The organism is Candidatus Obscuribacterales bacterium (assembly GCA_019744775.1).
GTDB lineage: Bacteria > Cyanobacteriota > Vampirovibrionia > Obscuribacterales > Obscuribacteraceae > SBAT01.
Map to the genome: position 1 here is coordinate 52,904 of JAIETZ010000007.1, position 57,671 is coordinate 110,574.

61 protein-coding genes and 1 pseudogene (1 of these 62 cut by a window edge) are annotated in these 57,671 nt (G+C 49.3%); 50 read left to right on the plus strand and 12 right to left on the minus strand.

Going from position 1 to position 57,671, the window contains the following annotated elements:
• The 33 genes from K2Y22_14375 to K2Y22_14535 form a co-directional block, all read left to right on the plus strand.
• Positions 1-137 carry the 3' portion of a hypothetical protein gene (locus tag K2Y22_14375; GenBank protein MBX9879640.1) on the plus strand. It extends 283 nt beyond the left edge of the window, so only the last 137 of its 420 coding nucleotides appear in the window; the start codon falls outside the window, past its left edge; the stop codon is at positions 135-137.
• On the plus strand, positions 137-1,957 hold the full coding sequence (locus K2Y22_14380; GenBank protein ID MBX9879641.1) for a hypothetical protein: 1,821 nt from the start codon (positions 137-139) through the stop codon (positions 1,955-1,957). Before K2Y22_14375 ends, K2Y22_14380 begins: the two co-directional genes overlap by 1 nt.
• An 82-nt stretch (positions 1,958-2,039) precedes the next feature.
• Positions 2,040-2,852, plus strand: a complete 813-nt coding sequence (locus tag K2Y22_14385; protein MBX9879642.1) for a CPBP family intramembrane metalloprotease — start codon at positions 2,040-2,042, stop codon at positions 2,850-2,852.
• 10 nt (positions 2,853-2,862) lie between these two features.
• On the plus strand, positions 2,863-3,057 hold the full coding sequence (locus K2Y22_14390; protein ID MBX9879643.1) for a hypothetical protein: 195 nt from the start codon (positions 2,863-2,865) through the stop codon (positions 3,055-3,057).
• Positions 3,054-3,494: a hypothetical protein gene (locus K2Y22_14395; GenBank protein ID MBX9879644.1), complete on the plus strand. Its 441-nt coding sequence runs from the start codon at positions 3,054-3,056 to the stop codon at positions 3,492-3,494. The genes K2Y22_14390 and K2Y22_14395 overlap by 4 nt, the downstream gene beginning before the upstream one ends.
• Positions 3,487-4,344 (plus strand): hypothetical protein, encoded by an 858-nt coding sequence (locus K2Y22_14400; protein ID MBX9879645.1) that lies wholly within the window; start codon positions 3,487-3,489, stop codon positions 4,342-4,344. Before K2Y22_14395 ends, K2Y22_14400 begins: the two co-directional genes overlap by 8 nt.
• Positions 4,345-4,365: 21 nt before the next feature.
• A complete protein-coding gene (locus K2Y22_14405; protein ID MBX9879646.1) occupies positions 4,366-4,794 on the plus strand; it encodes a hypothetical protein in 429 nt (142 codons plus the stop codon).
• Between the two features lie 327 nt (positions 4,795-5,121).
• On the plus strand, positions 5,122-6,906 hold the full coding sequence (locus tag K2Y22_14410; GenBank protein ID MBX9879647.1) for an ABC transporter substrate-binding protein: 1,785 nt from the start codon (positions 5,122-5,124) through the stop codon (positions 6,904-6,906).
• Between the two features lie 13 nt (positions 6,907-6,919).
• On the plus strand, positions 6,920-7,672 hold the full coding sequence (locus K2Y22_14415) for a VWA domain-containing protein (protein MBX9879648.1): 753 nt from the start codon (positions 6,920-6,922) through the stop codon (positions 7,670-7,672).
• A gap of 76 nt (positions 7,673-7,748) precedes the next feature.
• On the plus strand, positions 7,749-9,254 hold the full coding sequence (locus tag K2Y22_14420; GenBank protein MBX9879649.1) for an OmpA family protein: 1,506 nt from the start codon (positions 7,749-7,751) through the stop codon (positions 9,252-9,254).
• A gap of 18 nt (positions 9,255-9,272) precedes the next feature.
• Positions 9,273-10,244, plus strand: a complete 972-nt coding sequence (locus K2Y22_14425; protein ID MBX9879650.1) for a hypothetical protein — start codon at positions 9,273-9,275, stop codon at positions 10,242-10,244.
• 96 nt (positions 10,245-10,340) lie between these two features.
• Entirely contained in the window at positions 10,341-11,171 is an 831-nt protein-coding gene (locus tag K2Y22_14430) for a hypothetical protein (GenBank protein MBX9879651.1), read from the plus strand.
• Positions 11,172-11,280: 109 nt separating this feature from the next.
• Positions 11,281-12,396, plus strand: a complete 1,116-nt coding sequence (locus K2Y22_14435; protein MBX9879652.1) for an ABC transporter substrate-binding protein — start codon at positions 11,281-11,283, stop codon at positions 12,394-12,396.
• Positions 12,397-12,503: 107 nt separating this feature from the next.
• On the plus strand, positions 12,504-13,328 hold the full coding sequence (locus K2Y22_14440; GenBank protein ID MBX9879653.1) for an ABC transporter permease subunit: 825 nt from the start codon (positions 12,504-12,506) through the stop codon (positions 13,326-13,328).
• Between the two features lie 14 nt (positions 13,329-13,342).
• Positions 13,343-14,314 carry an ATP-binding cassette domain-containing protein gene (locus K2Y22_14445; protein ID MBX9879654.1) on the plus strand — a complete coding sequence of 324 codons (972 nt, stop codon included), beginning with the start codon at positions 13,343-13,345 and terminating at the stop codon, positions 14,312-14,314.
• A complete protein-coding gene (locus K2Y22_14450; GenBank protein MBX9879655.1) occupies positions 14,304-16,109 on the plus strand; it encodes an ATP-binding protein in 1,806 nt (601 codons plus the stop codon). The genes K2Y22_14445 and K2Y22_14450 overlap by 11 nt, the downstream gene beginning before the upstream one ends.
• An 83-nt stretch (positions 16,110-16,192) precedes the next feature.
• On the plus strand, positions 16,193-16,771 hold the full coding sequence (locus tag K2Y22_14455) for a hypothetical protein (GenBank protein MBX9879656.1): 579 nt from the start codon (positions 16,193-16,195) through the stop codon (positions 16,769-16,771).
• 91 nt (positions 16,772-16,862) lie between these two features.
• Positions 16,863-17,063: a hypothetical protein gene (locus K2Y22_14460; GenBank protein MBX9879657.1), complete on the plus strand. Its 201-nt coding sequence runs from the start codon at positions 16,863-16,865 to the stop codon at positions 17,061-17,063.
• 16 nt (positions 17,064-17,079) lie between these two features.
• On the plus strand, positions 17,080-17,286 hold the full coding sequence (locus K2Y22_14465) for a hypothetical protein (GenBank protein ID MBX9879658.1): 207 nt from the start codon (positions 17,080-17,082) through the stop codon (positions 17,284-17,286).
• Positions 17,287-17,498: 212 nt separating this feature from the next.
• Positions 17,499-18,896 carry a hypothetical protein gene (locus K2Y22_14470; protein MBX9879659.1) on the plus strand — a complete coding sequence of 466 codons (1,398 nt, stop codon included), beginning with the start codon at positions 17,499-17,501 and terminating at the stop codon, positions 18,894-18,896.
• 22 nt (positions 18,897-18,918) lie between these two features.
• Complete coding sequence (locus tag K2Y22_14475) at positions 18,919-19,128, plus strand: hypothetical protein (GenBank protein MBX9879660.1); 210 nt, start codon at positions 18,919-18,921, stop codon at positions 19,126-19,128.
• 123 nt (positions 19,129-19,251) lie between these two features.
• On the plus strand, positions 19,252-19,431 hold the full coding sequence (locus K2Y22_14480; GenBank protein ID MBX9879661.1) for a hypothetical protein: 180 nt from the start codon (positions 19,252-19,254) through the stop codon (positions 19,429-19,431).
• Positions 19,432-19,469: 38 nt separating this feature from the next.
• Complete coding sequence (locus K2Y22_14485; GenBank protein ID MBX9879662.1) at positions 19,470-20,180, plus strand: hypothetical protein; 711 nt, start codon at positions 19,470-19,472, stop codon at positions 20,178-20,180.
• Between the two features lie 140 nt (positions 20,181-20,320).
• Positions 20,321-20,578 (plus strand): hypothetical protein, encoded by a 258-nt coding sequence (locus tag K2Y22_14490; protein MBX9879663.1) that lies wholly within the window; start codon positions 20,321-20,323, stop codon positions 20,576-20,578.
• A gap of 107 nt (positions 20,579-20,685) precedes the next feature.
• Entirely contained in the window at positions 20,686-21,240 is a 555-nt protein-coding gene (locus K2Y22_14495) for a hypothetical protein (protein ID MBX9879664.1), read from the plus strand.
• A gap of 47 nt (positions 21,241-21,287) precedes the next feature.
• Entirely contained in the window at positions 21,288-21,593 is a 306-nt protein-coding gene (locus tag K2Y22_14500) for a hypothetical protein (GenBank protein ID MBX9879665.1), read from the plus strand.
• Between the two features lie 11 nt (positions 21,594-21,604).
• Entirely contained in the window at positions 21,605-22,258 is a 654-nt protein-coding gene (locus tag K2Y22_14505) for a hypothetical protein (GenBank protein MBX9879666.1), read from the plus strand.
• A 120-nt stretch (positions 22,259-22,378) separates the two neighbouring features.
• Positions 22,379-22,642, plus strand: coding sequence for a hypothetical protein (locus tag K2Y22_14510; protein MBX9879667.1), 264 nt, complete (start codon positions 22,379-22,381; stop codon positions 22,640-22,642).
• Between the two features lie 89 nt (positions 22,643-22,731).
• Positions 22,732-23,385, plus strand: coding sequence for a hypothetical protein (locus K2Y22_14515; protein ID MBX9879668.1), 654 nt, complete (start codon positions 22,732-22,734; stop codon positions 23,383-23,385).
• A 133-nt stretch (positions 23,386-23,518) separates the two neighbouring features.
• Positions 23,519-23,749, plus strand: coding sequence for a hypothetical protein (locus K2Y22_14520; protein ID MBX9879669.1), 231 nt, complete (start codon positions 23,519-23,521; stop codon positions 23,747-23,749).
• Between the two features lie 93 nt (positions 23,750-23,842).
• Entirely contained in the window at positions 23,843-24,277 is a 435-nt protein-coding gene (locus tag K2Y22_14525; protein MBX9879670.1) for a hypothetical protein, read from the plus strand.
• Between the two features lie 32 nt (positions 24,278-24,309).
• Positions 24,310-24,597, plus strand: a complete 288-nt coding sequence (locus K2Y22_14530) for a hypothetical protein (protein ID MBX9879671.1) — start codon at positions 24,310-24,312, stop codon at positions 24,595-24,597.
• 44 nt (positions 24,598-24,641) lie between these two features.
• The gene (locus K2Y22_14535; protein ID MBX9879672.1) at positions 24,642-25,067 is read left to right on the plus strand and encodes a hypothetical protein; all 426 of its coding nucleotides are present in this window, start codon (positions 24,642-24,644) and stop codon (positions 25,065-25,067) included.
• Between the two features lie 834 nt (positions 25,068-25,901).
• On the opposite strand, the gene K2Y22_14540 is transcribed toward K2Y22_14535, so the two are convergent.
• Positions 25,902-26,168, minus strand: coding sequence for a Txe/YoeB family addiction module toxin (locus K2Y22_14540; GenBank protein MBX9879673.1), 267 nt, complete (start codon positions 26,166-26,168; stop codon positions 25,902-25,904).
• Positions 26,162-26,404, minus strand: a complete 243-nt coding sequence (locus tag K2Y22_14545) for a type II toxin-antitoxin system Phd/YefM family antitoxin (GenBank protein MBX9879674.1) — start codon at positions 26,402-26,404, stop codon at positions 26,162-26,164. The genes K2Y22_14540 and K2Y22_14545 overlap by 7 nt, the downstream gene beginning before the upstream one ends.
• A gap of 108 nt (positions 26,405-26,512) precedes the next feature.
• Here K2Y22_14545 and K2Y22_14550 point away from each other — a divergent pair, with 108 nt between their 5' ends.
• The 8 genes from K2Y22_14550 to K2Y22_14585 all read left to right on the plus strand — a co-directional run bounded on the left by K2Y22_14550 (position 26,513) and on the right by K2Y22_14585 (position 35,950).
• The gene (locus tag K2Y22_14550) at positions 26,513-26,899 is read left to right on the plus strand and encodes a hypothetical protein (GenBank protein MBX9879675.1); all 387 of its coding nucleotides are present in this window, start codon (positions 26,513-26,515) and stop codon (positions 26,897-26,899) included.
• A gap of 82 nt (positions 26,900-26,981) precedes the next feature.
• Complete coding sequence (locus K2Y22_14555; protein MBX9879676.1) at positions 26,982-27,995, plus strand: hypothetical protein; 1,014 nt, start codon at positions 26,982-26,984, stop codon at positions 27,993-27,995.
• Between the two features lie 93 nt (positions 27,996-28,088).
• Positions 28,089-28,730, plus strand: coding sequence for a hypothetical protein (locus K2Y22_14560; GenBank protein MBX9879677.1), 642 nt, complete (start codon positions 28,089-28,091; stop codon positions 28,728-28,730).
• A 143-nt stretch (positions 28,731-28,873) separates the two neighbouring features.
• Positions 28,874-29,218: a hypothetical protein gene (locus tag K2Y22_14565; protein MBX9879678.1), complete on the plus strand. Its 345-nt coding sequence runs from the start codon at positions 28,874-28,876 to the stop codon at positions 29,216-29,218.
• A 191-nt stretch (positions 29,219-29,409) separates the two neighbouring features.
• Positions 29,410-30,498 carry a 2OG-Fe dioxygenase family protein gene (locus K2Y22_14570; protein ID MBX9879679.1) on the plus strand — a complete coding sequence of 363 codons (1,089 nt, stop codon included), beginning with the start codon at positions 29,410-29,412 and terminating at the stop codon, positions 30,496-30,498.
• A 281-nt stretch (positions 30,499-30,779) separates the two neighbouring features.
• Entirely contained in the window at positions 30,780-31,655 is an 876-nt protein-coding gene (locus K2Y22_14575; protein MBX9879680.1) for a hypothetical protein, read from the plus strand.
• 79 nt (positions 31,656-31,734) lie between these two features.
• Positions 31,735-33,090: a PDZ domain-containing protein gene (locus K2Y22_14580; GenBank protein MBX9879681.1), complete on the plus strand. Its 1,356-nt coding sequence runs from the start codon at positions 31,735-31,737 to the stop codon at positions 33,088-33,090.
• A gap of 136 nt (positions 33,091-33,226) precedes the next feature.
• Complete coding sequence (locus K2Y22_14585) at positions 33,227-35,950, plus strand: insulinase family protein (GenBank protein ID MBX9879682.1); 2,724 nt, start codon at positions 33,227-33,229, stop codon at positions 35,948-35,950.
• A 298-nt stretch (positions 35,951-36,248) separates the two neighbouring features.
• Here the strand turns inward: K2Y22_14585 and K2Y22_14590 are convergent, their stop codons facing one another.
• Entirely contained in the window at positions 36,249-36,962 is a 714-nt protein-coding gene (locus tag K2Y22_14590; protein MBX9879683.1) for a hypothetical protein, read from the minus strand.
• Positions 36,963-37,266: 304 nt separating this feature from the next.
• Positions 37,267-38,013 carry a histidine phosphatase family protein gene (locus K2Y22_14595; protein ID MBX9879684.1) on the minus strand — a complete coding sequence of 249 codons (747 nt, stop codon included), beginning with the start codon at positions 38,011-38,013 and terminating at the stop codon, positions 37,267-37,269.
• A 549-nt stretch (positions 38,014-38,562) separates the two neighbouring features.
• On the opposite strand from K2Y22_14595, the gene K2Y22_14600 reads away from it, so the two are divergent.
• The 9 genes and pseudogenes from K2Y22_14600 (at position 38,563) to K2Y22_14640 (ending at position 45,217) form a co-directional block, all read left to right on the plus strand.
• The gene (locus K2Y22_14600; protein ID MBX9879685.1) at positions 38,563-39,249 is read left to right on the plus strand and encodes an ImmA/IrrE family metallo-endopeptidase; all 687 of its coding nucleotides are present in this window, start codon (positions 38,563-38,565) and stop codon (positions 39,247-39,249) included.
• 55 nt (positions 39,250-39,304) lie between these two features.
• Positions 39,305-39,871 carry a hypothetical protein gene (locus K2Y22_14605; protein MBX9879686.1) on the plus strand — a complete coding sequence of 189 codons (567 nt, stop codon included), beginning with the start codon at positions 39,305-39,307 and terminating at the stop codon, positions 39,869-39,871.
• A gap of 61 nt (positions 39,872-39,932) precedes the next feature.
• The gene (locus tag K2Y22_14610; protein ID MBX9879687.1) at positions 39,933-40,451 is read left to right on the plus strand and encodes a hypothetical protein; all 519 of its coding nucleotides are present in this window, start codon (positions 39,933-39,935) and stop codon (positions 40,449-40,451) included.
• Positions 40,444-41,661, plus strand: coding sequence for an alpha/beta hydrolase (locus tag K2Y22_14615; protein ID MBX9879688.1), 1,218 nt, complete (start codon positions 40,444-40,446; stop codon positions 41,659-41,661). The genes K2Y22_14610 and K2Y22_14615 overlap by 8 nt, the downstream gene beginning before the upstream one ends.
• A 103-nt stretch (positions 41,662-41,764) precedes the next feature.
• Complete coding sequence (nadD, locus tag K2Y22_14620) at positions 41,765-42,478, plus strand: nicotinate (nicotinamide) nucleotide adenylyltransferase (GenBank protein MBX9879689.1); 714 nt, start codon at positions 41,765-41,767, stop codon at positions 42,476-42,478.
• The gene (locus K2Y22_14625; protein ID MBX9879690.1) at positions 42,444-43,202 is read left to right on the plus strand and encodes a hypothetical protein; all 759 of its coding nucleotides are present in this window, start codon (positions 42,444-42,446) and stop codon (positions 43,200-43,202) included. Before nadD ends, K2Y22_14625 begins: the two co-directional genes overlap by 35 nt.
• A 3-nt stretch (positions 43,203-43,205) precedes the next feature.
• Positions 43,206-43,313: pseudogene (locus tag K2Y22_14630) on the plus strand (CxxxxCH/CxxCH domain-containing protein).
• A complete protein-coding gene (locus tag K2Y22_14635; protein ID MBX9879691.1) occupies positions 43,306-44,676 on the plus strand; it encodes an endonuclease/exonuclease/phosphatase family protein in 1,371 nt (456 codons plus the stop codon). The pseudogene K2Y22_14630 and the gene K2Y22_14635 overlap by 8 nt, the downstream one beginning before the upstream one ends.
• Before the next feature lie 94 nt (positions 44,677-44,770).
• On the plus strand, positions 44,771-45,217 hold the full coding sequence (locus K2Y22_14640; protein ID MBX9879692.1) for a hypothetical protein: 447 nt from the start codon (positions 44,771-44,773) through the stop codon (positions 45,215-45,217).
• 168 nt (positions 45,218-45,385) lie between these two features.
• Here the strand turns inward: K2Y22_14640 and K2Y22_14645 are convergent, their stop codons facing one another.
• The 8 genes from K2Y22_14645 to K2Y22_14680 form a co-directional block, all read right to left on the minus strand.
• Positions 45,386-46,645 (minus strand): S8 family peptidase, encoded by a 1,260-nt coding sequence (locus K2Y22_14645; protein MBX9879693.1) that lies wholly within the window; start codon positions 46,643-46,645, stop codon positions 45,386-45,388.
• Between the two features lie 45 nt (positions 46,646-46,690).
• The gene (locus tag K2Y22_14650; protein MBX9879694.1) at positions 46,691-47,194 is read right to left on the minus strand and encodes a cysteine hydrolase; all 504 of its coding nucleotides are present in this window, start codon (positions 47,192-47,194) and stop codon (positions 46,691-46,693) included.
• An 80-nt stretch (positions 47,195-47,274) separates the two neighbouring features.
• Positions 47,275-47,610 carry a hypothetical protein gene (locus K2Y22_14655; protein ID MBX9879695.1) on the minus strand — a complete coding sequence of 112 codons (336 nt, stop codon included), beginning with the start codon at positions 47,608-47,610 and terminating at the stop codon, positions 47,275-47,277.
• Between the two features lie 240 nt (positions 47,611-47,850).
• Positions 47,851-48,969 (minus strand): hypothetical protein, encoded by a 1,119-nt coding sequence (locus tag K2Y22_14660; GenBank protein MBX9879696.1) that lies wholly within the window; start codon positions 48,967-48,969, stop codon positions 47,851-47,853.
• A 135-nt stretch (positions 48,970-49,104) separates the two neighbouring features.
• On the minus strand, positions 49,105-51,033 hold the full coding sequence (locus K2Y22_14665; protein ID MBX9879697.1) for a SpoVR family protein: 1,929 nt from the start codon (positions 51,031-51,033) through the stop codon (positions 49,105-49,107).
• A 2-nt stretch (positions 51,034-51,035) separates the two neighbouring features.
• Positions 51,036-52,424, minus strand: a complete 1,389-nt coding sequence (locus K2Y22_14670) for a DUF444 family protein (protein MBX9879698.1) — start codon at positions 52,422-52,424, stop codon at positions 51,036-51,038.
• 195 nt (positions 52,425-52,619) lie between these two features.
• On the minus strand, positions 52,620-54,989 hold the full coding sequence (locus K2Y22_14675) for a hypothetical protein (protein MBX9879699.1): 2,370 nt from the start codon (positions 54,987-54,989) through the stop codon (positions 52,620-52,622).
• A gap of 20 nt (positions 54,990-55,009) precedes the next feature.
• Entirely contained in the window at positions 55,010-57,280 is a 2,271-nt protein-coding gene (locus K2Y22_14680; protein MBX9879700.1) for a hypothetical protein, read from the minus strand.
• Between the last annotated feature and the right edge of the window lie 391 nt (positions 57,281-57,671).

Consider the following 57,671-nt stretch of genomic DNA (forward strand, 5'->3'; position numbering starts at 1 on the left):
GGACAAAAGAGGGACGTAGATTCGGCACGCTAAAACTCGAAAGCCCCGATTCCCGTGCCAACTTCGTCAACTTCTCCAAAGAAGTTGACGAACTCATCGCGCACTTCTTCCCCGACCGTTCAGAAAGGAGTGAATAATGTCCCAACAATTCGGTTTCGGCAATGGACTGCCCTCACTCGATGAATTCTTCCAAGCACAGCGCAACGGTTGGATCGTCTCAAGGACTCGCAAAACTTCCGACGGCTTGACCTACAGAATCTTCAACTACAGCAAACGCGCTCAATTCCATCGAGTCTGGACACCAGTCACATTGGTGGCGCGCGGTCTCATCTACTGCGAAGAGACCCAAGAAATTGTCGCTCTAGCCTTGGATAAATTCTTCAACCTCGGCGAAAGAATCAGCGACACCGAATGCGCAACAATTCAGTCCGGCCCATTCGAGGCTCTAGTGAAATTGGACGGCGCACTCGGAATCGGCTACAGAGTAAATCAAGCAATCTCCGTTGCCACCCGTGGTTCATTCGATTCACCACAGGCCTTGGCTGCGCAAACTCTCTGGAACGAGAAGTACAAACAACACGAACACCTCTTCTACACCGAATGGAATCACATCACTCCGCTGATGGAGATTATCCATCCCGTTAGTCGAGTAGTGGTTCAATACGACTTCCAAGACCTCGTGCTGATTGCTGCTCGCAATCGTTTTACCGGCGAAGATATGCCGTATGAGTTTCTCGTCGAAATGTCTCAACGATTGGGCATGCCAGTCGTTGAGCGCTTCAGCAGCGACGATCTCGACGCTATTCTCCTACGCGTAACAGAGCTGGACAGCAATCAAGAAGGCGTGGTACTTCACTGGCCGGACTATCGCGTAAAAGTCAAAGGTGACGAATACAAGCGTGTACACAGACTGCTTAGTGGAGCGACTCCACAATGCGTCGGACTTGCTTGGCTTAACGGCACTGATGAAGAGTTGCTGTTGATGATCCCCGAAGAGTTTCGCGAGAACAGCGAAAAGATTCTGTCGCGGTTGGAGGAGCAGCTCGTTGTTTCTGTTTTGGAAACAGAGGCAATTTACGGAACTGCTCCACAGACTGATCAAAGAGAGTTCGCCGCATGGGTCAACCGGAATCACAAACAGATTTCGGCAGGTCTATTTGTCCGTCGTCTACTCGACACGGACGAATTCATCAACCGACTCGTGGCGGACTCAATTGCTTCAGCAGCGAGAACAGGGCGCATTCAATCCATGCTCACAGACTCGCACCACGAGTCGTTGATTTCCCACCTGGATGCTTACGAGGAATCCGTCGGCAATGTGTTTTGGCATTTCGCGCGCGATGTCGAATCGGGCGCACAACTCCAACTCGAGTTAAGGAAGCTGACACACAAAGCCCTGCGAAGTGCTATGGCTACTGCCGTAGAAGAGCTGAAGCCGGAATTGGTTGAAATAAAGTTACAACAATATCTCAACCAACCCGAACAGAAAGCTTTATACGGCGACCTCGATGTCCAATCGATTTTCGCCAGCGCACCTTCACCGGACAGCCCGCTTGAGCATCATCATCAGTGGATCGCGCAGTACTCGCCACAACTAAGATCGTTTCTCGATCGCTGGCGCTACTGCGGTCAACGACAATCTGCGACCAACGAAGCAAGAGGCATGCTTGCAGCAGCCATTCGCACCAATTGCGTCTCGAATGCCGGACCGTGCCAGATTGATTGCACTGAATTGGCAACTGAAATTACTCAACTCGCCAATGAAGTGAAAGACGTCTGGCAAAGCATTCCTCACGAAGAAGGACCACAAGCCATGTTGCAATTTGCTCGCAACAGCAAAAACGCTTGGGCATCCATCTTGCTCAACCAAGTGTGGCACTCACACCGCGAAGCGGTATTCAACCGCTTCATCTCCGACCATAAAAATGACGTGACTGCCTTCGGCGACGAAGGTTAGCGCATCACCTAAAGCATTCCAGATTTATCCCCAAACGGCTCGCCCACAAGCGAGCCGTTTTTCTTTCAAGGAGAACCGCTAAATGAAACTTTCTTTGCAACTGTCGCGCCCAAACTTTCACCAACCAACCAACTCATCATTAGCTAAAACGCTAAGCGCTGATGGCGAACCGGACGAAAAGACTTCGTTCCTCGTCAATGCAATTGCACTTGCAGTCTGGGCTCTGTTCAGTCTCGGCTATTACACGTTCGTTAAAGCTAATTGGCCTTGGGTTGTGCCTTACGGATTCCTCGACCTCTGGGAACAAAGAGGAGTTTGGACAGACTGGTTGGCTGCCGGTGCTCCAATGTTTATATGGGCTGTGATTCTTAACGGCGTCATCCTGTTCAACACGACCAACAAGCCCGAACAAAATCGACATGCCGAAAAAGGGTTTCTCTGGGGACTGGTGAAGAGCATTTGGGCAGGCGTATCAGAAGAAATTCTTTTCCGCTGGCTCATATTCATGGGCGCTTTTGCCGCCCTCGCCTTGTCTAACTATCTGTTTTTCGGAGCCTTATTCCACTTCGGAGTGGCGGAATGGTTTCAGTTGAATGTTGGTGGACCTCTCAATGACCTTTGCTCGGGCGGCTACATGCACAAATACATCAACAATCCAGAGAACTGGATGTTGGGTGCAGCCATTCTTTCTGCTAACACCAAATTCCGCGACGGTCATAAATATCAAGGAACTCTCGGACTAGTTAATAGCTGGTTCGCCGGACTATTCCTCTTCTACATCATGTTCAACTACGGACTGCTAGCAGCCATTCTCGTACACGCCTTGTACGACATCATCTGCTACACAGTCGGCTACTTGGATTGCATCATCGAACGGGCCGGCGGCAACGCCTAGGAGAATCAGCATGACTGAACAAAAACAACGCACACTCAAAGAACTCAACGAGCGTGAACAACAAATCCTGCCACGCATCTACGAAATTCAGGCGGAGCAAGAAAAACTCAACAAAGAATACTGCGAACTATATACCGAACTCATGACAATCCACCAAGAGCGAGCCCGTGCAGTCAATCAACCCAAAGAAGAGGTCGACCAATGACACAACAACACCCCAAACCAATTTCGTTCTGGTTACTCCGCAACACCAAGACGAACGACCTCTTCGCTCAATTCGGTCAACGAGCACATCTCACTGGAAATGATGTTCTCGTATACACCGAATACGAAGATGGCACCGGATACTTTCAGGAAGGCTACAGTCCCAACACCATCTGCAAGGAACCGTATCTGCTTCCAGAGCCCAACTTCCCGCTACCTTACAGAGTCGGCTCGGCCATCTTCAATGCCCGAGTCGAAAAGGTAAAGCTGGAAAAGCGTTGCGCCGATCCGGATGCCGAACCGGACGCGAATGTTTGCGTCGTCGACCGCAGCATACAAGAGGTCGACGAACCCGAATTCACAATCAAAGGAGACTTGTGGGCATTCATTGCCGAGCAAGGACTCTGGTCAAACATTAATGGAGGAACCGATGCGTAAATTTTCGAAAGCAGTTTCTTGCTGCTTCGCCTTAGCTCTCATCGCAATGTGCGCATTGCTCACCGGCTGCACCTCATCGACACTCAATCCGGCTGACTACGATCAGGCTGCGAAAGAGTGTGGTGATAGCTTTCTGAATTCAATGCCCGAAGGACAAAATGTATTCATTGATCCTCAATTGCTGAATCACGAATACGCACCCATGTCACTTCGTGGCGTCGAGCAGAGACTGGCGCGACTGGAGGACAAAGCTGCAGGCAAGGTTCGCTTTCTAGTAATAGCGAAGCAAATCAACGAGCCGGCTTCCGCCGCGCTAAGGCAATACAGTCGAGCCGGGCTAACGCCTGCGCAACTACTGTCACCACTGATGCTGGAAAGAGCCAAACGTAGCGAGTCGTTTCCCGACGATAGCTATGTGTTGATAGTCCTGACTCGCTACAAAGATAGTGTGCAATCAACATGCATGGAGACAACGTGCAGCCCAGCGCTGTTAGCTGTCTATCCAACTTTGGAGAATCTTCTCAACCGTGGTCTAAGCAACAACTTGCAAAGCAACGCAGAGAAGTATTTACCCAACCCAGTTGATCAAGCAATACTTCTCGTAGCACAAGGAATAACCGATGAAGTGGCGAAAGTAGAAAAGTCCAAGAGCGACGAAGCTGACGCTCTGCGTAAAGCAGAAGAAGAAAAGCAAAAAGCCGCCGAAGCTGAGAAGAAGGCTCTAGAAGAACAGCAACGAAAAGCATCCGACTCAACGTGGCTGTGGTGCATTTGGGGCGGACTTTTGGCAGGAGCTGCTCTAACTCTCTGCGGCGTCGGAATATTCAAGCTCGCCAGAAAAAGAAACTAACAATCAAAGGAGATAACCCCTATGTCAGACAACATCGTTTGTATCATAGGGCTGATGATCGCCTCTTTCTGCATCAGCACGTGGACTCTGGTCCGCATGTTTCGGCGAATGGACGCCGAAGAAGCTGAGTCAAGAAAGAAAGAGGAGGCACAGCTCTATCCAAACAGCATTTCACTCCACCTCCTAGAGCAAATCCTTGAGAGTCGAAAACTCATGCTTGCACAGATACAAGTCAACGGTGACCGAATCGCACATCTAGATTCACTATCTTACGAATCATGGAAATTGATTCGAGATTATCTAGAAGGCGCTTACCGTTGCCAATGCCTGGCAATTTCCGCATATAGAGATTCCGATTATCAGGGAGCCGCTCAGATGGTTCAGTACGCAACTGCTGCACTCAACAGAGCATACGGCACACTCTACCCCCCAACCAATGGAAGCCGCTAGCGCGAGCTATGCAAAGACTGTTTCGACGGACATGATGGTGGTAAACACTCAGTCAATCGGCACACCGCATGCGTCACGCTTGCGGTAATTACGTAGTAATTTAATTGCTATGGTAATTAGCTTATAAGTACTGTGGATATACAACTTTCAAATTCCCGAGAAATAGAAATAGCTTTACCTAACCACTTCTAAATACACACTACAGACAACCCCTTGAGCCGGATCTTCTGGTTTGGGGGGTTTCTGTACGTTCAACAGCTTTTCAAACCAAGCAGCGCTGACTCGTGTCGGCGCTGCATCTTTTACCGAGTAGAACAAGGAGGTTCTATGAAAGACAAACGTTTTGTTGCCTTCATGGCGGCATTCACTCTTTTGATCAACCTGATACTTTCCGCCTGTCCGGCATACGCCAATGGCAATGCAAAAATCGAATACCTGACACCGAAGCCGCTCGTCGACACGCTAAAGAGTACCGTCGCCCAACCCGTTCGCCCGGGCATCCTGTATATCCCGACCATCACATGGGCCGGCGATACCTCAATTATCTTCGCCGACCAGACTGGCGCCTTCCAACAAGAAGGACTCCAAGTGAAATTGTTCAAAGAGGACAACTTCGCCAAACAAGTTCAAGACTGCCTCAACGGAAAAACACCGTACGTTCGCGGCACGATGGGAATGGTCAACTCGGCAGCTGAAGCATTCGACAAAGCCGGTGTGCCACTGGTCGTCATCTATCAGCTGACCTGGTCATCCGGTGGTGACTGCATGGTCGTTCGTCCAGGAGTCAACAGCTTGACTGACCTCAACGGCAAAACAATTGCGCTGCAGTTGTATGGTCCACACATGGACTTTGTCAACACAATTATCGAGAAAGCCGGTCTGGATGCAAGCAAAGTTAAGTTCAAGTGGCTACGCAATCTTGCTCTTCCGCTTAATGAACAGCCCATTGCTGACGACACCGTTTCGGCGTTCCAAAAAGACTCCAGCATCAATGCATGTATGGTCATTGCTCCGGATGCCGGAACACTGACAAATGGCAATGGTGCAGAAGGTTCGGTAAAAGGCGCCAAGACTCTCATCACGTCTGCCGCTGCCAGCCGCATCATCGCTGATGTCTATGCCGTACGCAAAGACTACTACGACGCGCACAAAGCGGAAGTGCAAAAGTTCGTCCATGCTTTGATGGTCGGACAAGAGCGCTTCGATGCTTTGATGGCAAACAAGTCCGCCAACCAAGCGGCCTACAACGAGCTCATCAAGCGCGCTGCGGTTATGCAGTACGGCGACGACAGCAAACAGTCCAAAGACTTTGCTTCCGGATCACTAGGAGACTGCACATGGGTTGGATTCAACGGCAACGTTCAATTCTTCACCGGCAAAGGAACATCGAGAAATTTCGCTCAGCTCAACAGCGAAATTCAACCAGAGTTCCGCAGTCTTGGTTTGATGCGTGGCACGCCAAAACTCACCACAGCAAATTGGGACTACAACCAATTAGCTGCCGGACTGAGAAATGCCGATGTCAATGCATTACCGAAGCCAGCTCTTACGCCGGCTCAAAGAGCAGCAGTACAAACCAAAGCCACGCAAGCAATTGCAGCCGAGCCTACGAAGTGGCAACAGGACGGTACCTTGTACTCGTTTGAAGTTCGCTTCAAGCCGAATGTCCCCACATTCGACATCGACGAATACAAGAATTATTTCAAACAGGCGTACAACATTTCGCAACCTCTAGCCGGCGCCCTCGTGTTCGTCGAAGGACACAGCGCCCCGACATATGTTGTCGATTTGCAAGACCAAATTGCCGCAGCCAAAGCCGCCGGCAAGACACCTGCTGAAGTAGCCGTGTTGACCACCAAGTTGGCCGACAAGCAACGCGCCGCCAACAAACTTGGACTCGACCGCGCTAGAGCTGTCTGCAACGCATACATCCAGTATTGCAAGCAGAACAATCTGCCAGTCGATGAAAGTCAGTTCCAGCCGGTATCGATGGGTGCCAACGCTCCCAAGTATCGCAAGCCCACCAGCGAGTCGGAGTTCTACGAAAATTTCCGCGTAGTCTTCCGTATCAAAGAAGAGCAAGCTGAACCAACGACCTTCCAAGGCAAGTAATAGGAGAAGCACCATGAAAACTCTCAAAAAGAATTTAATGGCGTTGACCCTGTGCTTGACGGCACTTTCGTTAACTGCTTGCGGGGACATCGCGCCCTCTGGCACTTCCGAATCATCGCCCCCAGCCGTTGCACAAGTCGATCAATCCGGCTATGTGCAATTGCAAGATCCGTTAGGACAACAAGGTGCGCAGCCAGGACAAATCTCCACTGCTCGCAATTTTGAGATTGTTCTCGATGCCTCCGGCTCGATGGCAGGATCCGCAATTGAAGAAGCTAAACAAGCAATTCACAGTTTTGTGCAAAGCTTGCCGACTGATATCAATGTCGGTCTGGTCGTCTTTGACGGAAGCGGCATCCAAGAAAAGGTCTCTCTCGATGCTCCTGCAGCAAAAAATAGACAACAATTCCTGCAGGAAGTCCAATCGGTAGATGCTGGTGGTGGTACTCCACTTGCTGACGCCATGAATGTAGGATCAGGCGCATTGCTCAAGCAATGCCAACGGCAGCTCAACTATGGTGACTATCGCCTGATAGTCGTCACGGACGGGCAGCCTGACTGGGGACAAGACCTTGATAAAGCCTGTTCAACGGCTGCTTCATACGGCTTTTCCATCTACACCATCGGCTTCAACATCGATGATGGCCACCCACTTAAAAACTGGGCAACCTCATACGAAACCGCATCCAGCGCTGACGAGTTGACCCGCAAGCTGCAGAACACTGCTGCCGAACCGGACAACTACGTGCCCACGTATCACAAGTAACAACTCCCGCCTCAACAGCAGCTCGATAAAACATCGAGCTGCCTGTTGTCGCGGTTTCCCTAAGGAGAAAACAAGAATGAAACGCATACACGCAGCAATAGCGTTACTGCTCTTGCTTGTATTCTGTGGCGGCGTCTGGTTTTTCAAATTCCAAGAATCAGGCAAATCCATTCTCGTGGCAGGCGATGACTATCAGGGCTACGCCATCATTCGCTCAGACGAGATGAGAAAACAAGCCAAACAACGTGGGCTGACAGTCAGCTTCACTCCTAAAGACAAAGGCAACTACGCAGATAGACTCGAAAGATTCTCGAAAGGTGAATATCAAGCCATTGTCTTGCCCGTTAGCAGCTGGCTGCAACACGGCAAGCAATACAACTATCCAGGAGTCATCGTTGCTGCAATTGCCAAAAGCAATGGTGCGGACGCCATTCTTGCTTTTCCACCTGTCAAAGAGGTCAAAGATCTCAACAATGGAAAACTAAAATTCGTCTACACCGCAGACAGCCCATCCAGCTTTCTGCTCGGACTAACTCGCACCGACTTCGGCATGGACAACCTGACCGAAGCCGACAAGTCCTGGCAAAAAGAAGTTGCGGGCGGCTCTGAAGAAGTCTATCAGCTAGCTCAACAACACAAAGGCGACGTCTTCGTCATGTGGGAACCGGAAGTCAGCAAAGCGCTACACACCATTCCCAATATGACGGTCGTGTGGGACTCAAGCAAATTCAATGGCTACATTGAAGATGTGATTGTGTTCCACAAAGACTTTGTGCGTGACCACAAAGGCGATTGTGTCAAGTTTATGGAAGCGTACTTCACAGCAATGCGAACATACAAAGCCAGCAAAGCCAATCACGATCGTTTGATAAAAGAGATCTGCGACGCAGTCGGTTGCAAACCGGAATTAGCCGAAGCAATGACCCAGAAGATCGATTTTCACGGTTTGCACGACAACTGCAATCGTCAATTCGGTATTTCCGGCGAACATAAAGCTGACGGCATTCTCAATTGCATAAGCTCTTGCATCAATGTTCTCGTTCGCACGAAAGAAATGCAATCAGAACCGCTCAGCGATCCAACGACAATTATCGACAAGTCGATACTGCAAGAAGTACATGATCACATGCTCGCTGACGTCGGCAATGCCGATGCAGCCAAGCGTGAGTTCAGAGAACTTACAGCCGACGAATGGAAGACTCTAAAGGAGATAGGCGTTATGCGCATAGAACCAATAGACTTCCTGCAAGGAGAATCAGACCTGGACGCCGACGCACAAAAGCAAGTCGATGCATTCGTCAAGCTTTTGTCAGTCAACTACACCGATGCTCGCGTGGTCGTCAAAGGCCACACGGGACCAAGTGTAGATGGCGACGACACAGAAAACATCAAGTTGTCGCAAGCCAGAGCTGACGCTGTCATCAATTACTTGACGACAGCAGGATTGTCTCCCAATCGCCTACGCGCAGTCGGCTGCGGTTCATCCGAACCGCCGGCACGCAAACCCGGCGAAAATCGCTTGTCCTTCAATCGTCGAAAACAGCGAGTGGAATTTGTCCTTTATAACGACACCGATATCTAGTCACGGAGGTGACAATCGATGACATTTGAAAGAAGGTCTCGCGGGACTGACAACACGAACAAACGTGATGGTCCTGTAACCAAACCAAAACCTGAGGATTTCGCGCCTGGCAAAGTAGCAATGGATGTTCGCACTGACATTCTCTGTCACCCGGCAACAATCTATCCGTTAGTTGGTTCGATTGGTGCCGTAGTTTGTGCGGTGTTCATTCCAGCTACGCTGCCGCTAACCGCAGGAATAGCAACAATTGGACTTATAGCCAGCGGTGGCTCCTGGTATTACAACTACGTCGTCAAAGGCGAAGAGAAGGTAGCACAACGCTATGCTGATCTTCGCCAACAGCGCCGTCAGTACGAAGAACAGGAATTGCAACAACTGACCCTTGAATGCAAAAAGATAAAGTTCGCATCAGGAGTTGCAGAAGCTACCGAACTCAATGCAGCATATCAACCCCTCCTGGATTATTTCCAGGAGAAACTTGCGAAAAGGTCAATTGCAACAGTTGAGCAATTTCAACTTCTTGCAGCAGACACTTATAAGCAGGGAGTTTCGGTGCTGGAAAAAGCACTTGATGTAACCAAAGCATTGAGCGCTTTCAATATCAAGGCACTGGAACGCGAGGTTGAAGGGTGGAAAGAAGAGCTATCGAAGGCCAAGGAAGGAAGCACAAAAGCTAAGACCCTTGAGCAACAGATTGCCTCACACACTCGCCGACTCGATCTCTACAACAAAAGGCAAGACCTACAGCTCGAGCTGCTTGCCCAAGTCAACGAGATTGAATGCGCGCTGCAAACGACCTATCTCGAATTGGTCGACTTAGGAAATGGCGACATAAGTTCGTTCCTAGACAGAGACAGTGATGCTTCACACAGATTGCGCACAGCAGTCGAAGCTGCACGTCGAGTCGAGGACCGACTTAAAGGACGCAACACCGAAGACGAACAACAATTGGACAAGTACAGAAAAGCTGCCCGTCGCGAACAACAATAACGTTCGCACAAGCAGTGCTTTGGATTCACAGTTTTAACCCGCGGCTGAGTTATGCATCGTGCATAAACAGTCGCTCCAAACCATGAGGATATCATCATGACAGAAGGTAAAATCGGCTTTTTCGCAGCTCTGTGGCGCTTCGTCTCCCTGTACGAAGCAAGAAAGGCACTCGGACTTGTTCGCGCTGCCGACAAAATGTTCACCGGCTCGGCAGCGGGCATCAGCGACGGATTCGCCATGTACCGCGAACAACTGGTCAAGAACTTCAACGACCTCACTCAAGCGGTCACCCAATCGGAAACCGCACACGAAATGATGGTGACCAACCTTCAAAATCTTCTCAAGGAAATCGAGGACAAGAAGGAGCTCCAAGCAGGTGCAGATCAGCTTTACGATGAGGCCGAAGCTGCAAAAGACGAAGGTGAAATGAAGAGAGCTCGCGAGGATAGTGAACGCTTCACAGCAGAACTAGCCAAACTGCAGCAGGAAGCCACAGACCTTGAAGCTCAAATCAAGCAGGACGAGATCGAAGTCAAAGACCTGGAAGCTCAGCTCAGCAAGATGCTCAGCGAAATCGAAAACCTCAAGGGCGAAGAAGCCAAGGAAGTGGCTAAGTTCATCACGAACAAATCACTCATCGATGCTCGCGAGCGGGTTGCCGGACTGAAGTCCCGCCTCGACAGTTCGCCTATTGATGCGATAAAAGCATCCAACAACGAACTTGCTGCCAAAGCCAAAGTACTTGGACGAGTCACTCGTGCCACGACCAACGACCAAGACGAGAAGTATCGCAAGGCCGCACGCAACACCGAAGCATCCGATGCCTTCGAAAAGCGTAAAGCTGCTCGAGAAGCCGAGAAAGCCCAGAAGGAAGCTGCGAAGAACGATGCGACAACTGAAAAGGAATCGCGTCCGAAAAACTTCTAAGCACGCCTAGCTCGAACCGTCCGCACGAGGAGCAGGTCAGTGTTGATCTGCTCCTTGTTGTTCAACAGTCTTTTATCCAAAGTAATCACTAACGAAGAGGTTCTATCGTATGAAAACTACAGCCAAACTCAGCATGTTCGTCTCCGCCATGGTTGCTTGTTCCGTCCTCGTAGGTTGCGGCAGCGCACAAAAGTCCGAACCACAATCCTCGACTCAACAGGCTTCAACTGCAACCAAGGCAGTACCTGAGTTCACGTTGGCATACTCAATTTACGCCGGCTGGATGCCCTATTACTTGATGGTCGAAAACGGAACCTTGGCGAGATGCGCCGCCGAAGAAGGCATCAAGATCAATCCGGCACCGATGGACTATCCAACTTCGCTTGATGCCTACTCGGCCGGTAAAGCTCAAGCTCTAACTGTGGCAAGCATGGACTCACTGATGGCACATGCTGCCAACGGCAAAGATACAACTGTCGTGGTCATGGGTGACACATCCAACGGCAACGATGCGATTCTGGCGCGCGGTGGCAGAACGCTCAAAGACCTGGAAGGCAGCAACGTCATGTTGATGCGCAATACGGTCTCCGAGTACGTTGTCCGTCGCTGCTGCGAAATCAACAAGTTGAATCCATCTAAGATTGGATTTACGCAAGCGACCGATGCCGAAATTCAAGGCACCTTCCAAGCGTCCAAGAATCAGAAGTTCGTCTGCACCTGGAATCCCATGGTGCACGAAATCCTGAAAGAAAAGGGCGTACAACGCGTCTTTGACTCTAGCAAACTTCCTGGCGAAATTCAGGACTTGCTCGTCATCGACACAGCGACTGTGAAAGCACACCCCGAATTCGCGCGCGCCTTGGTCAAAGCTTGGTATCAGACCATGCAACTAATGACCAAAGGCAACAAAGACTCGGACAACGCTTTGAAGTTCATGGCCACCGCATCCGGTCCTAGTGTGACGGTCAATGACCTCACCGAACAACTGGAAACGACAGCCATGTTCTACACGCCGGAAGAAGCCGTGAAGTACACCGAATCGCAACAACTCAAGGACAACGTAGCCCGCGTACATACCTTCTGTGCCAACAACGGACTGCTTCCGCCAGGCGCCAAAGCCATTGGCGTTAGCTTCCCTGACGGCACAACAGAAGGTGATGCGAAGAACGTCAAGTTGCACTACGAATCTCGCTACATGAAGGAAGCTGTTCAAGGCTCCAACTAGTAACGAGCGAAGAGGGCAATCTGCGTTCTAAATAGATTCCACACCACGGCTTTGTACAAAGCCGTGGTGTTTCTCTTTGTTTTACTCCCTACTTTTAGGAGATGCCCATGCTTAGAGCTTTTCGAACAGATACCAAATTGTCCTCCGCCGTCAAAGTTTTCCTGAGACTGCTTCCTTTCATCCTTTGCTTCGCTGTTTACTTAGGGGCAGCTCTCTATGTCCGCTGGCAAGAAGCCCACGGCATTGAATGCGCCAACCCACGACTCATTCCATTACCGATCGACATCTGGAATTCATTCCTCACCGCCATCCGTCCGGACGGCAACGGTCAAATTCAACTCCTTAGCGACATCGGTGCGTCGCTGACGCGCTTTGGAATTGGTCTTTCCATATCGACACTCTTCGGTGTTCCACTGGGACTCTACATTGGTCTATTTCCAGTGGTGAAAGAATTCTTCAGACCGATACTTGTTTTGCTCGACAAAAATCAACCGCTGTTGCTTCTGCCAATACTCTTCTTGTGCCTTGGCGTTGAAGAAGCTCCCAAAATAGCAATTGTTGTTTTAGGGGTGCTTCCAGGCATCGCACTGGAGATTGCTCGCATGGTTGAAGACATCCCAGCAGAACAACGATACAAAGCACAAACACTCGGTGCATCAGAAGCTGAAGTTGCTTGGAGCGTAGTCTTTCCACAGATTTTCCCGGCAATTATCTCAGCCATCTGCGCATGCTTCAAAGCAGCCTGGGGTTATGTTATCGCAGCAGAGAGCAACGTCGCTTCATGTGGACTTGGCTATCGCATATTTCTCGCACGACGCTTTATGGACATGCCCACAATTTTGTCCTACGTCATGATCGCCATGCTCATCATGTTCGCCCTTGATCTCATATTCCAACAGTGGCGACGTCGCTACCGCTGGGCTAACCAGTAAGGAGGTTCATTGTCATGACATTCATTATCGATTCGAAAAATTGCACAGTGAGCTATCCTTCCAACAAAGGTGACTCACGTGCCACTGTTCTCAACGACATAACACTACAAGTTCAGCAAGGCGAATTCGTCACCGTCGTAGGTTCGTCCGGTTGCGGCAAGTCAACAGTCCTACGACTTGTCCTTGGTTCGCAATTCCCAACAGAAGGTGTTGTTCTCGTCAACGGTAAATCCGTCACCAGGGTGACTCGTGATACGGGCATAGTCTATCAAAACTATTCTCTCTTCCCGCATCTGACAATGTTGGAAAACATCGCAGCAGGACCAATTCTAGAAGGAACAAATCTTCCCGAAAGAATAATCTGCAAACCGCTGGTGAAAATCCTTGACCTACTCAAGGCAACGTCCTTACTGAAACGCATCCCCTATTCGCGTATTCGAGACGAGGCTCGCGCTCAAGCGCTAGTACTTGCCGAACGCTGCGGATTGGAGCCACAAAAGAACGGCAACAAATATCCATTCGAATTATCGGGCGGCATGCGCCAGCGAGTTGCCATCGCACAATCGCTAGCCATGAAGCCAAGCATTCTTCTCATGGACGAAGCCTTCAGCGGACTCGACGAAAAGACCAAATGCGAAATGCGCGACTTCATCCATGAACAATGGAAGGAAAACAAAACCACTATCTTCTTCGTCACCCACGACTTAGAAGAAGCAGCCATGCTTGGCACGCGCCTCATTTGTCTGTCGCAACACTGGACCGACGATGACGGCAATCCCGGCAAAGGCGCCAAAATCGTCATCGACAAACAAGTCGCCGGCGGCACGGTTCGTCCTTCCAAATTTGTTGACTCACACGAGTTTACACAACTCGTCGACAACATACGCGCAAAAGCATTCGAAAAGAACAACCCTCAACGGCTAGCTGCATTTGAGCTCAGCCATCCCGATGCCTGCAAAGCAAAGGAGCACAATAATGCCCAGTAAGAAGAGCAAGCAAAACAAGGCTCCTGCACCGCAGGCTGAGCCCACAAAGATACTCAACTACGAACAGCCGGCATTTTTGGATGCATTGAATGAAGCGTATCAACTGGAAGGGAAAAATGTTGTCACCATCAATGACAATACTCGCGACCTCTACTGGTCAAAGAACGCACAACGCTTTCACGACCTGGAGCAAACGCTGTATCACCATCTGAAGGATGCCTTCACGATGGTTAGATTGGATGCGGGTGGCATAGAGACTTACACCTCTGACAAGAAGGACCTGGATACGCTCGCCACCTCTTGCAAAGCAGCTGAACAGATGGACCAGTCAATCAAGCTCGGAGATCTCAAAGCCGCAATTAAAACAGCGTACTTCTCTCCACTTGAAGCGATTGAACTCCTGGCACAAATGCTACAAGCTGTGACCCTTGTACGGATGTCGCAGAAACAGAAAAGTGCTCAGGAAGACAAACCCGTCTGTGTCGTCGTCCAATTAGCTGATGCCATTTTTCCGCGAGGTTCCTTCGGGCAAGTGGATCAACTGGACAGACAAAGGCTGGTGCGATTTCTCAACTTGATTGAATCGCAGTGGTTCAAAGATAGCGCACATCTGATCATCCTCATTTCAGAAAGCTCGCAAGAGATTAGTTCGCAGATAGTTGGCTTGCCCTCAGTACGTCCAATCTCAATTGGATATCCGTCGGATGCGGAAAGAGCAAAGTTCATAACGACCTTCTGTTCACCCGCCAACGAAGACGCTTCCAAGATAAGTTATGAGAGAGGCTACGACGCTTTCGTTTCCGACAGCGCCGGACTAACTCTAACCGCTCTTGAAGCTCTGCTGAAGACAGCCAGTCGAAACGAGCCGCACATCGTGACACGAAAAGCACTAATTGAGCATGTCAATCGAGTAATCAAAGCTCAACTCGGCGACACCGTTTCAATTGAATTGCCAGACCACGGACCAGAGGACATCATCGGCTATGAAGCAAACAAACAACTCCTTGCACGCACGTTCGAGCGCTCCGAAAATCCAAAGACCGCCGCCTCCGTGATAATTGCATCTGGTCCAAACGGCGCTGGAAAGTCCTATCAATTCGAAGCCTTTGCCAAATCATCCGGTCGAGTAATCATTCGCTTGGCTCAGATGAGAGGTAAATACTTCGGTGAGACTGAAGCTGCTTTGGAGAAGCTAAGAATGCTTCTTCACACAGTTGGCAAATCACTCGTCCTCATCGATGAAGCCGACACTCAAGTTTCCGACGCCCGTGGCGAAAATGTCCACGAAGTCGAAAAACGTATGTCCGGCACATTGATGCAGATGACGAGCAAAGCCGATGGCAGAACACTTTATGTGTTAATCACTTCTCGCGCAGACAAACTTGCGCCCGACATCAAGAGCAGAGCAGCGGTACAAGTACCGGTCTTTGATCTTCAAGGTGACGAGCGCAAACACTTCGTGCAAGAACTCTTCAAACGGGCAGGCGTAACGCTAACGGATGAAGAATGGAACGACATTGCGAAGAAAACCGCTAACTACGGTGCTCGCGATTTCGCCAATCTTGTCAAAGAAATGGTCTCACGAGGACATAAATCGCCATCTCAAACACTCACCGAATGGGTTGCGCCCGGACTATCCATTAAGAAAGAACGACGACTGCAAACTTTGATCGCCGCATTGCATTGTAGCGAACTTGCGCTTCTTCCCGAAGAATTCCGCAGCAAGATCGAAAACGATGAAATCGACGACATCGAAGCAGAAATCGAAAAGCTGAAGTTAGCGACTAAACGCTAACACAACAACTGAATATTTGGAAATCGGCTGAGAGAGACGCGTGACTCTCAGCCGTTTTAGAACGCGCCCGGTAGGAGATAACCATGGCTAACGTACTCACAACTACAAAACCGGTTAAGAAAACTTCCAGACCATCTGAGCGTCTCACTCATGAAGGCGTTGTCTTTCTCATCAACGAAGAGCAACGTCTAGCACGCGAAGCGTTGCAGCGCAAACAACAACGGCAAAGAGGAATTGCTGCGGTTCGCAAATCCCTGCAACCCGCAGGACTCATCTTCGGCGTGACCGTCATAACCAAAGGCGGTGAAAAACGCGTGATGGCTTGCAAGTTCGGCGTAAGCGTTGGTCTATCGTCTGGCGCTCGCAAGAAATCCAATAGTAAAGACCATGGAACTTTCAAGATTTACGAGATGATCAACTCGTCGACCAACCTCAGACGAACTCTGAAGAAGTTGGCTGATGAAATAGCTGATCTCGAACGTCGTCTTGCTGCTGGACCAACTCGCGGTAGACGCCGTCAACTCGAAAAGACTCTTGCGCGCAAGAAAGCGCAGCAAGCGAAACCAGTCCTCAAGCCCACTTATCGCGAGATAAATATCGAAGGGCTTCAAGGACTGCGCATTCGCGGCAAAGTCTATCTCGTCACAGGTTGCTCTGAATAAGAGCAACCTCGCTTTTTGAGTCACAAGAAAACAACTCGAGAGCAGTCCAATGCCGAAGCACTCGACGCTATCTACAACGAGGATGCATATTATGAACGAACAAAATAACAACAGCGGTAGCAACAACACCGGAAATAACACTCAGCCCGAAAAGAAAGGCGGATGGTCACATCCATGGGGATATAACATCCCGTGCTTCCGCGAAGCCGACAAGACCGATGGTCACCAATGCCCAGCCGACAAGCAGTACGGCAACTTCTTGGTCAACGAAAAAGCAAGTCACTTCGAATAGCCAGAGAGGAACTTGAATGATCAACAAACAATCGCAAAAAGAAGTTAGCGACTTCTCAATCTCCCTGAAAGCACTCAACGCATTGAGGAAAACATCCGTCAAGGAATCCGAACTGGAAGAATCCGGCAAGCGCTACACCAACGATATCTTGTTCGCGCCGCCGGCTAGTGAAGAAGAAGAAGAACGCAACTTCATTCAATTCTCCGACTACTTCGGCGAATAACCGACCGCCCATCCTTTGTCATTCCCTTCCCTACTTTGTCATCTCGAGCGAAGTCGAGAGATCTCGCAAGTCTAGGTGACAACGCGGAAGGGAATCGACAAGTGACACCGCAAGCTTGGCAGGCAGGCGTCCTGCACGTGCTCAGTCCTGTGCAAGCCTCCTGCTTGCAAATTTTTAAATCCGTACCAATACACCATTGAAGGAGTATCCATATGATACGCAAGTTTTTGCTGCTCTTAGGTTTCATGATCGTCATGTTCTGCAGCGCACAAGCACCGTCTGATGCGCAAGGCCCGCCGCCTCCTCCTCCCGGTGGCGGTGGTGGCAGCGAAGTAATTCCGCCCACGACACCTCCCATAATTCCTCCGACCATCCCACCTGTCACACCGACAACCCCTGTTTTCGCAAACCCCATTGTTCCGCAAGCAGTCACACCAGTGACGCCAGTGACTCCGACAATGGCTGCTCCACAGTTCACCATACCGGAATTCCACAGCAGCACTATTTTGCCGACAGACACTTTGCCTTTCAAGGTAAATGGTCCTCTGCAAGTGCGGCTTTCTCAAGGCAAGTCCCTGTTGACCAACTTCAGCGTCCTGCTCGACGAAAAGTCCATGCTACTCGTTGTCGCCGAAAAAACAGAGTACGTCTCGGAAACACCGATTGAAAATCCTCGCGTAGTCACAACGACTACACAAACGGAAGACAATTCACCGGATGCAGCCAAACAGCAAGAAGCTGAGAAGCAACTGCTCGACTCGCAATTGTTGCTCAACACTCTTGACACCGAACTGCCACCACAGACTAGGCCGTCTGCTGATGAACCTGCCACTAGCCCGGCAGATGACACAGCCACAGGCAAAGTCGAGCCCGTTGTACAAAAGCCGGCGAAGCGCACAGTAATGCAAAAACTGAAGAGCTTCTTCCAGAACATCGGCAACTCCAAGCCCAAATCGCCCACAGCACAACAACCCGAACGCAAGGAGAACGTTAGCGCAATCGAACAAAGTGTCGATGAACTCAAGACCGGCAAACCAATCAAATTGCTTCCCACAAAATCGACAATCGAACTGACTAAAGGTTGCATGCTCATCAAAGGACACGAACCAGTCAAAGTCAAGGTAGCCGGCAAAGAAGTGTACGTACAACACGATGCCACTGCATTGATTATGACCGATGGCAAAGTGTTGAAGGTCATCACCCTCGACAATCGTCGTAGCAGATCAGTATATGTGCTGCTCGACGACAAAGGCCATCACCTGGAAATTCCTTTGCAACAGCTCTGGAAAATAGAAGGCAACAAGCTTTCACGCTTGCACAACGTAATCACGGTGCAGAAAGACGATAAGGACCCGCGACAGCCAAAAATCCAGCAATGGGAAGCAGACAGAATGATTCTCAATCAAATTCTGGTGCAACACCCGCTTGTTTATTCAATGGCTAAGCAGAAGAGTCCTTACGCTAATCACAAATGCATCACTTCGTTCCAGAAAACGATTGCCGCATTTGCCGTGGTCAATGCCCAAAAGCGCAGAGCTATGGGCGTACCTATGGAAGTACCGCCACAACCAGGCACGTACACCATCTGGGATCACTTCTTCGTCAAATAACCAATACCTAAGGAGGTAAAGAATGGAACAACTGACCGCACTGGTATCAAATCTTTTGTATTCCGCATTTGGCTTTCTATTGCCATACGCACTCGTACTCTTCTTCTTCGTGATTGCTATCCAGTACATCACCAAGGGAAGGATCGATGCCGGAAGAGCAATTGGTACGGTATCCAAAGTAGCAGCAACGGGGGTGAAACTCATCACCTCAGGCGCCAAACGCCGCCGCTAGGCTACAACCCAAGAGCAACAAATAGGCTGGGACTTCGCTGAGGTCCCAGCTTCTTGTTGTCATAGAGATTTCGCCCTCCACATATTCATTGTGTACTAGGTCCATTCACTTGGAGAACTATGCATGCCAGAAGACGTTCAAGAATTTTACGACGACAGCACCGGCGAAGTATTCGAAATACGCAACCCGCTTGTCGCTGAGCCCAACCCCAGGCACTCAGACTTGGCAATCTCCGAAACTCAGCTGCTCACTCTGTACTTCATGGCTCCACTCGAGGACATGCTGCACAGAAGCCGCATATAGACACAACAGACAATTCAATTAGAAGGAGATCTCAATCAATGACCGACACTCAACTTGGATCATTTCTTGTCTATGCGTCCCACATCGGAATCATTCTGGGAGTATTTACATTCGTCGCAGTTGTCCACCAAGTTTATCAAAACAAACAATTCAACTCATGGCTTGCAACTCACTTATTCACAATACTCAGAACAATCATTGTACTGATGGCAATTCCAATTGCCGGCGCCTTTTTCGAACTACCGGCTTCAGCGCAGGTCGTGCTCATCGGTATGCTCGCCTACTTGGCACCGGTCATGCTGTTGGTCACCTTCCTCTGGTCTGATGGTGTTCCGGTAATGCGCCGCAAGCTTGATACAAAAGCTGTCATCGCCGAGCTGGAAGCAACGTATCCCGGCAAAAACATCTTTTGCTCGCCGGCGAACAATCCGACAGTAATAATTTGCGAACTCGAACGCACAGCCGAGTACAGCAAAATCATCGCCGTCACAGAAGCATCCGACAAGCACTACCACGAGAAAATCACGGAATCGTTCCGTGTACTTCGTGGCAGGCTTGAAGTCTGGACACTCTGCAATGACAAGAAATATCGCGAAGTCCTCGCGCCAGGCTTGTCGACCAGCGTCGGACCCAAAGTAGTCCACTGGACAGTCGGTGTCGACGAATACGAAGACACCTGGGTGGAAGCTGTCTGCATCCCACCCTGGACACAGGAAGACACCCACAGCGCGATCAAAAGTTGTCGCTAGCTGGGACTGCTCTAAAAAGTTTAGCCGCCCGACCTGGACAGGAAGGGGGCCACGGTGACCCGGTTGTGGAATGGTTCCACGACCTTCTCTCGGGATGCATTCAACTTGAATGCGTTCCATCTTTCTTAAGGAGAAAGACTATGTTTAATTCAACCACGCTGAGAAGCGTCATGTCCGTCGCTATTATCGCTGTCGTCATGGTCTGCACCATGCAGTCTGCCAACGCATGCGAGACAACCAAAGCCGCTTGCCCTGTCAAAGCGGTCAGGCCAGTTTGCAAACTTCTCAACGGCGTCAAGCACTTGTTCACGGTCCGCAAGGATACAAACAAAACTGAGCCCGTCGACAACGCAGACTACGTCACCGACGATGCGAGCGAACTGATCATTACTCCATAGTAGTAATGACCTAACAAGTACAGCGGGGGATTTGATTCGTCTTATCCCCCGCTTGTCCTTTCTGGCACTTCTACCGCTTTGACACACCAACCAACGGGTGAATAAAAATGTACGACCCTGCACTAAAACTCGACAATCTAAAGCGTCAATTCGGCAAACGGTTTGTCGAAGCGGCACTGCAATCACGCACATTTGTGCGCGCGCTTTACGAAATACGCACTAACGGAGTGAGAATTCGTCTCGTAGACGGACCTTGTCGTGCCTATTACGATCGCCGCACACGAACAATCTGTATCGGGCGCCACTGCCCCCGCACCTACAAAATAATCAGCGTCGTGCATGAATATGTTCACGCACTGGTTCGACCAACGACAGACCCCATTCCTGGCGAAACCGGACGACAAGAATTCATTGACCGCTGTCTCGACGAAGAAACCGAAGCCATAGCAACAGAAGTCCAATGCGTCAAGGACTTACTTGAAGCCGGCGCAAAACTCGATCCAAAGGATCTGGAATGGTTCAAACGATTCCAAAAGGGAGGACGAAAAGCAATTCGCCGCAAGCTTGAAACCACTGTCACATCAACAACTGGTGAAGACTATCCAACATATTACGGTGAGTGGTACGACGAAATCGTGCCTAAACATAAGCGCCTACCGTAACACAAAGTTTAGCCGCCCAACCTCAACACATCCCAGGAGCAACAACGATGGAAGCTAGAAAACCATTAACTGTAGAGATACTTCACGCAGAGGACAAAGACAAGGTCGAGCAAGCAAGAAAAGATCGCGATCCCCATAAGCGGTTTCGCCTTCAATTGCAACTCAAGCCTCACAAGTGGATCGACGAACTCAAACCTCCTATCGCTGGTCTCAGAGTGTCGTGCCAAAACGACCGCTATGCGCACGGGTATGGAACCCTCGCCACCCTCGAAGCTCTCGAGCAGTACACCGGCGACTATATCGAGTCCGTATGCATCACCGGCGTAATAACTTCCACTTTTCCACGTCAATAAAGGAAACATCCATGAATCTCAAGAAGAAAAGACGTCGCCATTTCAAAAATCCCATGGGTCGCATTTACGAAAAGTGTGCGGACATCGTCACTTCAAGCAGCAGATGCAGGCAGCAAGCGCTTGCCCTGCTTGATACTTTGACTCGCTTCGTCAAATTCCACAACTCTGCATTTGATCATCCACCATCAGCTTCGTTTCTGATGACCCACATAGAACAGACCAGAACTTCCATAGAGGAAAGGCTCGTCTTATTGTCATCAGTTGAGGAAATGACCAAAAAGTGCGCAGATGGCATCAAACACGGATACCTCGCATCATCCGACGTAAGCGCTCTGCAATCTGCAACCGATGAGTTGGCACACCAATTCATGATACTGTACCATCCTCTCGATTCAGTGTTGCATGAAGTAAGGTGCGAACTACCAAAAGCCCCAATCAAAGCATCGGGATCACTGCCTGGAATCGAGACAATTCAGTCGAGGTTCAACTTCTTCGGAAGAAAGGCCACAAGCATCTCGAGCGCACTATATGAAGTGTCTCTTGAGCTTGCTGAATTGCGCATAGCAACGCACAGAGACCCAAACGGCGCAGATGAAGCCTACGTACAACGCCGCCGCCGGCTCGCCGAGATAAAGCGATACGTAAAATCTGTGCTTCGACAATAAAAAGTTTAGCCGCCCAACCTACATGGAAGGGGGCCACGGTGACCCGGTTGTGGAATGGTTCCACGACCTACTCGGGCGCAATCAATTCTTAGATGCGCGCCCCTACTAGGAGAAATACCTATGTTTAATTCAACCACGCTGAGAAGCGTTATGTCCGTCGCTATTGTCGCTCTCGTTATGACCTGCACCATGCAGCCCACCAACGCTTGCGAGACCAGCAAAGCCGCTTGCCCTGTCAAAGCGGTAAGTCCACTCTGCAAACTGGTCAACGGCATCAAGCACCTGCTTAGCCGTGGAGGCAAGTCGCCCAACAGCGAGCCGTCGACAGATGACGGTTACATCCCTGATGCCGATTACTCTGACCTGCCGATTACCGGCGGTTAATTAGTCCGCAGGAAGAGCCAGTTGTGAACTGGCTCTTCCTTTAACTCTCTAGATCAACGTTTCAACCCCAACAATTCGGAGAACAACTAATGAGCAACGACATTATCGAGTTCAAGACAGTCAAAGGCACAAGAGTCAATATGAGCGACATGCTCACCAATTCGGAATATCGAGCGAGCGTAGTTAGCAAACGGCAAGAGAATGACGACGCCGACGTCGGTTTGAAAAAAGCCCTTAAACTATTGCGAAGGATTTTGCAAGCTGCAGAACCCAACTCTGCGACTGCCATTGAGATTTGCGACGAAATCGCGGTCTTGCTTATCAACAACAACACAGGCAGAAGCTTGCGCACCTCGCTTAGCTACCTAGAATCAGCTAACCGCATGGAAAAGGCGATCAATTCTCGCAGCGCTCTCATCTCGGCCCGCAAGGCACTCATCGGCGTGATCCTGGTAAGTCTGCCGCACTATACCAACGGCAAGGGCAACGTGCCTCTAGGACAAGCTCTTAAATCGAAAGCCGAAAAATCTTTCAAGAGCTGCGATATCAGCCAGATTGATCTCGCTCGTTTGATGAGGCTTTTAGCTTGCACCCAATTGCTAACCGACGATGAAGGCGATACCGGTCACTTTGGTTCAGCTGCCGATTCGCTACTCCGTCGCCCACACTGGTCAACCGCATCGATAACCAACATCGTGAACGGCGTCACCAATCCACACTATAAAGAATGGATGGGAGACTAGCAACAACAGTTTAGCCACCCAACCTCGCACGATTACGTCACCGACGACAACTACTTGCCGATTGGCAGCTAAGTCCAATCAGAAGAGCCAGTGCCAGTCGCTGGCTCTTCCTCTACACACTCAAGGAGGAAATATGTTAGCCCTAATAACACTTGTCGCCATGTCATCACTTTTGTCTGTCATTATCGGCGCAGAAATTGCCGAGGCAGCAACTATCTATACATGGGATGCTGCAACGCCAATAAAACAATACGCCGGAATCTCCTTCTATTTAGTAGGAGCATTGATGGTAATTAGCGGAGCGCTCACTCTAATTGCAGACGTCATTTTCGGAATTTGGACTGCAATACAACATATTCTATAAGATCAGCCATATAGCGATTGAGAATAGCTAACTCGTGGGTTAGCTGCTCTCAGTCGCATGCTCACAATACCTACAACACAGGAGACCATTACCATGAAAGTAGTTGAATTAGTGTCATTTGATGAATTGCGACGCCTTGACGTCATTATGAGCGAAAAGTTTTTGATTGGCATGGCCGGATCAGATTGGTGCAGCAAACCAGTTGTTGGCCGACCACCCGAATGGCGAGCAGGATCAACTTTAGTCGGTTTTAAAAAGATCGACATACGATGCTCAGCGTCACAAGATCGTGTCACAAGCAGCTATGTGGTCGAGGAACTCACTGCGACTGCAAATGGCAGTGATCCGTATTTCGGTGGCAATGGACATCTCAATGTCTATGCCAGACGACTTCGCCCGGATGGCAGCTACAATCCAGAAGGAGAGCTTATAACTTTCTGCATGAATGATGCCTTTGACCGGGGCACACCAGTCATCAGAGAAGTTAAACGAACCGGACGACTTGTGCCGCATTATAGCTTCGAATAGTCGCGCTCACAATCCACTACAAGGAGGAAACCATGACCACCGAACTAGAACAAAAAGACAAAACAATCGCATCGCTCCACGTAGAAATCGGCATCCACAAACGCACCCTCAACAAACAATGGGAACGCATCAAAATGCTTTGCTTTGCCGCCGGACATACGTTCGAGCGCGTAGGCGAGAGCGTTCGCTGCAAATCTTGCCCCGATACCCTCGGCTGGCACTGCAGCGCAAGCCCGATCACCGTCTGCCAATACAACGTAGACGAAGATCCCGCATGCGACTCCTGCGTCTGGTGCGGAGATCCTTCGGAGCGTAAGTAACACCAATCTCAACCAAAACAACACAATCAATCGGAGGTACATCAATGTCACTAATTGATACAGAAGCCTACATCCACGAATTGGAGCAAGAAGAACGAAGAGAAAAACAACGTCCTGTCATTACGGACATCATTGTTAGGGGATTGAAATCCAAATATCCCGGTCATGAAATTGGTCCGGCATTTGAAGAGAAGGATTCACGGGGTGTTATCTGGACACACATTCCAGTAGCAAAAGCCATCTACGAACAAGTGTACACAGAGATCGGATTTCATCCATTTCCTCGCTACACAATCGATGAACTCAAGGACGAAAGTCCGTCCGACTCAGAATGGCTCAAGCACATTCCAAATGACAGAATCGAAGCCGCAAAGAAAAACGCGGAAGAGAGAGTCGCAAGAAGACCCGCCGGAAAGCTGGAAGAAGTCGGAGACATCAGCGACCTCTTCGAAGACCGCCACTCTGACTAACTGACCCCAATCGCTCGACAGTACACATTCTTGTATTCAGTACTCAAACAACAAATGAAAATGAAGAGGTAACACCTATGTTAGAACTTTTATTGTGGATAGTCGCTTTTGTTGCAACTTCCTACGCGTATAGCTCTGCTGAGCGCTACGTGGAAGCGCGCCTAAAGTCTGGCAGCTATTCGAAACTATTTAGGATTGGCTCCTGCGTATGTATGCTTGCCCTATTTTCGCTACGCTTCCAGGTGATTTATACAGGGACGTTGAGCGCCCTGAACCTGGCAGGCATTCCCGTAACTCAAGAGGGAGTACGCCAATATTTCGCCAGTCATTCGGCGATAAGTATTATCATACCGATAGCAATATTGCTTTTCGTCTCAATCTACCGTGACATTAACACGCACTTCGATCGCTGCACAGCGCTCAGAAATTCAACAAAGCCTACCGACCCGCGCGATCTCACGATCAGCGGCTAGTCAGTTCACAAGGAAGAGCCAATACCTGGCTCTTCCTTCACTACACTTTTTTGTCATTCATTCTACTATTGTATGTAGCACACACAAAAGACAAAGTCACCAGCATTCGTTATAATCGACAATAATATATGCCTTCTACAAAAACAATACAGCTACTCCTGCCGGAATCATTGTTGCGCCAGATCGATAAAGAATGTGGTACTCGAAACAGATCTGCTTTTCTTTGTCGCATTGTTGAAGAGTGGTTCAGGAACAGGAAGATAAAGGAACTGGAGCAAAAGCAAATTGACGGATACAAAAATCATCCAATTCAGTCAGGCGAGTTTGCCCTTGGTGTTGAAGATCAATAGAACACACAAAGTCACTCATAGTGAGTCCACATTCGTAGAATTTTGACTACGCGTTCTTTCTTCAATATTTGATAGACAATTCGATGCTGAATATTAATTCGCCGCGAATAGGCACCTGCAAGATCACCTACCAACTTTTCAAATCTCGGCGGATTTGAGTATGGATCTTTAACAAGAATCGCCAACAATTCCTCAGCGTTTTTTCTCAAGCCCGCCTTAGATAGTTTCTTCGCATCTTTCTGCGCCTGTGGCGTGAAGTAGAGTTTCCAACTCACCACTTAGGCTCCGTAGAGCACTTATCCAACGGAAGTTTCATTCCTTCAAGGATTGTTTTACGCATTCCCGGAATAGATACAAGATGGAGGGTCTCTTGAATGGCATTCCAGTCTTCCTCACCAACAAGCACGGCATTGCCACGCTTGCCGCTGATTTTCATCTGCGTATGCGATTCAGCCACAACGTCAATTAGTTTATAAATATTGGCACGCGCCTTGCTGGCGCTAATTGATTCCACGCAGCATTACTCCAATAGTTGATACAATTCATCGTACGATATTGCGTACGCCACGTCAAGATTCCTATTAATACAATCTCCCGCTATAATGCTGCCCGGAGGAAGATCATGACGCGATTTTTGTTAAGGGTGGTGCTGGTTGCTTATGCGCTGGCATTTTTGATACCAACAGTTGCCGGCATTACATTCAAGGGCGATTGGCTTGCGGCATTTTCCAGCTCACTTGTATTCACAACGGTCTTTACCGCAATTGAATGGCTACTAGGTGTGTTGGTTTTTGGTATCAATGTAGGCACTCTTGGCATCGGTATGATCATTACCAGCGGTCTGAAATTCGTCGTAAATCTCCTTGCTCCGTCGGCAGCTTTGTATGGAACAGCTAAGCTAATGCCGCAATTTATCAGACTCGAAGACTTTACACCTAGCCTTTTTGCGGCTGGATTGCTCCTGGGCGGGCTTTTATTTGCCACAGCAAATGCCAAGAGCAAGAAATAGGGCGAAGCACGGGTACATCTAAATTATGAAATAGCAGGCATGACCTGGCGGTCATGACGCGGTCAGATAGAGTACCCATCGCATGAAGAAAAAGCCTCCAGCCGGTGCCACACTAATTGCCAGATTGCGCGAAGCACGCATAAAGCGCGACGAGCAAGTTGCCGAGCAAAAGGGAAAATCCGGCGCAGCAAAAACATCCAAAGTCGAAAAGCCGACACGCACGCGCGCAAACGCGTCGACAAAAGTTACCGTATCAGAAGACGCAACTTCCGATACTTTGCTAACAGTTGCAGATGCAACTCCGACTGGTACCTCGCTTGCAATTCCTGATCACACAGGAAAAAATGTCGACTTGTTCCATCGTGAAATTTCCATTGAAGACTTGCGTCCGGCAACTGACGACTACGAACTACTCACCGAAGAAATTCGATTAGCAGGACGATTCGCTGCAGTAGGACTTATTGCGCAAGGACTGCGTTTGTCACGACTCAAAGACGATGAGATTTACGTCGCGCACTACCAGACTTTTGAAGATTACTGTCGCAGCGAACACACAATGAGCGCGACTTACGCTTACAGACTAATTCGCATTGCAGAGATGGCGGAACGTCTTGCTGAAGAAGGCACCAAAATTACATCCGGTCGTATGCATGATGCAATGCCTGATCCGTTTGAAGTGATGCTTGGTTTAGGTCATCGTCATTTGTTGACGCTATTGCCGTTGGAGTTTTCCACAGCGGAAGATTTACTTGTGCATGGTGTTCCTGTAATTGATGAACACGGCAAAGCGCACGGACGCATTCCAATTGAGAAGGCAACCGAGCAACAAATTCGCAAAGCACTGAAATACATTATTCCAAAAACTCCAGCGGCGAAGAAAGCCGGCGGCAAGAAATCAACGGCACCGGCAGCGACCATACGCAACGTATCCGACCTCATCGACCTTATTAATGAATGGGCCACCTGGATTAAGAGCGGGCCGCCTGAAGAGGTAATAGCTGATAAAGTGGGTACAGGGCGCGATTTTAGCCGCCTGGCGCAGAAATTGCATACAGCCACCGAACGTTTAAGCAAAGCTCTGGAAGAGTCACCTTAATAGAACATGCGAGAACACCAGATTGTTATCACGCTAAAGCCTGACCAGTTTGCTCAAATCCAGCAAATGACCAAGGCTGCCGGAGCCAAGTCCATGGGTATTTTCGTGCGGAAAACTCTTTTGGCGGCACTCGAAATTGAAGGAGTAAAGCCTACGCTCGGCGCATCGCCAAATGCGCCAGTTGCTGATCCATCTTTATTAGTAGATTTGCAGCGCATGCACAATGACTTGAAAGAGCTTATTTCTGAATCGCTTCTGGCGGTGCGAGACGAATCGTTCGATCCTTTCTCAGACTTAGTTGCGGAACTGGGACTTGCCGAAGATTATTCCGAAGCAGAAGATGATGCGACTGTTGAAGAAGAAGAATTGCCGCTATCAAAAGAAGAACCTATTGCATCATCTATAAAGGTAAAAGACCCGCTGGCAGATTTGCTCGACGAAAAGCTGAAAACGCGCCTGGAGTCTTATCTCGAGCACAAGCGTACAGAGAGTAAGCGCGCGACTTCGTTTAATGTTGCCGATACCAGAAAAGAACCTGAAAGTCAGCCTATTTCACAATCAATTTCAGATCAAGATGAAACGCCGAAAAAAGAGGAAGAAAAACCCCTAAAACCCAGACCCAGTCTGCCTCGCACCATCCCGCCTGATCCTCTGCCGAGGGAAGATAAGACAGGTTTTTCCGAAAGATCGTCCCCTCTCAGTGGGAATCCTCCCCCAAAAAAGCCCAAACATTAAATCGAAAATGTTGTTGGGGGGTATATATAAGCGTAGGATGCTCAACGTTCACTTGAGACTTCCAACCAAAGAAGCTCTGACTGGCGCAACACTTTTAAAAAATCCAACAGTATAATTACAATCCAAATAGGAAGGGTACGAAAATGGCCGAATCATTTGAATCAATGGAAAAGAAAGCACTGACAGCAGTAGAACAAGCTGGCATGAGCAATCCTACTGAGAAAGAGCAATCTACGATTGGTCAGCATACCAAAAACATTCTTCAAAGCACGATTGCAGTAGCAACAGCATCTGCTGAACTACAAGCAAAGGTAGCTGCAAAAGAATTGACTCCTGAGGATTCGTCAAGTCAAATAGCTGCAATGATCGAAAAGCAAGTTGCTCCATACGCTGAGATCAAAGACAAGAAAGAATTGGCAATGCATATACAAGGCGCTCGCCAAGCTATCGAAGACATCAACAAAAGAGCAGAAGCTCTCAATACATAAACTGGTATCAAGTTACGTTAAAAGGCTCGCCTAACGGCGAGCTTTTTTGCTTTATAAAGGGCGCATGCAATGCGCCCCTACAATGAGCATGAAAACGTGCGGGATGCTCGACACATAACAATTCTGGTTCTGCGTACGCGTGCATTGCATGTCCAAAATTACAAGCTTGGTCCTATGTAGGGGCGCATTGCATGCGCCCGAACAACTACTCCGTCCTCACTAGTAAAATCACGCTGTCCACTCCCCACAATTCCACGTATCATGTACCCGCACTCTACGCTGGTACAGGTATGCCCATCGACTCAGCCGCAATAAGAAATTCCGTCGAGCAGAAACGTCACAAGAAGACGAATGATCCAACATTTGTCGTTCGTTCATATTGCCCAATTTACTTGCTTGCCAAAGACATGACGACAGCAGCTGAAACAGGCGACACCGTACACCCAATCCGCGTATTTAAAATCGCCAGCGACGAAGAATTCAAAGCATTCCAACACGTCATCATTCCAGCATTCCGAGAACTCGACTGGGACGAATATGACGTGCGTCAAGCTGAACGCCAATTCATCGAATCAGCCAACTTCGAGTTGAAGCCTGAGGATCACACCTTGTTGATGTCCTACTACCGAGGCGAAGTGGCTCACGAAGTTATCGCACCATTGTTAGAAAACATGAGCGAATCTGACGCCGAAAAGATAATGGTGCCCTATCGCAAAAAGGCGTGCCGTGTTTTTGTCGCTAAAAATATCGAAGGCGGCTCCGACTGGCTAGTTGAGAAAATGCCGGAAGGAAGTGTTCACCAGAATGTGGCACAAAACGACTATCGCTCAATTGAACGCAAGTACAAATCCATTCCGGATCAGATAATTGAGCATACAGTATTCAAAGATCTTCTTTCTCATCTCATTCACATGACGAAAGAATCAAGACCGGATGCAAAATCCATGCACATCACTGCATGGATGATGTCGTGTTATACATGGACAAACGGCCCGACGACCAATTCCCCCGAAGGCATTCACCAGGACGGCGCCAACTTCATTGTTTCGGCCTATGTGATTGAACGCACCAACGTCGTTGGCGGAGCCAGCCGCATATTCCACGCCGGCAACATGAAACAACCAATCATGAAATTCCTCTTGAGCCCAGGCGAAGGACTTTTCCAAGCCGATGCCACGTCCCCACTTTGGCACGACGTCACACACATCGAGATAGCAGACGAACGTCAACCCTTCGGCGTCCGCAGCCTAATCGGCTTCGACGTGTATGTGAACGGGTAACACCACACATAGCGCGCCTAGCAGAGGATCGCTTGAAAACCGTGAGTCCTCTCATAAAACGGGGTCAAATACGTCCCGAAATGCTTACTTTAAAAATCTTGAATTAGGTTTCCAAGCCCCACTTTGTGTAGGTTTAGGGCATCAATTTCAATTTCAAATAAACCTAGATCAAAACAACCGCTAAACAAACAACCAAAGCAATTACCGATATTTTCAGTCAGCATTTCCGCTGACAAATATCTTCCTCGCCGTCGACACATAAACTCACCGAGGCAAAAAGCATGTTTACCAAATTCCCCGTAACAACGCATGCGGCGTTGTTCTCTCTCGTGTTCGTCTTCTCACTTTGCGCCGGACTCTTTTGGCTGGATCACTTTGTTCAACCAACACAATCCGGCACAGTCAAGCCGACTTACAAGCGCACGCCTAATCCACCAACTCTGACATGGAAGAAATGTACGCCTGATATCGGCTATATTCGCGCCGCCACATTCGCTGATTATGACTCAGTGTGGAAGACGCGTGATGCTTACAATGACTTAAAGGACTGCAAAGCAATCGTCTTCGACGTGCGCGAATGCGATGGCGGATCATTTCCCGCCACGCTTTCCATGATCGAACTTGCTTCCGATTGGGGCACCGAATGCTCATTTGAAGCATTCATTGCCCAGGAAAATAAACGCATTCGCAAAGAGTATCGCCTTAACGGCGGCTCACGTGAAGTTAATTCCTATGGACCAGGCGAGCCAGCCGGTCCGCAATATGAGAGCCGTGAATTCAACTACGCAGGCAGTCGCCTGATGGTTGTGCTCGGCAATGATGACACTGAAGGTGGAGCGGAAATTTTTCTTGTCTCACTCAAGGAAAATGGTCGCGCCAAATTCATCGGCGAAACCACACGAGGAAATGCGTGGGAAAGAATCGTCGTGAAAAATAAAAACGGGCAAGAGTACTACATCGATGATGCGTACATCTACAGCCCAAATGGCCGTCCGATGTGTTATGGGCGGGGCAGTGGCGTAACCACAGAGCCTGACAAAGGTTTCGAAGTCAAAGCAGACAAAGACATTGTCTTTGGTAGCGACAACGACAATCAGTTGAAGTTCGCGGTCGATTATTTGACCAACGAACTTGCGAAGAAACCGAAAAAGAAATAGTCATCACCACACATAACGAAAGAGGCGCGCCGCAAGGTAGCGCCTCTTTTTTTCCAGCCTACTGCTGGGAGGTACACGTATGTCTACTCGTAAAAACAAAACCCTCGTCAACAGCCTGGTTCTAACCGGCATGACCGCATTTTTCGCGGCACTTGTAGTTATCGCCTTTTCAATAAGACCAATGTTTTCACTCACCGAAGGACCGGAGTCCTTCGAGACAAAAAACGCCGGCTTGAGTCTCTATCATGAGGTTTGGAAAAAGACTCAAGACAACCTTGTATTCACTGACAGACTAAAAGACTGGTCCAAGTGGGAGCACAAGTTCGACGACAGAATCAATTCCAAAGTTGACGGCATCAAATACGCTCAAAAAATGACGGAGTCTTTGGAAGATCCGTACACCAGAGTGCTCGACGAAAAAGAAACCCAGGACGAAGCCAACAGCATGCAAGGCAAATTCCTCGGCGTCGGAATTCAATTCAACGCTGCTCAAAACGAGAAAGGCGAAGTGATTCAAAACAAAGATAAGGAATCGATGCCGAATATCGACAGCAAAAGTCATCCGGTTGTATTTCGAGTCTTTAAGGACACACCCGCATTTGCCGCCGGAATCAAGAGTGGGGACTCTGTTGTAAGCGTAAATGGCAAATCCACCGTTGGATTCAGCCAGAAACAGTTAGTGGATAACATTCGAGGTCCGGAAAACACCTATGTCACGCTTGAACTTCAACGCGGAGACAAAGTGCTTGCTGTGAAAGTTCAACGCAGAAAGTTTGATATTCCATCCGTGGAATACCACACGCTGCCAGACAATTTGGGATATCTCAAAATCAACTCGTTTATCTCGGCAAGCGTCGGCAATGAATGTCTCAAAGCACTCAAAGCTATGAAGAACTGTCGAGGTATCGTCCTCGATCTGAGAGACAACCCCGGTGGTCAGGTCTCGAGCGCCAAAGATGTCATGGCATTGTTCGAAGATGGTGGTGTACTGATGCGTATCCGTGAGCGCCAAGGCGGCTTCACATCCGAAGGAGCACTCACGATAGACAACTCCATGCCGCACATCGCCTCAAACACTCCACTTGTTGTTCTGGTTAACGGTAATTCGGCCAGTGCTGCAGAAATTGTTTCTGGGGCATTGCACGACAACCGCCACGTCAAACTGGTCGGCACGAAGACTTTCGGCAAAGGGTTGATGCAAGGTGTCTTCCCGTTGAAATCTGCCAAGGATGTCCTTTTGCATGTGACAATTGCTCAGTGGCTAACTCCCAATGGCGTCTGTCCTGGTTCCGGTCGGACCAAGATAGAGGAACCAAGTGGATTACCTGCCGACGTTACTTGCGAGCCGGGTCCGAAGTTTGAATATGACTCGCCCAAGGACAATCAACTTCATCGCGCTATTGAAGTGTTGAAAGAAGAGATGTCCAAGAAATAAGCGTAGTTTGTAGGGGCGCATTGCATGCGCCCTTCTTTTTCCTTCGTGCCTACACAAACTAGATGTCATATTGTTAACCCGGACTAGGCAAAAGTTTTTCCAAGAGTATAGAGTTTAAGTACATAAGGAGCCCTCAATGGAAAACTTAACGGCAAGCCCGACGAAAAACATGGATCAATTACTCAAGGAACTCAACATATCGTTTATTTCCGAAAAAAGCGGCACTATCGAATATAGTTTGAATAGCAATGGCTTAAAAATCCTCCTCTGCCGCAATAACACGGCTCCTGTAGCAACCTTCATGCTCCTTTATCGTATCGGCTCCATCAACGAAGGCGTCGGATATACAGGCTCAACCCACTTCCTTGAGCACATGATGTTCAAAGGAACGGAAAAGAACAATCCGGAAAACGGACAGGGCTTTGATGATCAATTGAAACCAATCGGCGCGCTCTATAACGCCACCACCTGGTTTGACAGAACAAATTATTTCGAGGCAGTACCATCCGAACATTTAGAACTATGCATTCGCTTAGAAGCAGATCGCATGCGCGGACTTTTGATCCGCCAAGAGGATCGCGATGCGGAAATGACCGTCGTGCGCAATGAATTCGAACGCGGTGAAAATGATCCGCATGATGTATTGCTCGATGCTATGTACGCTCACGCGTTTTCCGCACATCCTTATCATCATCCGACAATTGGTTGGCGCTCGGATATCGAGGGAGTTCCTCTAGAGAGACTGAAAGAGTTTTACGACACTTATTACTGGCCGAGCAACGCTACCGCAATTGTTGTCGGTGACTTTGAACAAGAAAACGCGCTGAAGCTTATCCACAAATACTTCAATAACATAGCCAAACCCAAGCATGTGATTCCGACTGTCTACACGGTTGAGCCGCCACAAGAAGGAGAGCGTCGCTTTGAGTTGCGCCGTGCCGGTGAACTCTGCCAGGTAATGCTTGCCTATCACATTCCGGAAGCACAGCACAAAGACACGCACGCAATTGCCGCACTCGCTTCAATTCTTGGAAGCAGCGACAGACGCTCGACACGCCTGTACAAGCGACTCATCGACACAGGACTTGCCGTTGATTGCTTCACCTGGCACAACGAGCAGCGCGACCCTGGACTTATGATTCTTGGCGCAACAGTCAATCCAGGTATACACCCAAAAGATGTCGAAGACGCCATCATTGACGAAATTGCCAAGCTAGCTGCCGAACAACCAACCGATGATGAAATGAAACGCTCTAAGAGTGCCAATCGCAAAGGCACGGTTCTTGCAGCTGCTGATCCAATGGTATTTGTCAGCCAATTAGGCGAAGCAGAGGCCGTTGCTAACTGGCGCTGGCTGATGGACTACGACGACAATTTCGATGCGGTCACTCACGCAGATGTGCAACGCGTAGCCGGCACATATTTCGCGCGCGAAAACCGCACTGTTGGTTGGTTTATTCCCAAAGGTATTGATGAGGCTTTAGCAAAAATCAAACCAGGCAAAAAAGTCAAGATAACAAACGGCAAGGAAAATGGATCAATTTCTTTTGCCACCAATGCAGCAATTGCTACGTTGAAAAAACCGGAAAAGGCTGAGCGTCCATCATTTGCCAAAAATGTAAAACGCACAGTTCTCGATAATGGCATGACTGTCTTAGTCCTGCCGAATCCAGGCACAGGCTCGGTTGCAGTGACTGCCAAACTTCGTGCAGGCTTCTGCTTTGCCGATCACAAATTATCGTTAACGCCAAGCATTGTCACCGATATGCTGGTCAGAGGCACAAGCAAATACACCAAGACTCAAATCGGCGAAATCTTAGAAGAGATGGGAAGCAGTCTTGCCATCAAGCCGGATAACTTTGCCGTCAACTTGGCGAGCAAAATGGTCACAGGTGACTTACCGACATTCCTTGAACTCTTGAGTGATGTACTGCAAAAGCCGTTGATGGCAGATGTTGAACTCAAGAAGTGCAAGAAAGAACTTACATCCTACTTGCAAGAGCAAATTACAGACACCGGCGCACGCGCGCGTAATCAATTCCTGCAAAGTTTGTATCCGGCTGATTCTGTTTATTACGCGAAATCATTCGAAGAGCAAATGGCAGAAGTCGAGGCAATCACCCGCCAAGAAATTCGCGATTTCCACAAACAATACTTTAGCCCGGCTGGAATGGTACTTACCATCGTTGGCGACATCGAGCCGGATGCAGCGCTTTCATTAGTGCGCACCCACTTCGAGAAGTGGAAGGGCAGACAAGCCCCGGTAATCGTTGTGCCACCAGTTGCACCGCCGACACGTGCACAACGCATCGAAGTGCCCATTCCAGACAAGAAAAATGTCGACATCATCATCGGCTATCCAGTCGATCTGAAGCGCACAGCACCGGATTTCTATCCGGCAATGCTGGGCAACAATGCCTTAGGCAAAGACACACTATCATCACGTCTCGGACTGGTTGTCCGCGAACGTGAAGGCTTAACTTACGGTATTCACTCAGGATTCGAAGATGTTTCTTTCGGCTACGCTCCGTGGATCATAAGCTTGTCAGTCAACCCAGTGAACATCGACAAAGCCTTGTCTCTGGTCAACGACGTCGTCGCCGAATACCGCGCCTCCGGCATCCGCGACAAAGAGCACGCCGACGAAGCCGGCCGCGCCGCAGGAAGCTTCGTCGTCGGTTTGCGCACATCAATGGGCATGGCTTCATCGATAACGAGTTACGAATATCTAGGATTACCGCTAGAGCTGTTGGACAACTTCTCCCGCGACGTCAAAGGCGTCACCAAAGATCAAATCAACTCCGCCATCGACAAATACCTGACTTTGGACAAAGCCATCACCGTCATCGCGGGTACATAGACGCGCTTGTACGCGCATTGCATGCGCCCGCCTCTTTTGTCATTCCGAGGGCTTCAGCCCGAAGAATCCACCGCAAGCACTCTGCATACGACTTGATCAAATCGACCACGTCTAATTACGGCAGATTCTTCGCTGTGGCACTAACGCGCCTTCACTCAGAATGACAAATATCTACTACCCTTGCTCGTAGCTACCCACAAAATAAAGTAGTGCCGGTAGCAAACAGGGTATTTATCCTTGAAAACATTCCGTGAGAACCTCGGTGCCGAAAGCACCGAGGTTCGTCATTCAAATCACTTTAGAGATGGTCTCTCTTTATGTAATTTGTCACTTCCAGATGTTCGGCCACTATCTGACCATTGCTACGAATATGCAGCACCCATTTGTTGGCGCTGTACGAATCATTCCAGACATTGAGCGCCAGGAATCCGCTTCCCATTACGCCGACGTAGCGCTTACGCAGTTTCTTTTTGAGAAATCCTTCAAACATAAGCGCTTGTAATTTTCCACTGGCAATAGCTTCTGCTTCGGCGTCACTCAGCATTAGAGCGCAACTTTTAGCGCCATGTCCGTGCCGCCATACATCCGGATCACTGCTATTCAGCAGTTTGTCAGCGCGCTCCTTATTCCACGACCAAGTCGCATTTAACTCAGCTAAAAGATTAGCCAAAACAGGCGGGATGATCGCCGGATTGCTAAACGGAAATGGCAATTCACCTTTTTCGTTTCGTACCGGACTTGCTTCAGCGAGCTTTCTCATTCTTATGAAAGCAGTCAAATTGCCGGAAGTGGCTTGCTCTTCAACCGTCAAAGACAGCTCTTCGCTCTTCGGCGCCGGCGGTCTACTCTTGCGATCGATGCCCTTTGCGGTCAGAGTAAGTTCCAGATTGTGTTCTTGAAACAATCCAGACTTTGACGAGGCAACGAGCTCTTCAAACGCGTGCAAAGTTTGATGAGCTTTGTGAGCTGCTTCCGTGCTCGCTTTCTCATAGTCCGTGTATGTTTGTCCCATAGTTGTCACTCCATCTTGTTTTACCTTGTACGTTCAAGTGACACCACAATTCTTCCATTCAGAGGAGAAACGACTCCAAATGCCGGGAGCATTGAGAGTCGTTTTTGCAAATAGCTGAAACTAGATTGTTTCTACTGTCTTGTCCTTGAGAGAAATGAAATTGCGGAGTACTCTTTCCTCTACTTGTTTTTTGCTTTAAAAAGCAAGCCGGCAGAGGCTTTCCGGCTTCGTCATCCATGCAACCAAGCGCAATCAGTGCGGAAATCCGCATGGAGACAGCGGTTCAGCTCCTAGCGCAATTACGCTAGGGCAACAAAACATCCAGGTTTATGCGCTTGAATGGACGGTTATTACCGTCAAGCATGCGTCCATAGGCAACGATTTCCGCATTGTCCACAGACTCTGCGTCGTTTTTTAGACGCACGCTTCTATCGGAGATGCGATCCGTTTTGCGGCGCAATGAAAGTTCTGACGACAAGTGATCCACCCACAAGGAAAGAAACCGGTCCGTCCTTGAGCAGTACTCAGCATGCAATGCATCAGTCCGAGCAAACAGCTGCTTGTAGCTTTCACCGTCCTGATGTCCTTCGCCTCCAGGTGGGGCGTAATTCAAACCACCCTTTTTTAGATCTGCAAGGTACCTTTCGTACTCATCGGTATGCTTTGTTTGCACACCGTAATAAGTCATATTCCAGAAAAGACCTTGTCTCCGCTTGTTTAGACGAGCGTCATGAATTAGAGGGGCACGAATTCCTAATTCGCGCATAACATTCAAGGCGGTTTCTTCCGTGCGGAAAAATTCGCTGACCAAGACTTCTTCTAGAGGTCTATCGGCACGCAGGATTTGACGCAATTTTCTTCCGGCAGCCTCGGCTTGATATTTACCTTGTTGAGTCAGTTTGACCCTTTCATCAAAACCACCGATTCCGTAATAGAGTCGGCATTCTTTGTCTCTGTCGATCCGGCGGTATGCGACATTGGCTTCCGATTCAGCGTGGCGCATGCGGATTATCACTTGATCATAATCTGAAAGATCGCGACGAGTGTTCATTGTGCTGACCTCAATAAAAAAGCCACCGATTGCTCGGTGGCTTGGGGAATGCCTGGAAGAAGTTCGTTTTGTCATTGTCCGAAACGGGCGCATGCAATGCGCCCCTACAAATCGGAATTACAAGTGGCTATGACTAATTACTACTGTTAGCGGGTGTTTATCTACCTGAATTTCTTGTTTCAAATCAAACTTCTTCTAGTCACAACATAATGAAATTGCAGTCACAAAAACAAGATGGGAAAGCTCCGCTAGTCCTAAAGTTAATGAATAAGTGTATTTAGAACGAATATGTAATAGAACTTATGGCCTTACGTTGCTTTATACCTACGAATACTATTAGTCTAAAACCTGAACAAATTGTGAAGACAAACCCCAGAGGAAAAACCCAAAGTACTTATTCCGTAAGGCATTTCACAAACTAGCAATTGAATTTTTCAGCCCAACTCACCGGCAAGGATGAGCTGGGCTTTGTTTTCCTCGCGCAGCAGCTCGGTAGTGTGCCGTTAGCGCTCGCATTTGTCTGGAAGCCGTGGCTTCCGGAGGTGGGTTATGAAAAAGAGTAAGCGGATTTTCGGCCGCGCGTTTTGGAAACTGGCCGAAGTCAGCCCGACATTTATGCAGGACTGGAAGCTCCTAGAAGCTGCTGGCATTAAGATCCGTTTGCTCAACAAAAGTGACATTGCTTACTTCAGCCGGAAGAAGCGCGTCGTCTATGTTGGCAAATGGAGTAGCCATGTCAACAAAATCGTGAGCATCGGACACGAATACGTACACGCACTGTTGCGTCCTACGACTGACGTCAAAGAAGGCGACGATCGAGAGACCTGGATTAACGAACGCTTAGAAGAAGAAACCGAAGCCATTGTGCATGAGCTTTTGATTCTTCAGGAGTTAATTGCTGCAGGCAAGTCAAAACACTTCGGCAAGCAATTCAGCAGTGTTGGTCTTGGTTGGCTGACCATCTACCAAGGTGGAACAGTTGCCGGCGATGCCGTCGAAGCTCGTCTTTTGGCGACAGGAATAGACACAGCAGCTTCCGAAGATTTTTTGGAATCCGTCCGCAAGGGTGGCAGAGAAGCTGTCAAAGCCGTGCTGTGTCACACCACAACTTCGAACACAGGCGAATTGTATCCGGAGTATTACGGATATTGGTTCGACGAAGAAATGGACAAGATCGCTTGGCACAAAAAGCGAGCCAAATCGAAACAAGCAACACTAAATACCGAAGCCAGTTGATCGCCAACTGGCTTCTTTCTTTTTGACCCGACCAACCGGTTGGAGGTGCTGTCACATGAACAAACTGAGAAAACATTTCAGCGCCCAGTTTTGCAACCTGGTCGCTAAGTCAGACACGCTTGTTGCAGATATAGAAAAACTACGCAAGTGGGGATTCAAGATTCTCCCTGGCAAAGTTAACTGCACAGGCGATGCCGACATCGACAACAAAGTCATCAGAGTTGGACACTGCAAACTAATTTGCCGTATCTACATCCTTGCCCACGAAATTGGCCATGTCCTCAATTCACGCGATCTGAAAAGAGTCTCGGCGCACAGATCGTCAATTGAACAGTATGTGTTTGCTGAGATTAGAGACGAAGCGAAGGCCATCCGTTACGCCATGGACCGCCTGCGTGAAATCTACGCCGACAGACCGCGTGAAAAGCATCACTTCGATGCTTGGACAAGATCAGCTAAAGCGGGCAGATGGACTCAACTACTGAGAGACATCAGGGAGTCACTAATCACAACCGGCAAAAGTGTGCCGTTTGAAGAATATTGGGCCGACTCCTACAAGAAGGAAAAGCGCGCCGCTGCACGGAAGCGCAAAAAGACCCTCGAACAAAAGAAGAACAAGTAATCAGAAGGAGTCGTACAGCCGACTCCTTCCGCCTCATTCGGCTGACGCCATGGAGGAGAATATGTCTAAATACAATTTTCGCAAAGACTTCTCGCCCATGGCGACGCAGGTTGTTGAACACGCCATTATCGAGTGCATGCGAATGATGCACTCTTATGTCGGCAAAGAACACCTGTTGCTCGGCTTGCTTATGGCAAGTGATGGTGAGGCGAGCAAACTTCTAACAAAACAAGCTATTTCACTAAACCGTGCTCGCAACCAAGTTGACTTGATGCACGGTCCGCGCGGCTACATGTCTTTGGAGCCGCTACTGAAAGCATCCGCCAAGCACGCACTTTATCTTGCATGGCAACACGCCATGTTAGCAGGCAGTGCCTCAGTGGAAACAGAACACATTCTTCTAGCCATTCTCAAGAAAGAAGGCAATAAAGACGCGATCGACATTCTCAAACTACTGCAAGTCGATATAGGTTTGCTCGAAGCAAACCTCATGAAATTACTCGAATCAAAGCGCTCGGGCAATAACTTCGCACGAAGACTAAGTCGGCCCGACGAGGAAAATGGTGAATCACATGATTAAGGCCAAAGTTGTTAGCTTTGTGTCTGCATTGCTTGTGCTTGTTGGCGGAATGACTCCGGCATTTTCAGCCGTGGACAGCACCCCTGCAACTACGCCAATTGTTCTGCCCGATGGTATGCAACCGGCTTTTGCCGTAATAGAACCACCACTACCAGGGCAGAAACGAAACCGCATGCGCGTGCTTTGCGTGACAAACAGGAAAGAGAAAGACATAAAGCCAAAATTCAATGCTTTGGGAGAAATAATTCCCAACAAGCAAATGAAGTTCTTGAACGATGCTTCGGAAACTGGGCTGACTTATTGCGTGTGCGAAATTACTTTTGGCGGCAAACCGGATATGAAACTATTGCAAACGCCAATGGATTGCAAGCTGTCTCCGTATAGCTGGGCGAAGTGGCAATTGAAGTCGCCACACATCGAGTCAATCATAAAGATATCCGAGGTGGAATTCTTCGATTACTTGCACCAAGCAAGCCCGGACGGACAAATCTACATCATCATGCCGGGGTCGTTTACTCGCTTTGACGAAGCGGTAAAACGTGGATCAGCAGGCGTTCTTGCTTTGAATTCGAAAGCGGTATTCGTCTTTAGTTGGCCGGCTCAGGGCTCAATTCGCCCGGACAATTATGGTTATGACGGCACACAAGCGGAACGGTCGATTCTCGTATTTGAGCGACTGATGTCCAGACTAGCCAAAGAATTCGGTTCAAAGAATGTGCACGTAATTGCACACTCGATGGGCAACCGGATCATCTCTTGGACATCCGCCGTGATCATGCTTAGAAACGGCTGCCTTGACAATGAAGGTGTCTGCACAATTCCTCAGAAGTTCGGTCGTTTAGAAATGGTATCGGCTGATATTGATGCATCACTGTTCGTAGACAACTATGCAAACTCAGTGAAAGCTACATACACTGCAGCCGACATTTGGGTGTCGAAAAAGGATAAAGCTCTGGTCTTGTCCAAACTAGTGCACAAGAAGCCGCGCCTTGGTCAGCGAGTTAAGGAATTACCTGTAATACCAGGAATTCGCTTTATCGTTTTCACCAAAGCCGACATGGGCAAGTTCGGACACTCAGTTCCGTTTCCAATCATCGCGCGCGTGATTAAGAGCCATGGAAAATGTCCAGGCTCCCCCTGGAAATTTATCCGCATCCGTGACGGCGAAAGCCCGATTGATGAACTCATCAAGCGCGACAAGGACGAATAAGACTTTACCGCTCTGTTTTGTAGGGGCGCATTGCATGCGCCCTTTTCGAAGAATCTCACTGCCAATTTATCCCTCCTCACACAACCAAAGAGGTAAATGCCGTATGGAATCCCCAGTAAGAGGCATTGCCATTTTCGGCGGTTCGTTCAATCCGCTGCAGAACATGCACAAGCGAATCGCTCTTCAAGTATTGAAGCAGTTCAAAGACATTGACAAGGTTCTTCTTGTCACCTGTGCGCAACCCGTGCATCGAGACGACGTTATGCTCGCCGCAGAGTTGCGCCATGAGATGGTGGCTGCTGCCATAGCCGAGCACTATCCTCGACTGGAAGCCTGCCGCATCGAAATCGACAGACCAGGAGCGTCATTGTCTGCCGACACCGTTAAGCAAGTCCGTGACTTATATGGCCCGGATGTTCGACTCTACTTCGTCATTGGCACCGATCATGTTTTCGGTATCAGCGAATGGGAAGGCGCCGACACCATTTTCCAGGAATGCGAATTATTGATTGCACCGCGTGGCGCTTACTGGACTGATCAAATCAGCCAGTGGCGAAAAGTCTTGCCCGCAAACGTCAAGTTTTCGCCAATCAAGCTCAATACCAAGAAAGTATTTTCTTCAGGCATGGTGCGCGATCGCGTCAGAGCCGGTTTGAAAGTCTCACACTTAGTGCCGCCTGCTGTTTATCGCATTCTCTCCGAACGCGGCTACTACAAAGACCGCGGACAACCCAACCATAGTTCTTCAACCCAAGACCCTTCAGCGCCGGAGGAATACCAACATGTTCGACAACATGGCCAAACAAGTAATGTATGACGCTGAACGTCTTGCCAGCGATGACGGTAGTTACGTGCACTTGCAGCACTTAACCAAAGCATTGCTACAAGGACAAGGTATCAGCAACACAATTTTGAAGTCCCTCGGACTGACACAAGACAATGTCCCACAAGTCGCCGGCACCGAAACAAGGCGGTTCTTCAAGTCCTGGAGAAACAGCGACAATGCGATATATGCTGCCTATTATTCTCCGGCGGTAGTTGCCGTCTGGTATTACGCTCAATGTTTGCAAACAGAAACAGGCAGAAGTGATGCCACTGAGTTTTTCCTTCTAGGCTTGCTTGAACAAGGCGGCGCCTACAGCGAAGAATTGCAAAAGACCTTTGACTTCAACTTGAAGCAAGTCTATCAGCGCATCCATCATCTACAGGCGGTCAGCTTGTGGACCGGATTCGAGCCGGAAACACATGCTCGACGCTTTTTCTCACTTGCTCAAATCGAACAAGCAGGCGGCAATACAGACGAAGCTCTTAAGCTCGTTCGACTTGCCATTGACCAGATTAGGCAAGCAAAGAAAGGCGAAGATCATCGTCTGCTGATGGCACGTGCTCAAACGGTTAAACAAGCAGCGCGCTTCTACAAATCAGCCGGTCAGGAAAGACATGCCCAGCGCTACGCAAAGCTGGCGCATGCCTTGGCTGCCGATGTTATGCGGCGAGAAGACGCCAACTGGCAAGCCAATCAACTCGGCTTCAACTACTAAGCGAACTCCCTTTGTCATTCCGAGGGAGCGCAACAACATCCACCTTGGAATGACAAACGAATAACTAACTGCACATGCTTTGCAGTAACCCTAGGAGATCCATATGACTGACAAATCTACTCGGGCAAATGCCCGCACAAAACAACTTGGCGCTTTGAACAAAGAAGAAACTAAACAAATCAACAGCTGGTCAAAGCTGGTGAAAAACGAACTGGGAGTGGTTTTGCCATCGGGACGGATTTGGCCGTTTGTGCTCATCAATTCACTTGATGTCGCAACTGTTGCTGAAGCCGAGAAAATCCTCGATGACATCGATGCCAACCGCAAGCTGCCGTTGAACAAACTACAACCATCTGGTCCGAGAGTTCCCAGCATCGTCAGCCGGCAAATGACTCCGTTTCTTTCCGTCAATCCGACGGCAAATGCGCCTATTATTTCCTGGCATGCTTTGTCGCATACACGCAACTTGTTGCGCATGCACAAGCTCGGTGTTTTGAGCGAACGCTTCCCGCCGCAACGTCCGGAGCCGGATCCAAATGTGGTCCGCATGGAATTTGAAGACATGTTCGGCTCGATGTCTCAGCCCGGTAGATATGACGAGTTTGCTCGCGTGCGCAATCACAACGGCGAATTCGTAGATACGGTCAAGGCAGAAAAGTTTTTGACTAGCTACACGCTATTCATCGGCACGGCCGCTTTCATAACCATGCAAGAAATCTCGCCCGAAGCAGGCAAATTACTTGCAGACAAAGCCGGAAATTTCAGGTACGAATGCTTCTCCACGCCGGACAACGGTCGTGGTCAAGCCGTGCTTATCATCGTGCACAAGTTCCAGAAAGTCCTTGAGCACGGCAGTTGGTCGGATGTTGCCAACGTCGGTGGTATCCATCACCTGCGTGAAGCACCTTGGGTTCGCACCAAGGATTTGGTGATGTCATCCGTGCACTTGAAGAGCAATATCGGCGGTCGCAGAGCAACGACCAAAGTGCGCATTGAACAAATCAACAAGCTACTTGATCACATGGACGCTATTCGCCGCGATGGCGAAACGCAGATTGTCACAGGCGACTTCAACTGTTTGACTGATGCTAATCCGGCTTCACCGGAAATGGCTCGCTTCTTCGAGGACGGCTGGAAACGACTTGGCGGTGACGACCACAGACCAACACACATTTCCAGACGGGCAATCGACGCCATCTTCTATCGCGGTCCTGCAGAACTCAGTGGCTACGAGATCTTCCAGATTTGGCAAACAAATCTGTCAGATCACAACGCCATCGAGGGACGACTTGCTCTTCCGCGCAAAAAATCAATTCGCTCAACCAAGACAAAGGCGACCAAGCCGAAAAACAAGGTGAAGAGCGACAAGTGCGAATGCAACGAAGAGCCCAAGAAAACCACGCGTACTCGTAAGACGACTCGCAAGCCAAAGCCTGCCGAGATTCGTCTGAAGCGTCCGCGTGCTGACCGATAGACTCCCCTGACGACAGCCCTGGCGCACCGCTCCCGCGCCAGGGTTCTGTCTTTCAACAGCCAATTCAATGCCACCAATACTGAGGAAACAGACTATGCCTAATGAAGAAGATTGCGAACTCGTACTAGCCACCGTTACGACTCTGGATGAGAGCGAAACTGCAAGGGTTGAAGCACTCGTCAAAGACAGAACGCATATAACAACCGAAGCTTTCGTCTGGGGCGAATTCACCAAAAGCGATATTGCCGAACTTCTAAAGCAAGACGGTTTAGTTACTGTCCACGACGTGCCGGCACTTTCGGTTCCCGTCGAAAAGGATGTGTACGACGCTACAACAGGCAAAGAAATCTACGTCATCGGACTGAGAGGTCCATGGTTGTGGGGCGATGAACTCGAAGAACTTGGTGTCACCGCTATGGAAAAAGTCGGTGATACGGAATACCGAGTTTCGATGCCCGGTCCCAATGTCGCTTCTGTTGCATCACTCTATTTTGTTTACAAGATAGAGCAAAAGACGCTAAACGCTCGCGACTTTCACTAATTTGTCATTCGGATTTGCGGGGCGCATGCAATGCGCCCCTACAGAGGGAAATATATTTTTGAAGCATTATACTAGTTCATATAGTTGCACGCCTACAAAAAGAAAAACCGGCATAAACCGATCCGCTCAAGTGAGCGGATCGGTTTCCCAGTCGCCAAAAATCAGCAATTAGAACGAGCCGACGTTGAGCATAGGCTCAGCGAACTTGTCGGGATCACCCTTAAAGCCGTACTTCGGATCAGATTGCGGCTTAGCTGCATCGAGCAAAGTCTTTCTAACATCAGCTGGTTTTGCATCTTTGTTAGCAGCCTTGATCAATGCACAAGCACCGGCGACGTGTGGCGAGGCCATGGACGTACCGCTGATAGTTTTGTAGCCGCTGCCCATCCAGGTTGCATAGATGCAAACACCGGGAGCTGCGATTTCAACTACTTCACCGAAGTTGCTGAAGCCGGCGCGAGTGTCGTCGGCGTCGTCGCGGCACGTGGCTGTACCTTGTCCGCCACCAACACCGTCATAGTCAGCCATGGCGCTGACGCAAATTACGTCAGGGTGATTGGCTGGCGAGAAGGTCTTAGCGTCCTTATTGGAGTTGCCGGCGGCAACTGCATACGTGACACCAGCCGCTACCGACTTGCTGAGAGCTTCATCAATAGCATCGCTCTTGAACTCGCCACCAAGGCTCATGTTGGCCACGTCGATTTTGTCGGCGTTTTTAGTGACGTAGTCGATACCAGAGACAACACCGGCGAGTGAGCCGCTGCCTTTGCCGGACAGGACCTTAACAGCCCAGAGTCTAGCACCAGGAGCAACACCGACAGTGCCGATACCGTTATCGATAGCTGCGGCAATACCGGCACAGTGCGTACCGTGACCGTGATCGTCAGCGCCGTTCTTCGTACCTTCTACGAAGGTTACGTTGTTAACAACGTTTAGATCCGGGTGGTCAAGCTGGATGCCTGTGTCGATGATGGCGATGTCGACATCAACTCTGTCGTCCACGCCGTCGATTTTGGCAGTCTTGCTCAAATGACCGTCGATACGCTTGATGCCAGGCGGAATCTGTTGCTTCGGCTGTTCGTCGAATGCTACGAGATTGGTTTCATCAGAAGGAGACTCGAGCGGATCGATGAGGATCAAGCGGTTAGGCTCGACAAACTTCACGCGTGAATCGTTGTTAAGCTGTTCGGCCTGTTGGCGCGAAAGCTTTGCAGCAAAACCCCACTCGGAGTATCTGGCGAAAGGACTGATACCGAGTGACTTGGTCAGAGACTCAAGGTCATGACTCGGATTCAATACAACCAGATATTCACCGGGGATAATGTCACCGGACTTTGTTGGTGCGGAGTTCTTGCCCCCGAACAAAGCTTCGAAGGCGCGAACCGTTATCGCAACAAGCTTTTCGAAAAAGTTGCGGATCTTGTTCATAGTGTTTTTCCTTTTTTAATTAGTGGTTAAGTTGGTTCGCTCCGACTAAATCAAGCGAATATTGAGGGGTTTGAACTCAGCCCAGCAGTCACCGTCGTACCTGGTATTACAGGCATCCATGACTACAGAGATTTCGCTCTTGGGCAATCGTTTTGCCAGCCCAAGAACGGTTTGAAGAACGCCGAGATCGGTGTTAACGCCGCAAACAACAAAGTTGTCCAAGGCGAATTTCCGCTCGGTAGCAGCGTCTGCGATCATGCAAGATGCATCGCTCGACATGTAATAGATGTCTCTTATGACATAGTGTTCGTAGACATCTACTCGTCTGCCCCTGTCGTAGGTGACGACATGGTCCTTAAGGCGCTTATGCGTTGGCGCATAACCCTCGTCTTTTATTGGACTTTCATAGGGCAACTCGGCAAAAATAATTCCATTGCCGTTAGCTTTCGCTTCCAGAATCAACTTTTCAACATTGTTGATTGTTTCCGGATTGTTTGCGGCAACAAAATCTTCTTGCATAAACAAGACAACAAGAGTGTATTTGTCCATTGCTTATCCTCATTCGTTGCAACGAAAATCCGGCAGCCAATTACTTGAAGCTGCCGGAGTCGACGTTGATTCTGTATTGATTAGTGTTTCACCTCTACGGTGATTGCCCATTCGTTTGGCGTGGTTGCCGGCTGATACCAGCGATAGACTGGTGCGTCGATCAATCTGATTTCCGCTTTCGGATCAGCTTCGTTCAAGTCAAAATACAGCTCGAGCCATCCGTAGCGGCCGCCGTTGAATACCGTGCGTACGTGCGCGAGACGCACACCATAGCTCAAGTATCGTGGACGCCAGAGCGAACCTGAAAACGCGTCCACAACCATCTTTACGAGAATTTGTTCACCGACGTACATCCCCTCGATGTGATTGCCGTTATCCTTATCGAATTGCGTACAAAACTGCTTGTCTGTAGGCACAATTCGCACTCCGTATCCGTTTATCGGGCCCATACACCAAGCACAACGGCTGAAGTATTCGGCACAAGGATCGCAGAGTATAAAGTTGGGGCTATCTGTCCAGGGTTTGTGATTATCCGGTGTTGGTTGGTTTCTCAGCAAGCTGGGTGACTGACATGTTCCACGCACGCTGGTGTCAGGTTTTCTCTCCTGACAGGAATTACATAGATTGGCCATTTTTCCTCCATTGCCTGCTTAGGCTTAGCGGCGTGGATCTTCGTGTCCGCACGAAACGTTAGGCAAATGAATGATTTCACCGCCGAATCCTTCGGACTGCATGACTCTGGCCATCTGTTCACGAGACGGAATAACGATTCGTCCCATCAACTGGCAGCGAGCCATCAAATGCAAATCCCAGGGATTGAGCTGGAACATTACGTACGTAAAACCATCCGGCTTAGCCAGAGGTTCATTGTCGCGCGGTACTTGAATGAATCTGACGCCGACTGCCAGCAAACCGTGGCTGGGAGCCCAGCTCGATGCGCGCTTATGCAGATCGATTTTCAGATCGTATTCTTCCAATTCTGCTGTATTTTCTTCAGCAGTTTGCGTTTCTTCGACGCTTCCATCTACAACTTCCAGTGCCTCAAGTTTTGCCACGGCGGCAATTTGAGCAACCTGTCTGTAGGTGTCTGGGTCGTCGTTGAGATCGTCGCCCTCCGTCCACTCAGGATGATCTTGTTCCTCATCTGAAAGAACTTCATCCATGACCGGTTCAGTAACTTCTGCTGCCGGCTGTTCGTCTTCATCAACAGCGACATTTTCTTGTGTAGGCTGTGCCACCTGCAAACCGGCGAAGTATTCTTCAATGTTGACGTCTTCGCGCAATTCTTCCATGACCAATGGACCGTTGTCGATCATGTCCAATGTCGGAGGCGGATCAAGTCTGCCCGGTTGCAACTGGTTGCCGATGATATCGTCCAGGGTCAGGTCGTTGCTGTAGGTCTCAAGCGTGAAGGGAAAACCGTCTTCGGTATCCGCAAGATAGTGGGGTGTCGGAGTTTCCGACATCAACTTCTTCATCATCGGATCGAGGAACATGCCTTGTGGCGGCTCCTTGGGGAAAAGTCTCGTTTCACGAACTACCTTTCCGTCAAGAATGACACGCACTTCAATCGGCTCTCTGGAAGCAGCAAAGATTCCAAATGAACCGAAAGGAACCATTCGAAAATGGTTGGGCACGAATTCCTTCACATCAAAACCAAATGCCGGCATGCGATTACCGTCAACGATACCTACAAGCACCCGCCCGAGTGGCTTTTTATTTACTGAAACAACACCGCAAGGAAGCGGCGTGATTTCCGTTTTTACCTTTTTCATATTCACTACTCCTTTCATAACTTTCCGCGTTTTGTCGCGGGATTTTGTCATGCTTCGCAAAGGGCGCATGCAATGCGCCCCTACGAAGGCATGACAAATACAACACCACGGAAAGTCAGATGGCGGCGGGTTACCCTACAGCCAGCGTTCTTTGACCGTTTTGCCGTTTTCAGTGTAATACTGATACGGGCGCGGCGGTCCCCACGGACGGCCGTATGAGTCCGTCAGGATCTCCATCGTCAACAATCGCACCGGTCCGGTAAATCTCCACAGGTACCTTAGTGTTTGTCGGGCATAGCCTTCCTTCAAAGGTCCAAAGTTGGGATCATACTCGTGGCGAATTGTCGTGACGCCGGCGTTGTTATAACGACCGGTGTCGACCAATTTGATGTTCGGCAAAACTTGCAAGCCCGTGCGCAGGATCATTTGCCGTTTAAATTGATCCTTGAAGTAGTCGTAGGAGGCTACCGTTTGGATAATTTGCAGCATTTGCCATAGCGACGTTTGGCTTACAGGCAGTCCTGGGCCACCATAACCGAGCATGCCGATGAACTCTCGAAGCTTGATCTGATTCTGCCAAATGGAGACAACCTGATACATTTCTTCAAGTGATATAGGCATTCGATCATCTTCAAACACGAGGCTGGGATCCCAGCGGTGATTTTTCAGAGTGCCGTTTATTAGCATGAACATCTTATTGACCCAATCAAGAGCCTTTTTGTGCAAGCGCTGGAAGAATTCCTCGGTCAGGAAAGTATGGAAGAAGCGAGTGTCATCATACGTACGCGCTACTTCAAAGAGGAAGCTGCGGTCGTATTTCTTGACGGTTTCTTCCACCCACTCATCAGTCTCAACGATATCGCCGGCACGAGGTGTCCAGGTAACAACAGTCGCTTCTGGGAAACCACCATTAGAGTCTGCCGGTAACGTAATTGTCTCAACCGGATATTTTCCGGAGTCGACATCTGCTTGAGTCAATACCTTGAGTCTGCGGAATCTTACAACTTCGGTGCCGATCTCTTTCGAGTACTTCTCGTCGATGTAATTCCATATTTCCTGACCCAGCGAGTAAGGATCGCTAAACCAGTAAATAGGCCATGCGTCGTGCATGGTGTCATAACGAGCAGCATCGATCATGTGATCGAAACCAATATTGAGCAAGTCCAGTTCCGGCTCATGAGGCATTTTCGCGTCGACCCAGTGACTGAATCCTTCGTGCATGATTTTCGTCCGTCCAACAACCTGCGTACTGTAGCGATTTTCAAAACGAGTCATTTCAATGATTCGCCTTGCTTCATCGGGCAAGTGCTTGGTGTTGTCGGGATTCATCAAGAAGCCGAGGATATCGCTTGTAGGCAGGATAGGGTGACAGCTAAGCAGTCTTGCCGTGTCCCGAATTTCTTCAGCAAATTGCTCTTTGTCTTGCAGAGTATTTGCCAAAATGAACTTGTCTCTCAACTCATCCAAAGTTTGGATCAACTGAGCGCGCAATTCATCTTCCGGAACAGCATCCTTTGGAGTCGGCAGTTCGCCTGAGTGGTGCTCCAATGCGTGAGCCGCATCAGCATAATACTCATACCTATCGGCACCCCAGTTGCGGTGATCGGCCAACAGTCCATCAACAAAAGCTTCGTCCTGAGCAAACTTCTGCAAACAAGACTCTGCTTGTGTCTCGGCATGCCAGAGGTTGTTATGGAACAAATGAACGTGACCCATCCAGGCGTGAATAATCACGAGGATGTCCATCATCAAATCATTTGTGTCGCCAAGTACAACTTCTGCCGGATTGGAAATGGTGGCAAATTCGAAGACGTGCCCCGTTTGACCACCGCGCCGCTGTTGATAAGCAGCTTTTCCGTACCACCAGGCCTTGCGGCTGACTGGAATACCGAGCGGATAGATAAGATCGTCCATCAGCTGAATGTCTGACTTTTTGCGAAAAATCGCCCTGCATGGCGCACAACCATAACGATCTCCAATTGCCTTGATTCTGGGCAAGAGCACCTGGAGGTTGCGTACGCGTTGTGCCTGCAAAGGATCGCTAGTTAGAATTTCACTATGCATAATTACGCACCTCCATTGGCGGTCTTGTCCTTGTCCATGATTTGCTTCATGGCTTCAGGCACTTGGTCCATGGATGAGATTTTGGCAATACCCACATGCGACTTCACATCGGCAGCCACATTTTGCGCAGCTTGCATGCCGCTGGATTGCCAACTGCCACCGCCCCAACCGTAAGTGTCGATTTCCAGGTATCCAAAGTAGTTGAATCCTGTTCGGAGCATCTTCTCGATAAGCGGCGTTACCTCGGAGGCCGAGTCGCCAAATCCATCGGTCGCATGCAGACAGTAAGCATTCCAATCGGGTCCGAATTCATTGCGATAGATTTGCAAAACCAACTCGTGAGAAGGTGCAAATGCAGTACCGCCGTCTTCAACCACTCGGAAGAAGTCTGCTTCACTGGGGATTCGGTAAGCCTTGTGATTGTGAGCGATGTATACGACTGTCACATCCTTGTATCTTGTGCGCAACCAAATAAGGTTGAGCAAGAAGAAGAATTTGGCAATCATCATTGGTTCACCGCCCATTGATCCCGAGACATCAAGCTCGAAGAAAACAACGGCTTTGGAATCCGGTTCCCACTTCTCTTCCACACGCGTGTAGCGTCTGTCGACCTTTTCAAAAGGAAATTCAACAGGTGTGGGGATTTTGTCAGGCGACAAGTCGGGATAATCTTCCGGGCGCGTATTTATTGCTGCGCGGAATCGTTCAATCCTTGCTCTTGCCGTGGCCAACTTATCCAAACGAGATGTCGGTCCTTGCTTTTTCAATCCTCGCTTTTTCAATGTATAGACAAGCATCTTGTCCATATCAGTTGCTTTGAGGAAGGGCAAGTCGAACAGCAACGCTAGGAGCTCGAGAAACTCTTCATAACTGATTGGCATATAGACGATATCAGCATCGTCTTCGCCGGCTTCTTGTCCTCCGCCGCCGCCACCTGGCTCATCACGACCAGGCCACCATGAAGGTTCTTCAACATCAATAGGTACTTCAATATCACCGAAGACTCCATCAGGAAGCCATGCGGGACGAGAAGGAATCCACTGGCTGGCAAATGTTCTGGCAGCAAGATATACGTTTCTAAAGATATCGGAATCGCCACGAATGATCTTCTTCAAGATGTCTTTTGTTATATGTGGCTTTGCGCGCCTCATAAACAATTCGCGGTCTTTGATTGTTCTGTCCAAGTATGGAGGACAAGGCAGCACGACAGAAGGACGCTCACGCTCTGGGTTTTCTTCTACCCACTTAGCCATAAGCGCTTTCCAGCCATTATTGTTTCCCGGATCATTTGCAGCATCCGGTTGCGCAGGGGCCTTCTCTTTAGGCTGCCTTTTTCTCGGTTGCGGTTTCTTATTACCTGCAGCCTTTTTCTTTTTGTTATCGTCACTCATTGGTAGACCTCCTTAATACGCGTTCAAAGCGCGCTTAAAGCCAATTCCCAAAAGAAACGCACCTGTCATTCTGAGGAGCGGCGTAGCCGCGACGAAGAATCTCACGCGTTGAAGACGTGAGATTCTTCGCTTCGCTCAGAATGACGAAGATGCGTTCTCAGACCTTGACTAAGCAGCGCTTAGATCATGAGGTCTTTAGTTGGTCAGGAAATCGCGAGTCGTAGCTACTTCTACTACCAGCTTTTCAGCACAGTAGCGGCAGTAACCGTGATTTCTCACCAATTCCGCTTTCGCGTTGTTGAGACGCTTTTCTTCCTCGGGACTCAAGTCGGAAACACCGACAACGCCGGTGATGTCCTTCGCTGTGCGAAGCACGTAGGCTTCGATGCAGCGTCTCAGTCCTTCATGGACGTCATAACGTGGCTCTTCGCCGCCGTGCTCAGACTTGTAAGCATCGACTGCGACCAACACGTTGGTGCGGAATTTGTCGGCCTGGGCAGAATTGATCTGCAGCGAATCAGCTCTTTCAATTTCTTGCAGGAACTGTTCCATTTGCTGCGTGGTCAAATACTGTCCACCTGGAGCCGGTCTGCCGCGACCGATTGAACGCAGGAAGCCGAGGTACTTCAAGAAGAACTGTTGGCAGAGATCTGCGAAGTTCTCGATGAAAGCAGCCTTGTACACCTTCGTCAAAGCAGGGCGACGGACTCTTCTTTCGAGGAAGCCTTGGAGCCAGCTGATGAGCTGTTTCTTGTGCTTCTCTTCGATACGCGGATCCTTGGCCACTTTGCGGATGACGTAGTCGCGAATTTCGGAAACGGTTACGCACGGTGCGGAACGCTTGCCCATGTCGAACTCAGTCCGCGCCTTGGCGCAAAGTTCACCAATCCAGGTATCTACTTCACGAGGACCGATACCTTCAAGACCTTCTGTCCACGGTGCCATCTCCATGAGAGTGCGTGGATTGAGTTCAGTACCCATGCCCGGCTGGCGAATAATTTCGCCGTCGTATGCACGAAGAACTGCATCTTCATCCAATCCGCGCTTGCTGTCCCAGTGAATGTGGCTCGACACAGCGAACTTACCAGTGTACTGATAAGTCAGCGGTTCCAAGTGGCAGAAAGACTTGCCATCGGGATCGCTGAATTCGCTGGCGTTGTACAGTTTCTCGGTGATCATTGCACGCTTGGACGGCTGCAGCGGATACTTCAAAGGAATCCAGTGCAAGCGGTCGTTGTGCGCTCTGTGATCAGGATTTTGATAGAACTTGTTCCATTGCTCGTCGTTCGAGTGAAGGATGATCATACCTTCCCAGCCTACGCCGTGCTGCCAGAAGTTCTTCAGCGGAGCAGGCAATGCCAGACGCTGACCTTCCAGAGCTTCCAGCAATACGCGGAAAGCTTCATCCGGGTTACGGAATCCTTCAGTGAGGATGAGCAAGCGACCACGGTTGAAGGCGCCGGAGAGCGAGACTGTTCTCGGGTCACGGTCGCTATAGAGACCGAGCGATCCGATGTCTTGTTCACCGTACCATTCCTTGGTGTCGAAGTTGATCGGTTGAACTTCCGATACGTCGACGATGCCATGTCCTTCCGACATGAACATGTTATCGAGCGGAAGTTCGAACAACTCAACAGCATAGTTCGCATCGAACTTGCCATATTCCTTGTCGAACTTGGTCTTGCCGGGCAGCGCATTCTTAGCAGAAAGGCCGGCCGCTTCAGCGACTTCGGAGTCGATAAGGGTGCAACCAAAGAATTCGCCCATGACGAGTTCTCTCGACCACGGATCTGGCTTGACCAGAGCATCGCGAGTGGATTTCGGCAAGCCGAGACCATACACGACGATGGAGACGAAGTCGTCCTGGCTCTTCAGCACAACATTGGCCAAGTCTTTCGACGTCAGCTTCTGGTTGGCCTTGAAACCATGCTTTTTCTTGATCTTCACAACTTGCTTGTGATCAAAATCAAGCGCAGAACTTTCCGAGAAGTCGAGTTTCTCGATCATGTCGGTCAGTTCAGTGAGCATCTTGTCGCGACGACGAGCTGTCTTGCGAGCAGCAATGTCGAAGAGCAAGAAGAGCGCATTAAGTGGATTCGACCACATCGGGCTACCTGCAATGTACGGAATTGGCTCACGCTTGTGCATGACCACGTATTGCAAGTTGTTGATGAGATCGGACTTACCGGCACCAGGTGCACCAGTTATGGTGGCAGCCTTTTTACGTGCACGACCACCCATGGCTGCCTGATAAAGGTAGCCGGTGACAAAGTCATGCTCGAATTCGTCGATACCGAAGAATGGTCCCAAACCAGGATAGTTGGGGATTTCTTTGCCTGTAAGACGAAGGCTTTCTTCCACGTTGCTGTAGTCGACGCCTTCGCGCATAACGAGACGGTATCCTGCGGCGTGAGTACATTCGACATATGCCGGGTTCTCTCTTACGACTTTGAGGAAGTCTCTGAAAATCGGCTTGAGTCCTGGGAACGGATACGGAAATGGATCTTCCGGCAGGAACATCTGCGGGTGCGATTCCCGAGTGAATGTGAGGCTATTGCTAGACATAATGTATACTCCTTACAAAATTAGCCCTTGTAGGACCACACTGTTGTACGTTTGGCGTATTCGAGTACCGGTTTGAGACAACCGTCGCAATAGCCAATGGATTTGAGCTGCTGCACAGCAGCTGCTTTTTGTTCTTGTTCTTCCTCAGAGAGGTTTGAGTCGACTTCCGTCATCAGAAGCTTCTCGATGGTTTCGCTAATTCCTGCATCCAGTTTGGCTGCAATGGCAATAGCAAGCTCCGGAATCGTCTGCCAGTTGTCCTCGAACTTGGGAAGCGGTCTTTCGTCTTCCTCGTCGTTGTCGGGCTTAGTTGCGGCAAGTTGTTCCTTTGCTTGGGCCAAGAATCTGCTACGCGCATCGTCGAGAGCCAACATCAATCCGGCACCACGGAATTTCTTTTCTTCTGTGGTGAGACCTTCTGTTTGCAATTTGCCCAACCGATAACGGTCGAGTTCATCGAGCAATCTCTCATTGACCGGGATGTGATCGTAGAGAGGATGCTTCGCCGTTGGCTGTCCTTTACTGAAAGCAAGTGCATGCAGTTTGTAGTCGTCGTACAACTGTTGAGCTTGCGTATCGTAGTGAGGAGAGAAAACGCGCACAAATTGGTCTTTGAGAAGTCGACGCAATTCAGACTCGATGAGATCCGGACTTTTGCCACCGAAATTGGATGCGGTGCTATAACCCCTTTGAACGCCAAGCCACTTCAAGCAACGTTCATACGTTTCCTTCTGCTCCTTGGTTTGATTGGAGTTATTCAACTTGTTGGAAATGGCAATCGTCAGAAGCTGCAGCACTTGTTGTGCGCTTATACACTTGTGTTTACTCTTGAGAGCAAGCGAATTGATGCTGCTCAAAAGACCAAGCATGAAGCGCATGTCGAGTCCTGTCAGACCTTCATCAGCTCCGGAAACTTTCCACAGAAGACCAGGTGACACTTGCGCGTCGCCTGTCAACTTAACTGCATCCTCATTCTTGTTCGATGACGAACTAGAGCTGGAAGACGAGTAGCTGGAGTAGCTGCCTGAACTTGACGAAGACCAAAACTCAGCCCATCTCGAGGGATCGAGAGGTTTGACTTTAATCTTTTCGCCTTGATACAAGCGAAGCTTTTCCATTGGGTGAACAAAATAGTCACCCTTGTCCGGTGGTTTGAAGCGACTCAACACCGCCAGCGTGGCAATCAATTTGAGTGCCAGCGGATCAAAGTGGGCCACTTCACGATAGCCATCCATTGTCTTCTGATACGCTCTTTCCTCTTCCACGCGGACGAGGTTGTAGGGCAACTTCAGAAGGATGCAACGACTAGTGAACGCTTCCTTATCGGGAATTGAATCCAACCATTCGGCCATGGCTTTGGCATTTGTCGTGAAGAAAATCACCGCGTCGAAAGGACTTGGTGCAGGCGGATCTACACAACCGTCTTCGTGAACACCAGGAAGACGTCTGTATTGCGGTACATCCAAAAGAATGAGCCGCTGGTCTGCTTTTCCTTGTTCTGCTGCAATTTTCAGAAAGCCATCATTCATGCTGATGAAACCACGTTGCGCCTTGCGCAATGCTTTCTCCAACGGCGTATCCTGACCTGGCTTCCATTCTTGAATGCCGCCTGTGTAGTTGGACAAGCGAATAACTTCCACTTCGATGTCTGCCAAATTCGGTGATGCATTTGGATGATCGATGTCACCCATCACCTTCTTATGGCAGCACTGACATGGACTGACAGCCGTGCGCAGCATCTCGTAAAGGCGTTCGCCCAAACCAGATTTTGCCGCGAAGACTTTCAGCATCTCCGGAGTTATTTCATCCATCTTCAAAAGGTTGAGTGGGTTTTCGTGCTCGGGACAACCTTTGACGGCATAAACCTTTGCGTGCTTAACAAGCGCGTCAATGATGCCGTCCTTGAACAGGTCTTTGCCGGAGCCGGTTCCACCTTCAACCACCAGCATTTGATAAAGCTGTGCGCCATTGGCTGCAGCATTGCTCAAGCTGGAGGCAATTTGTGTTTGGAAACGTTGACTGCCTGCCACGCGACTCAACGCTTTGAATGAGACTATCCCTTGCTCGCGAAGCATCTCCAGATAGAGACGCATCTCCGAATCTTTCGGATAATCCTCTGGCTTTTCAATGCCCATGTCTGTGAGACATCTCAGAACTAGTGCCGGAGCCGTGTCATTACGTTCCGGGTTGTCATTAAGTTCCTGCATGTACTTCAACAGCGACATGGAATCTTCGACCAGAGGCTTGAGCGCAAAATCGTCTTTGCTCAATTGCTCTTGATGCTCGGTCATTTTGACCTCCTTGACAAAATACGAGGCAGCCACCACTGACAACCGCCCGATGAGTCACAACGCTGTCGCGATTACCCCTTTGCAACCGCGGGAGAATACTTATTGAGTTACTGCGAGTGTGGTTGCCAGACTTGTTCAAAACGGCCATGCGATGGCGGCTGAGCGTTATCTGGGCTCGCTAAATTCCTGTTTTGCTTTCCACGATGAAAGACAATCGGTAGAACCGATGGAAGTACTAGATATTTTGAAATTGGAAATAGGCGCTGGGTGCTTCTAAATGCGAATTCTCGTGTGAGCCGTAAAGGAATTATTTAGATCCCCACCGTAGCTCTCAAGCACCATTGAAAGCAACTATATACTTTCTATTTATTAGGAGTTCTTGGCATGATGT

Coding starts and splice junctions, on each gene's coding strand:
- K2Y22_14380 (MBX9879641.1), top strand. CDS start 137: ATGTCCCAACAATTCGGTTTCGGCAATGGACTGCCCTCACTCGATGAA.
- K2Y22_14385 (MBX9879642.1), top strand. CDS start 2,040: ATGAAACTTTCTTTGCAACTGTCGCGCCCAAACTTTCACCAACCAACC.
- K2Y22_14390 (MBX9879643.1), top strand. CDS start 2,863: ATGACTGAACAAAAACAACGCACACTCAAAGAACTCAACGAGCGTGAA.
- K2Y22_14395 (MBX9879644.1), top strand. CDS start 3,054: ATGACACAACAACACCCCAAACCAATTTCGTTCTGGTTACTCCGCAAC.
- K2Y22_14400 (MBX9879645.1), top strand. CDS start 3,487: ATGCGTAAATTTTCGAAAGCAGTTTCTTGCTGCTTCGCCTTAGCTCTC.
- K2Y22_14405 (MBX9879646.1), top strand. CDS start 4,366: ATGTCAGACAACATCGTTTGTATCATAGGGCTGATGATCGCCTCTTTC.
- K2Y22_14410 (MBX9879647.1), top strand. CDS start 5,122: ATGAAAGACAAACGTTTTGTTGCCTTCATGGCGGCATTCACTCTTTTG.
- K2Y22_14415 (MBX9879648.1), top strand. CDS start 6,920: ATGAAAACTCTCAAAAAGAATTTAATGGCGTTGACCCTGTGCTTGACG.
- K2Y22_14420 (MBX9879649.1), top strand. CDS start 7,749: ATGAAACGCATACACGCAGCAATAGCGTTACTGCTCTTGCTTGTATTC.
- K2Y22_14425 (MBX9879650.1), top strand. CDS start 9,273: ATGACATTTGAAAGAAGGTCTCGCGGGACTGACAACACGAACAAACGT.
- K2Y22_14430 (MBX9879651.1), top strand. CDS start 10,341: ATGACAGAAGGTAAAATCGGCTTTTTCGCAGCTCTGTGGCGCTTCGTC.
- K2Y22_14435 (MBX9879652.1), top strand. CDS start 11,281: ATGAAAACTACAGCCAAACTCAGCATGTTCGTCTCCGCCATGGTTGCT.
- K2Y22_14440 (MBX9879653.1), top strand. CDS start 12,504: ATGCTTAGAGCTTTTCGAACAGATACCAAATTGTCCTCCGCCGTCAAA.
- K2Y22_14445 (MBX9879654.1), top strand. CDS start 13,343: ATGACATTCATTATCGATTCGAAAAATTGCACAGTGAGCTATCCTTCC.
- K2Y22_14450 (MBX9879655.1), top strand. CDS start 14,304: ATGCCCAGTAAGAAGAGCAAGCAAAACAAGGCTCCTGCACCGCAGGCT.
- K2Y22_14455 (MBX9879656.1), top strand. CDS start 16,193: ATGGCTAACGTACTCACAACTACAAAACCGGTTAAGAAAACTTCCAGA.
- K2Y22_14460 (MBX9879657.1), top strand. CDS start 16,863: ATGAACGAACAAAATAACAACAGCGGTAGCAACAACACCGGAAATAAC.
- K2Y22_14465 (MBX9879658.1), top strand. CDS start 17,080: ATGATCAACAAACAATCGCAAAAAGAAGTTAGCGACTTCTCAATCTCC.
- K2Y22_14470 (MBX9879659.1), top strand. CDS start 17,499: ATGATACGCAAGTTTTTGCTGCTCTTAGGTTTCATGATCGTCATGTTC.
- K2Y22_14475 (MBX9879660.1), top strand. CDS start 18,919: ATGGAACAACTGACCGCACTGGTATCAAATCTTTTGTATTCCGCATTT.
- K2Y22_14480 (MBX9879661.1), top strand. CDS start 19,252: ATGCCAGAAGACGTTCAAGAATTTTACGACGACAGCACCGGCGAAGTA.
- K2Y22_14485 (MBX9879662.1), top strand. CDS start 19,470: ATGACCGACACTCAACTTGGATCATTTCTTGTCTATGCGTCCCACATC.
- K2Y22_14490 (MBX9879663.1), top strand. CDS start 20,321: ATGTTTAATTCAACCACGCTGAGAAGCGTCATGTCCGTCGCTATTATC.
- K2Y22_14495 (MBX9879664.1), top strand. CDS start 20,686: ATGTACGACCCTGCACTAAAACTCGACAATCTAAAGCGTCAATTCGGC.
- K2Y22_14500 (MBX9879665.1), top strand. CDS start 21,288: ATGGAAGCTAGAAAACCATTAACTGTAGAGATACTTCACGCAGAGGAC.
- K2Y22_14505 (MBX9879666.1), top strand. CDS start 21,605: ATGAATCTCAAGAAGAAAAGACGTCGCCATTTCAAAAATCCCATGGGT.
- K2Y22_14510 (MBX9879667.1), top strand. CDS start 22,379: ATGTTTAATTCAACCACGCTGAGAAGCGTTATGTCCGTCGCTATTGTC.
- K2Y22_14515 (MBX9879668.1), top strand. CDS start 22,732: ATGAGCAACGACATTATCGAGTTCAAGACAGTCAAAGGCACAAGAGTC.
- K2Y22_14520 (MBX9879669.1), top strand. CDS start 23,519: ATGTTAGCCCTAATAACACTTGTCGCCATGTCATCACTTTTGTCTGTC.
- K2Y22_14525 (MBX9879670.1), top strand. CDS start 23,843: ATGAAAGTAGTTGAATTAGTGTCATTTGATGAATTGCGACGCCTTGAC.
- K2Y22_14530 (MBX9879671.1), top strand. CDS start 24,310: ATGACCACCGAACTAGAACAAAAAGACAAAACAATCGCATCGCTCCAC.
- K2Y22_14535 (MBX9879672.1), top strand. CDS start 24,642: ATGTCACTAATTGATACAGAAGCCTACATCCACGAATTGGAGCAAGAA.
- K2Y22_14550 (MBX9879675.1), top strand. CDS start 26,513: ATGACGCGATTTTTGTTAAGGGTGGTGCTGGTTGCTTATGCGCTGGCA.
- K2Y22_14555 (MBX9879676.1), top strand. CDS start 26,982: ATGAAGAAAAAGCCTCCAGCCGGTGCCACACTAATTGCCAGATTGCGC.
- K2Y22_14560 (MBX9879677.1), top strand. CDS start 28,089: ATGGGTATTTTCGTGCGGAAAACTCTTTTGGCGGCACTCGAAATTGAA.
- K2Y22_14565 (MBX9879678.1), top strand. CDS start 28,874: ATGGCCGAATCATTTGAATCAATGGAAAAGAAAGCACTGACAGCAGTA.
- K2Y22_14570 (MBX9879679.1), top strand. CDS start 29,410: ATGCGCCCGAACAACTACTCCGTCCTCACTAGTAAAATCACGCTGTCC.
- K2Y22_14575 (MBX9879680.1), top strand. CDS start 30,780: ATGTTTACCAAATTCCCCGTAACAACGCATGCGGCGTTGTTCTCTCTC.
- K2Y22_14580 (MBX9879681.1), top strand. CDS start 31,735: ATGTCTACTCGTAAAAACAAAACCCTCGTCAACAGCCTGGTTCTAACC.
- K2Y22_14585 (MBX9879682.1), top strand. CDS start 33,227: ATGGAAAACTTAACGGCAAGCCCGACGAAAAACATGGATCAATTACTC.
- K2Y22_14590 (MBX9879683.1), bottom strand. CDS start 36,962: ATGGGACAAACATACACGGACTATGAGAAAGCGAGCACGGAAGCAGCT.
- K2Y22_14595 (MBX9879684.1), bottom strand. CDS start 38,013: ATGAACACTCGTCGCGATCTTTCAGATTATGATCAAGTGATAATCCGC.
- K2Y22_14600 (MBX9879685.1), top strand. CDS start 38,563: ATGAAAAAGAGTAAGCGGATTTTCGGCCGCGCGTTTTGGAAACTGGCC.
- K2Y22_14605 (MBX9879686.1), top strand. CDS start 39,305: ATGAACAAACTGAGAAAACATTTCAGCGCCCAGTTTTGCAACCTGGTC.
- K2Y22_14610 (MBX9879687.1), top strand. CDS start 39,933: ATGTCTAAATACAATTTTCGCAAAGACTTCTCGCCCATGGCGACGCAG.
- K2Y22_14615 (MBX9879688.1), top strand. CDS start 40,444: ATGATTAAGGCCAAAGTTGTTAGCTTTGTGTCTGCATTGCTTGTGCTT.
- nadD (MBX9879689.1), top strand. CDS start 41,765: ATGGAATCCCCAGTAAGAGGCATTGCCATTTTCGGCGGTTCGTTCAAT.
- K2Y22_14625 (MBX9879690.1), top strand. CDS start 42,444: ATGTTCGACAACATGGCCAAACAAGTAATGTATGACGCTGAACGTCTT.
- K2Y22_14635 (MBX9879691.1), top strand. CDS start 43,306: ATGACTGACAAATCTACTCGGGCAAATGCCCGCACAAAACAACTTGGC.
- K2Y22_14640 (MBX9879692.1), top strand. CDS start 44,771: ATGCCTAATGAAGAAGATTGCGAACTCGTACTAGCCACCGTTACGACT.
- K2Y22_14645 (MBX9879693.1), bottom strand. CDS start 46,645: ATGAACAAGATCCGCAACTTTTTCGAAAAGCTTGTTGCGATAACGGTT.
- K2Y22_14650 (MBX9879694.1), bottom strand. CDS start 47,194: ATGGACAAATACACTCTTGTTGTCTTGTTTATGCAAGAAGATTTTGTT.
- K2Y22_14660 (MBX9879696.1), bottom strand. CDS start 48,969: ATGAAAAAGGTAAAAACGGAAATCACGCCGCTTCCTTGCGGTGTTGTT.
- K2Y22_14665 (MBX9879697.1), bottom strand. CDS start 51,033: ATGCATAGTGAAATTCTAACTAGCGATCCTTTGCAGGCACAACGCGTA.
- K2Y22_14670 (MBX9879698.1), bottom strand. CDS start 52,424: ATGAGTGACGATAACAAAAAGAAAAAGGCTGCAGGTAATAAGAAACCG.
- K2Y22_14675 (MBX9879699.1), bottom strand. CDS start 54,989: ATGTCTAGCAATAGCCTCACATTCACTCGGGAATCGCACCCGCAGATG.
- K2Y22_14680 (MBX9879700.1), bottom strand. CDS start 57,280: ATGACCGAGCATCAAGAGCAATTGAGCAAAGACGATTTTGCGCTCAAG.